The following is a 52,900-nucleotide window of genomic DNA, read 5'->3' on the forward strand; positions in this document are numbered from 1 at the left end:
GGATCGACCCTGGACGATCATGTCCCTCGGCCTGCGGGAGTGGGCGCACCGGTTCTGATCAGCGGGACTTGGTATTATATGCTCAATCTGGATCTCCATTTTGATCGAGCTAGCGACGGTGATGCGCTGCTTGGGGTTTCTTGATCCGTGATTGACTAGGTTTAGGAGCTTAAAGACTGAACAAGGAAGTGCGGCCACCGCACAATCGACTCAAGCTCTGTGTCCTCAATTCTGATGCGGGAGCGCACGTGCCTCCGAGGAACACCGCCTCGTCTATGAGCCCGCAGGATTCCCCATCACCAAGATTCCAGATGGTAAGCAGGCCATGGGCCACACACTCCACGCTCTCCGAGACCTGTTGTACGTTGAGGAAGTTTTATGTGCGCCTAGTTTAGGTGTAAGATAGATCCATTAGCTCCTAACGGCCGAGTGTTGGATGGCGCAGCATCGGGCAGGCTGCGACCAAGCACTCATCACAACGACCGAAGGGGGCCTCACGCACCGCTGGAAGCGATCCAACAAGTCACTATCGTTGTGAGTGGATCTCCAAGAGCCAGCCCCTTCGTCGCCCATCCCGCCAATCTGACGGGGCGGAAGTCGGCTTCTGAAGGAGTCATTTGCGAGGGCTGCGCGACGTAATCGCCCGCGATCCGAACCCCGCCGCCCACAGGTCGTCCGTCACCACCCATTACTGCCACCGCATGCGCAGCCTTGTGGAAGGCAACCAACCGACCAGTGTGCGGGAGCAGCTCGAAGTCGAGTCGTGAGGCGCATGCACGCGCGAGTCATGTCGAGACACTCGGGATTTGGATCGTTATCGAGGCTTGGCCGGCCACTAGAACCCAGTGCGGCCCCACTCGTCGATCGGGGACCAACCACCTACTCCGTACGAGGGGATCTGACTGGTCACTGGTCTAGGCAGTCCAAGAGCAGTTGGCCAGGCATCTCGGCAGTGGCGCTCAGACCGCTGCTCAACGAACATTCAGCATGGAGCTCGCATTGCAGACTGACCATTGCGGGCTCCACAAACCGCACCGTCAGCCGGTAAGTCCTGTAGTCATCTGGCTGCAGGTCACGTACCCACAGGCTGTAGATCTGTGCGAATTGCTGGATTCTTATCCGGGAACGCGTCTAAGTGACCGATCGCAGATGCCAACTGCAAGCTACGGCTTGCATGGAGGTTACTCTTGGGTGATGTTCATGGGGACTAGAGGACTTGCTCATGTTTATTCGCGTTGCAGCGGTGTTGATCCTAGCTTGTGTCGTAATGCCGCCGGTCTGGGCTGCGGGTGTATCCGGAGAAGGGTCAGGACAATCAGCCCCGCGGCAGGTGTCGTCGGGCGGAGAGCTCCGTTTGGCGCCAGGTTCTGCTGATATTCTTAAGGTTGCTCGGAGCGTGGGCACAATCATCATTGGAAACCCTGACATCGTAGATGCATCGGTGATCAATGAAAGTACGGTAGCTGTCACTGCCAAGACAGCGGGCACAACCAATATGATCCTGCTCGACGCCCAACACGCCGAAATTTTACGTACGACTGTTCAAGTCGGGCCGCGGCCAAGGCAGGTTCAGGTTCTGAGTGGGGACAGGTCGCAGGCCTACGCCTGCACGCCGAGCTGCAATCCGGATCCTAAGGCGGTCCTGCCTTATGCTGAGACGACTGCCACGACAGTTGTCCGTAATCCAGATGGGACCGAAGCCAGCACCGTATCTGGAACGACCAGAGCCAATGCTCCATCGGGAACCCCAAGAGCCAATGCTCCTCCTGCCCAGCCCCAACAATAGACAAGTACTGCGAATTCTATAACTACAGAGGGAGAAGGAAGAAGCTTCGACCCTATGATTGAGATGCCTGATGTCAAAATCAGTGGTCTGGATTAGTTGCGTTTGGCTCTGGTAGTGTTGTCGCGAAGCAATTCAAGATTGTTGTTGACCGTAACACTGGACGGGTCCAGTTCATGCGCCCTGAGGAAGTTGCTTCTTGCTTTAGCAAGGTCTCCACGGAGCAGATAAGAGTACCCAATATTATTGTAGTACTCTGGCTGGCCTCCGACGTAGCGCCCAGCTTCCCGATACGCCCTGTCTGCCAAGTCGAAGCGCCGCACGCGATCGTAGGATGCGGCAAGGCCTAGCCAAGCTTCTGCATTGTTGGATGCTAGCTCAACGGCTCGCTCATAGTATCGGGCGGCATGGCCGTAATTACCTGCCGCGAACTGTGCTTTGGCGACTGCCAGCACCTGACTGTCGGGGTAAGCTTCGACTGAAGCCGGTAGCTCGAGCGCAGCAGCATCATTGCCGAAGCTTGATAAACTGCCACCGTTGGCGTTGCAGGCTGACAACAGCAGAGACACCAACACAAGCAGACCGGCCGCCCGCTTCTGTTCAGATCTTTGCATCCTCGGCCCCCCTATGACTGCCATACCGGTGTTTTTCGTTCTCGGAATGGCTGTTCGCCTTGCACAGCGCGATAGCATCAAATACCCGTGTGTAGCAAATGGGTTTGATTCGCCAAGAGGCGGCATGGCTTCGTTCGTGCTCCAAGGTCGTTTCCTCAGGGGATAAATGTCGGCTACTTGGTCTAAGATCTAGGTTCCAGATTTCCGTCGATTATGTTCTTGTTAACTATGTTTTCATTATATTTTGGTGAAGTTTTAGGCTGCCTGCCTAAGTAGATTAATGCGCTGGATCAACCTAAACTATCGCAGCAAGCGCGTGGAGTAGATTTGGAAATGCGAGCAACCGATCGTTCCGCGTCCAGTGCCGTGTCAAGTGCGACTTGGTCCACGTTCGTGTTCCTCGTTCTCAGCGCAGTGGGTGCCTTGGTTTTAAGTTCGCCCCTTGAGGCACAGGAACGTCTTATCCGGTTCAGCAGTGGCCGCGCGATGGGGCAGATCAATGTCGCCCGCGGCCAGTTTCTCACCGCTCGGACGGTCGAAGACGTCAGTCGGGTGGTGGTGGGCGATCCTGAGATCGCCACAGCTGTCCCACTGACAGGACGCACATTCTATGTTCTCGGCAAGACTGAGGGTCGGACAAACGTGGCCGTGTTCGGGGCAGATGACACGCTGCTCGGCACAATCAGCGTGGAGATTGGTGCTGATACCCCCGATCTTGCAGGGTCGATCCGGGAGAGTATCCCGCAGGCCAATGTCCGGGTTGAGACCGTCAATGGGCGTCTTCGCCTGAGTGGCACCGTCCCGGATGCGATTGCCTTGCGCAAAGCACTGGAAATCGCCGAGCAGTATGGATCCGATGGCGTGATCAACGCACTGCGTGTCACCGGCGGGCAGCAGGTCATGCTGGAGGTGCGATTTATCGAAGCCAGCCGGAGCGCCGGGCGAGAACTCGGCATCAGTTGGTTTGTCAGGCGGCAGAACGACAACAGTGGGCGGGGATTCGCGACCGGAAACGCATCCCCCACATCTGGCCTTGTTGTGAGTTCCTCTTTGCCCAGCGGAAACGCTCCCTTCGGCGCGCTGGTTGCTCAGGTCCTCGGCGGTGGCATCAGTGCCGACGTTCTAGTCCAAGCCCTGGAGGACAAGGGGCTGGCGCGGCGCTTGGCGGAGCCCAACCTCATCGCTTTGTCTGGTGAGACGGCGAGCTTTCTGGCTGGCGGCGAGGTTCCCATTCCGATTTCGGGGAACGACGGACAGATCTCAGTCACCTTCAAGGAATACGGTGTTCGCCTCAACTTCACGCCAGTTGTGCTGGAAAACGGTTTGATCAATCTCAAGCTGCAGCCTGAAGTGAGCCAGGTCGACCCTGCCACCCGAGTCACGGCGGGAGGTGTTTCGGTCCCGGGCTTTATCACGCGGCGTGCGAGCACCATGATCGAGGTCCGGGACGGCCAGAGTTTTGCAATGGCCGGACTTCTTCAAAGTCTCAACAGCAGGACACAGGATCAGATCCCCTGGATTGGTCAACTCCCGGTTCTAGGAGCGCTGTTCCGCTCGTCATCCTTCCAAGAGGAAGAAACAGACCTCGTCATCATTGTCACCCCTCGTCTCGTCAGGCCGACAAAGCCCGGGCAGCCCTTGCGCACGCCACTTGATGGCACCAAACCCAGCAATGATCCGGAATTCTTCCTGCTCGGTCAGTTGGAGGTTGATAGCGACATGCAGCGTCGCTTCGTCGAGGGTACAGGAGTGATTGGGCCCTATGGTCATATCGTCGAGCTACCCGCGAGAAAGCGCAATGTCAGAAAAAAAGTTATCACAACAAAGTACTAGGCGTCGGCTTTGGATGCTCGCCTGTGTTGTGCCTATAGTCGGGCTTGGGGGTTGCGTGGATTACCTGAAGCACAGCGACACGGTCACCTTTGCAGCGGGCGACGCTCAGGACTGGAACAAGGTTGTCCATACCGCCGATCCTTGGCCGCCTTATGTCACGAATACCCGCATTCCTGGAGATGGACGTCGCACTGCCACAGTGATCCAGCGCTATTCGACGGGCAGCGGATCAGCAGCACCCACGGCAGATAACTCAGCCGGTGCAGGAACTCCCGAGTAGGCGTACCTGACGGGCGTCGGACGAGCTCCCAAGCACGTGAATATTCAGTGGTCGGATGTCAAAGACACTTGGTGTGTCTTTGTCTTTCGTATAATTGCGCTCATAGCTCCCCACCGCCCGTTTACAGGGGTTGCCTCACAGAGAAAGACCCCACGCGTTACCCCTCGCAGGTTCGAGCTTGATCGAAACAAACTTGGGCTAAAATGCCCGCGCCGCCATCACGTGTTGGTTGGTGCGTACCTTCGTGAGCTAGTGAGGGCTGCGGCTCTGTTCATGCGGATTGTGCCGAACCTCATCGACACCGTGGCAATGGCAGACGGGGAGAGCAGGATTGGAATGGGCACGAGATGTGTGGGTCATTCGCCGGCAACAGTGAAGTGAAGTGCTTCCAGCCTTGCCGTGGGCGAGGCGCAGGCACCACGAAGAGGATATGTGGTCGTCTGTGAAGGATTGGCCGTCGGATTGGAAAGCGCCTGAGGTGGCAGATTAACAGAGGAGCAGAGGCCCCCAACTCTCCTGTTCCTGATTTGAATTTGGAGATGCTAAACTCTTCAGCCAATCACAATCAGCTCTCTGGGCATTGATCATATCGCCGCCTCATCACTGATCTCCGAGGGCAACTCGCTGCACGAGATTGCCATTCTCAATCACAGACGCGATCACCAAACGCAGGAAGCCTGCCAAAAGTGCGATTTCTCTTACGGATCTGGGCCACTTGACGGCCTAGTCGCGTCGGGACGTCAAGTGTAGGGGAGTTCTTCAAGGCGACTCTCCAGGGATTGTTTCGCAGGAACAGCCCCGCTTTGCACTTAGAAGCCGACGATGTTGAACATGGACGAGACGGTCGTGCCAGTTGCCCGGACCACGGCGATGATCACACCGGAAATCAGCGCAATGATGAGACCATACTCCAGTGCAGCCGCGCCGGACTGATCCTCATAGAGTTTGGTTAGAATGCTCAACATAGGTTGCCTCTGGCAGGGGCAAGGCTTGCCCTGTGAGATCGTTCTTTCGTCCTTAAAGAGATCATCCCGCATTTAGACTGATAGAGCAACAAGCCATTCTCCGTCTCGCGGAGAAGGAACGCCACAGTTTTTCGGTGTCGCCTTTGTAGAATAGTCCAGCTTACGTTAGCTGGATCCATCTGCGCGCATGAAATTGATAGGCCGCGCCGCGTATCAGTTCATTCCGAAAAGCTTCAATATAGGCAGCGTGGCTTTTTGTATTCATCTCAATTTGAGCTGGTGCGACTTTGGTGAGGTGTCTGCCGAGCTGTGATTGTACTAATGAACAAGCACCGAGATAATGATAATGTGGCTTCCACTGGTCTGTCTTAAGCACTAACCTCTGGGTCAGAGAACGCAAAGCGTTCAACAATGACCAGATGGCTTTGACAAGGAATATTTGTCTGATGAAGACCGCTCGCGTTTTCCTGCTTCCCACCTCCTTGGCCCGCCTAATCGAGCGGGAGCGGGGAGGCCGGCGCTTCGTAGAAGGGTACTTCCCCGTTCATCACGGGCGTGCTGCCCATGTGCAACTCGGAGGCGGCGCCAGCAGCCTCGTTCTGGTTTCCAGCTTGGCTGGTGAACCATCGGAGGATTGGGCCGATCTCCCCCGAGTTCAGGCGGAGGCCCTGCTGGAGCTGACGTCGGGACGGGTAGAGTACGCGCTGACGAGTATATCCTACGGTTCCCGCGACATTCTCCTCAGCCGGGTTTTTGAGCCAGGGCCTCTCGACTTGATTACCATCGCCTTTAACGGAAAGGAGGAGGCGCAGGACTTCCGTCCGTTGCCTTGGTTTGGCCCGGAAGTTACGGCTGACGCAGCCTATCAGAATCGCACCATTGCTCTTCAGGGGCTTCCGGCTGTGCTGGAAGTGCAGCTCGCCAACGAAGCCCTGGAGAGCCTGCTTGATGTTCTGGAGAGCCGGACCTTTTCCCAGCAGGAGCCAGACTCTGAAGCAGCGGAAGCGGTAGCCCCGCGACAGCCCGCAAGTTCAATGGCTGAGCCTGAAACACTGACTGATCCTCAGGAGGCGGAGGATTCAGACATTGAAGATAGTGTCATACGGGGACTAGCGCGCTCTCTCCGGTCTTACCGCAGCTAGCATGTGCAAGTCTGCGCCTTCGGTCGATCATAGGAATTGTCACGTCGGCATACTAGGACAGGTGGGCGAGGAGCCCATGGGGCGCGGTGGCCGTACGTTAGAACGGCTGCTGGTTATAATGATCGTTAGCCGGAACGTCGCTGATTTGCTGGCTTTCGGTTCCAAGAACGGGAGGCTTGAGGTTTAATCGGGCAACCGAAGCCCACCCTTCCTGCTCGTGCTGGCTCGCGATGGAGCGGGATCAGTTCAGGCGTGTTGCGCCGGTGCGCGACCGAGTCAAATTTGGCCGGGAACCTGCCGTCGGATCAGCCAGCTTTCGCGCAGTCTCAAATGCTCGTTTCCACGCTTCAGATCAAGCCTCGATTGAGCGGGCTGAGTATTGGAGTCATCTCTCATTGATGTGGCCTCATCCTGCGCCAAACCGCGCCGATCACATCTGCATAATCATCCGTCCATGGCTGAATACCTGACCTCGCCTCATAGCGCTGCCAACCGGACCGAGTGGCCAAGTCGCCAACATCCTCCCCTGATCGGGACAGCACAACCACTTCAGAGTCTGTGATGTATCTCCCGACATTAGTTCTGCCTTCAGGCCCACCTCGAAACACTGCCAGACCGTTCGCACCGCCTACGGCCGCAACGACACTGGCGAGTTCCATATTGCGGTTGGAGATGTGGAGCACGAGAGAGCCGCGTGCGCTTAGCTTTCTTACATAGAGTGCTATTGCCTCCTGCGTCATTAAGTGGATGGGAATAGCGTCTGAGCTGAAAGCATCCACAATGAGGAGGTCGACAGAACCGTCCTCAGCGCCTGCCACCGTGAGGCGCGCGTCACCTAATACAATGGGTGCATCGGGAGCACAGCTTGAAAGGAAAGTAAAACGGGAGGAATCCTTGACAATGTTGATCACGGTGCGGTCAATTTCGTAGAACGTCCAGGATTCACCTGCTTGTCGGCGGCACGCAAGCGAACCCGTGCCGACACCGATGACGGACACATTGTTTAGGCGACCTTGTGCGGCGCGGATGGCCTCAATTGCGTGGGAGATATTGCCACTGGTGTGATTATACGTAATCGCCTCCAGTGGACCTTCAAACAGGCGGCCGTTCTCATCACGGATCTTCTGAGCCCCATGCAGCGTGGTGCCGTGGCTCAGTAGCCTGAACTGGCCGTCGCTCGTCGTCGCGACCCTATGGACGCCGTAGAAGGAACGAATTGTTTCCGCCTCTTCATCTCCGAGGCGAGCTGCGGCGAGGATCAAGAAGACGGCAGCGGATAAGCCTGCAAGTCGGGCCGGGTGTTTGAATTGAAGCATCAACACCAAACTCAGACCGATCAGTATGGCGGTTGGGTTTGCTGATTCCGGTTGGGAGACAGCCCTCGATGCAACGAAAAGAGCGACGGCGATCATCCCGCCAGCAACAACGATGAACCCAATTGTCTTAAGGGTGCGGCTCCTGTTCTTTGCCTCAAACAGACCCGGATGGCAAAGAATGCTTGCAAGCAGCAGCGGGTACTCGAGGATTGACGAGAACAGGTGGGGCGCAAGCAGTCCGGCGAAGAGGCCGCCCAGCACCCCGCCAAACGACATCCACATGTAGAACTCGGTGAGATGCTGCGCGGGCGGGCGTCGTTTGGCCATTTCACCGTGGCAAACCATGGCGGTAAGGAAGAAGCCGACCAGGTGAAGTGGCAACATCATCTGCCAGTCTAAATGCAGACCGAGTAAAACTGGGGCAAGGAGGAAGCCCACAACGATCGGATGGAGCGACAACATCCGATCGTGGCGCAGGAAGGGTTTGCGTTGGAAAACGATGATAAACGACAACAGAAAGAGCGCGAGGGGGATTACCCAGAGAAGCGGTGCGGCGGCGACATCCGTCGAAACAAAGGCCGTGACGGCGACAAGCAGCGCACTTGGCACGAAAGCGAGGGCCGTCCATGTCGCTCTATCGCCCCAACCGGGGACGGTGGCTTTGTCGTTTCTCGTTTGAAGAACGGTGGCGGTTGGAGGAATGCGACCGACAAGGCCTGCTGCAATGGCCACTCCTACAATCAGTAGGGCAAAGCCTGAAGTCCAGACGTGCACCTGTTCCGACAGTGGAAGGCTGGGCTCAATCAGGAAGGGATATGATAGCAGCGCTAACAAGCTCCCGATGTTGGAGGCTCCATAAAGGAAGTAAGGATCAGTGGCATGGGAATGCCCTGTCCGGGCGAACCACGCTTGAAGCAGTGGTCCATTTGCCGAGATGGCAAAGAAAGGCAAGCCGACGGACACGGCGAAGATGCCGACAAGCCAGAGCGCCTGCCCCTCTTCGGGCGGCTGGCCCAAATCGGTGGGAAGACCCATTGGCAGTGCCAAGGCAAATATCAAACCCATCATTGACAGGTGGACGAAGGCCGCTCGGCGGGGCGTCAACCACGTGGTGATCACGTGCGCATACGCGTATCCCGTCAGAAGGACCGCTTGGAAGAACACCATGGCGACGGACCAAACCGCCGGGGTCCCCCCGAGTTTCGGCAACACCAGCTTGGTGAACATTGGCTGGACCGAAAACAGCAGGAAGGCCGACAAGAAGAGGGCTATGCAGAAAAGCGGGCAAAACGATGAGCGGTGCTCCAACCCGAAAATGCCATGAGGAGGTGATTTTCATGACACGGGACACGCCGGCCGGACTACCATTGCCCTCTATACTCCCGCCGCGCATGTCGATATCCCTCGCTGAAACGCCTCTCACGTGAGTCATGGTGCCCGTGAAAGCCAGGTGATGAGCTATGCCCAATTTTTCGAGGCGGCAACCCGGCCGAACGATCTGAGACGACCTAGGGAGGACAGGGTAAGAACGCACCAGGTACGGTGTTGTGAAATCGGTCACTATCCTGAATGCATCGAGCAGACATCGCTTCAGGCGCGTGTCCGGTTGGGCTCGTTGCCTTCCTTAAGAAGGCCCACTTTGAATAGGCTGCTCGCGAACTCAATGCTACTCGTTCCGTGATCATCAACGACACAGACTTGGTGACGAGGCATCCGCTAAGCACTGGCGTGTCCAGCGGCCCGGAGGATTTGTGTGCAGAGTCTGATGTCGGAGGCGAGGTCCCCAAGATCTTTCGCCAAGCGCCTTGCAGCACCGGACCGAAACCGCAGCTGCCCACAGGACAGGTGGTCTAATCGTCAAGCCCAACCGTTTGCTCTAGGAGGCTTGACCCAGAAGCGCAGCTGAGACTCATTGATAAAACGGATGATGTGAGCAGCCCAGCTTCAGTCGTTCCAAACTGCTCGGATCTTCTCGAATTGCCAAGCTCGTGCGTCCGGCGGTCTTCACGTTCCGCGCCTCTGGCGCGCCCGCCTAGATAGAGGCAGTGTCTAAATGCCTGACGCGTGCGGCCCAGCATTAAGTTGAGCTTTTGAAAGTAATAAAGTTTAATATACTGTCTAACCAAGACTGGCCGTTATGCGCTGTGGCCTGCGCAACTCTCAGTAATGTGGCATAAGTGGCGCACTGCACAGCCACTAGTAAAGTCAACCTTATCGCGGTTGCCCATAATCTGGCATCAGGAGGTGGAGCTATAACCGCAGCTACCCATTCTGGGTAGGGTCAGGCCACAATCCAGAATGTGACAATAAGGCTGATGCTGGCGAGTGCTACAGCGTTCAGGTCGAACAAAAGCTGCTGCCGGGTGTAATTTTGTGCGAACATAGGGTGCCCCAAGTCTGCCGTTTCTAAGCGGCTTTAATACTCATTAAGTGTTTGCATGTCTCACGGCAACTATACCGAATCGGTAGGACTAAACAGCGCATCTGAGATCCAAGCCCGGACTCTGTGCAGTCGGCGTATCAATTTTACCATTTATTTAACGTTATCTCATTAAAGTATATGGTCAGCTGCTTTCTTTGCCTCGTCCCGTTCGTCATGCTGGTAGGCAAGACCACGCAACCGAATCCGCGTATCCTGCGATATGACGGCGATTACTGGGGGTGTCCTAACCGAACGACATTGGAGTTGTGCACAAGTGCCCGTGCTACAGGCCAAGTTCCTGCTGGTTGAGGTAGGCTCTCAACGCGCGCTCGATCACCTCCTGATAGCTGAGGCGTCGCTCAAAAGAGAACCGGCGAAGGCGCTCATGCTCGGTCTCAGACAAGTGAAGGGTGAGTGCTCTGGCCTCAGCGTCAGGGATTGGATCGGTTTCAGGAAGCAGACCCGAGGGGCCGGTGTCCTCTGTGATCCGTGGCTTTTCAATGAACATGAGCCCATAGCTTCGTCCATTGGTCCACGCTACGCGCGTCCGCACACACAGACTCATGTCGGGGATCTCAAGTTCAAACTCGTACGGGAGAGGGGTATCTTCCGAGAGCTCAATTTTCGCTCCGCCATCGGACAGATCCCTTACCATGCACCCAACGTGGGAGCGGCGTTTGTCGGCTAGAACCTTTGCCGCAAGCGCGGTAGGCCTGCGTGCGTTAGAGTGATGCTCATCCATCGAAACCCCCTCAATCCCGATATAACGCTACTTAGTCACCTTACATGCGTAACCCGCCACGACCGGTTCCCCATTGTGATGGGCTTTTAGCTCACAATGATTGATGCGTCTGCAGATTTGCTGTCAACCATTTGCGAATTGCCGAGGCGGCCGCGAGCATGCGTCAGCGAACGAAGGCGCTAGCCGCGAACTCAGGCATAATGGAGGTGAAGGGCTTTGCCTCTGAGATTGGGGATGATGCATTACGATGGATCTCATGCACGATTGTCAGGATCATCCCCAAAACAGCCCCGCAAACGGCAAGGGCGTACGCGTCCCGGGTCTCCTCCCTGCCAGCGAGAGGGATTCCAGAGCCATCTGGCCTGCCACGCTATAGGACTACAGCGCCGGCGGTCGAAGCGCCTCGCGGAATAAGCCTAAAGTAGCCTGAGTGTTTTACGCCATACAACAGCGTCATCGAGGCGACCCAGTGCCCTGCGCAGCGATGTCCGAATCGGCGTGCGTAGTGTCAGGCTCAAGGGTCCTAGTGGCACCGCGTGAGGGAGCACCAGGTCGCGTGCGCTCAATGAGATCAAGCGTTTGCGCGATCGCCTGCTTGGCGCTGTCAATGGCCTCCTGCAGGGCCCGTCGTTGCTGCTCGATATCACTGGGGGTGTCGTCCATCAAGGCGATTGGTCCGGGCGAGAGGTCCGATGGGACCTGGGAACAGGTCCCACTACCTAGCCCCCAACGATGTCTCAAGACAACAATCCTCTGTCCTGATTGACAGAAAAGTTATCCTGGAGCGGTGCCATAACTGGCTCATGGCTGACCTGCTTCGGGCGATGCCCTTGTTGAGCAGGCCCAAGAGTTCGGCACGCTCGCGGCGGCCAAGGTCGACACGGTAGCGCTCGAGCATGGGAGCAACGCTCGCTCCCGATCAGGCGGGATTGCACCCGCTCAACCGATCTCGCAGCTCTCCTGTGACCTGGAACTAGGTGGGCGAGAGGGATTTGCCGTAGGTGTCGAGCAGGGCGGCGACCTCGTGCAACATCGCTGTCAACGGCTTCGTTGATGTGATGTCGAACGTCATGTCCGGACGTTCGAAGAGTGCCAGGCAGATCTCGTTCGAATCGTGCCGGGACTGATACGTGATCCCGTCAGGTTTGTCCGGGTGATCCCAGAGGGCGTCCGACCACAAGCCGCAGGGTTCGTAGGGGCCAGTGGAGATCGCGTTGTCGGTGCCGACCGCCTGCAGGCTGGAACCATAGAGCTTCGCGACGCGCAGTTCGCGGCCACAGGCCAGCTCGGTTGCGGCACGGTCCGTGATCTCCGAAGTGGCGACTATCAGGCGCTGCGGGTTGCGCAACAGCGTTTCCGTCACTGCTCCGGCCCGGCTCAGGCCGACATACAGCACGCCGAAGCGGCTGCTTGCGCTGTCGAACCGGTAGGTGGGCGCGACACCAGCGCCAGGGCCGAAGAACACCGGTCCGAGCGATGCGTGGTGAATCCGGTACAGCACGGTGCCAGCCGGCAGGACGTCGACTGGCACGCTCTTGCGCCCAAGCCAGGCAGGCGGCGGTGGCGCGGCTCCCGTCGGTCCGCGGGTCCCGGAAGGTGGCGAGGGGCTCACGCGAAGCCGTCGCCCTGGGCTCCCCGGACTAGGCGCAGCACCGCATCGCGGTCGCCGGCGCGCAGCGCCTCCAGGGGCGTCCGGCCCGCCAAGGCTGTGTCAGAAGCGAGAAGGAAGTCCAGCGCTACCCAGGGGCCCGCGGAGCCGAAGCCGCGCACGACGTCGGCGATGCCGGCCAACACCTCACCGTTGTCAAACTGGCAGGCTGGATAGCGCCAGTCGCTCCCCTCACGGACAGCCAGCACGGTCCCGGCGCGGCGCCGCTTATCGACGGCCTGACGCGTGATCCCGAGGACCTGGCCGGCGGCCTCCGCCGACACTGCGCCGCCGGCTGAGACTAGGAGCGTCTGACGGTGCTCGACATTCCGGGCCAGGCTTGGCGCAAGCGGGTCGAGATCGGTGACGGCCGACCCGACCACCTCGGAGCGGCTCAGGAGTTGCGCGAGGGCGCCGACGTCGGTGGGGGTGGCGAGCGCCTCCGTGAGGGTCTTCGTTGGGACGCTGCTGGCGATCCGCTCAAGAGCGGACAAAGCCCGACGCAGGAACGCCGCCTGGACTGAGTCGGGCTCAGCGTGAACGGTCAGCCTAAAGCCGAAGGATGCAGGTTCGCGGGCCAGAGCAGCCTCCTCGGTTGCGCTAGTCAGTATATAGGACTGAAAAATACAGCGTCAACCAAGACGGAGCGAGGAGCGGTTGTGCTATCGGCGGGTGGCTTCGTGCTGACCGGTCGATCAACGGCTTCGCATGAGTCTGTTCTGGCGGCTGGTGCGATTGCGCCTCTGATCCGTTCGTCACAGATCAACCTGGACGGGAGGAAACTGGACGCGACGGGATTGAGCTAAGCGACCAGTTCACAATCCGAAGTCATCCCGAAATCGATCGATCTGATGCATGCGCTCATGCAGGATTGTCACGATGCCGATGTCATTATTGCTGGGCGTCCACCAGCCGACGAAGTGCCACTCATATCGGAAAAAGTAACCGTCAACCCCGAACTCGGCCGGCACCGGGCGTGATATCACCTCGTGCGTCTCGATCTTGCCAAAAGCCTAAAACATGAAAAGCCCCTGTGCGGCCATCTTTGGGATCTGGTAAGGGCGCTAAACAAGGTGCACAGGACCGGGATAGCGAGCCACGATCGCATCGGATGTGAGAAGCAAAATGCCTTCGACCAGCGATTGGGCCACGAGGATGCGGTCGAAAGGGTCCTTGTGAATGGGCGGGAGGGCCTCAACTTCCACGGCGTGGACACTCATGATCGGAAGCTCCATATAGCCGTTGTCGAGAAGGCCGCGCCGCAAAAGCCGCGGATCGACACGAAAGTCTGGACGATCAAGCCCTCTCTTGATCGCGATCTCCCACAGGCTTGCTGGACTGAACAGCAGTTCGTTCTGGAGATCTTCGAGGAATGGCCTTGCGGCGGTGGGTAGCCGATCAGGATCCCCGGCCGCCCAGAGCAGGAGGTGGGTGTCCAGCAACACCTTCATCAGATCTCACCCTTGAACTGTTGTTCGATCTCCGTGCTGCCCATCTGGTCGAAATCGTCTGGCACAGAGATTTGCCCGGCGAGGAAACCAAGCCGACGGCTTTCTCCGGCTGCAGGGGTATCCAGGGCTGTGACCTTGACGAGGGGCTTACCCGCCTTGGCGATCACAAACGCTTCCCCGCGTGCGGCTTTTTCGATGAGCCGGGACAAGTGGGTCTTGGCCTCATGAATGTTGACGATCTGCATAGGGCCTCTCTTAACCTTAGTTTACATGACTTAGTCTATTTCTGTCGGAAATCAAGGTCGTCTCTGCCGTGAGGGCGATGCTTCGAACGAAGGGCTGTATTGACGCCCTCAACGCGTGTATCCGCGATGTCAGTTAGCCCTCCTGGCCGCCTCGTTCCTGGTGATGGCACTCATGCCTGTTGATGTCGTCGCATAGCTCATCTGCGGCTGCTGGAGCGGGCAGCGTCGCCTTGCGGTTAGGCGTTGAGCGCGAACTTCCACTAGGCGTCCAAGACGCCCATTGCGCTTCTCGGAAGCGCTGCCGGATGCATGGTGGTGGGGCCGGCAGTGCCGCAAGGGAACCGTAACGCGCTCACGCATGGGCTGTCGACGCGCGAAGCGATTGACCGGACCAAAGCAGTGAACGCGCTCTTGCGGCGATCGTGGACGATGCTTGAGGCGATCAGTTGAACCGGTGGAGGTTGATCTTCGCCGACGGTATGTAAGTGCTGTGGCAGTCGTCCCCGCTCAGGATTTCGATGTCAGGGACGATTGGATTGCGGTGTGGGAGCTGCTTGATCTTACCCTAGAGGAGCCAGAACATTTCTTTGCAGCGCTCGTGGATGAGACTGAGACATCTAACCGAGGCGTTCAGGCTGAAGTGACGCTGGTCGAATCGGATTCATGACCTCGACTGAATTCCGAAAGTCCTTCTCGTTGTCTGTGACCAATATGCAGGCATTCGCGCCTGCGATCGCTGCGCTGATCATATCGAGTGCGCTCCGCGGTCGACCATCTACTGTTCCTTCGGCCATCAGCTGAGCCCACAGCGGGCTTATCGAAGGGCAGGACAAGATTTTTGAAGAGCGCTTGAGGTCCTGTCGAGCCCGAGAACCACTGCTCAGCTCTCGCCTCTTGCGGCCCTCGTGCAATTGGAGAATGCCGTGTCGGATCTCAGCAATGGACAGTGTTGAGATCAACAGATCTTCGTCAGCCTGTTCGGACATCCAGGTCAAAAGTGATGGCAATGGCAATAGCATTGTCGTGTTGCTGATAATGTTGGTGTCGAGGAGGTCTCGCATCATAGATCGACGTCACGATCTGGGGTGACTTTGCGCGTGATGTCGAGTTCGGCACCAACGAGAGGCGACTGGCGCAGCGCGGCCAGGATTGTAAGATTGACGACAAGCTTCACGCGATTGGCTCAAGTTCACCAGACTTCCCCTTCTGTAAGAGGCTGAACCGGCTCGTCACACGGGATGCAGATGGCCATCACTCTCGATCAGGCGCAAGGCCTCGGCGAGAGACACGGATCGGTGGAGGCAAAACCACTCGCCCGTATGGCGATGCCAAGACACATCAAAGCAGTCACGGCCGATATACTCCAGACGCGCAAACGGCGCATCGAACTCGGGCTCGAGTGCGTCCAGATCGTCGGAGCGAAAGCGCTGCAGGAAGCGGTATTTGTTGCCATGCCATTTGCCCGTGATGGCGATCGGGTAGTTAAACGAGTTGGGCTGGATCTCGGGCAGGAAGCGCGGTCGCAGAACCTCAGCCAGAAAGCGCTCGCAGGCGGCCGTAATCGCCGCCTTCTCCGGTTCGGGTGGCTTCGTGCCCACCAGGGAGCGAACACGGACCCATTGCCTCCCGCCCATGACGCCTCCGCCACCGTGATCCTGGCTTTATGGTATCTTGGCACGGGGTCCTCGTCATTGGATTTGTTCGGCCCAACAGCAAAGCGCCATGAGAATACTTTGGTCAGACGGGGCAAAGGGGCGGAAGCGGCCCTGCCGAGAAGGCTGGATCGTTCTCCAGAGACGCGAGCTGGAGCGTCTTGGCGCGACGGGCGCGGAGCACATCCAGTGTCGCTTCGGCCACTGTTGAGCAGAGCCAGGAATTCGTTATGACGCGTAGGCTCACCGTTTCTTGGCAGCCTTTGCCTTCTCGCGGAACGAGCCAGCCCATTCCTCTTTCACGACTTGGCGACTGCGACCCAGGGCCAGCGCATCGTCAGTCACATTCTCCGTAATCACCGAACCGGAGCCGACGAACGCGCCCTTCCCGATTGTGATCGGGGCGACCAAGGACGAATTGGAGCCGATGAAGGCCCCTTCGCCGATTTCGGTGCGGTATTTGCCGAAGCCATCGTAGTTGCAGGTGATGGTGCCGGCCCCAATGTTGACCTCCGCCCCCACGCTGGCGTCGCCGAGATAGGTCAGATGGCTTACCTTCGCTCCGGCTCCGACGTCTGTATTCTTGATTTCGACGAAATTACCGACCTTCGCCTTCGGGCCAACCGATGCTCCAGGCCGCAAGCGGGCGAATGGACCAATCCTTGCGTCTGCCGCGATATGCGTCCTCTCCAGGTGGCTGAAGCTGTGGATCACCGTACGGTCCTCAACGACCACGCCGGGGCCGAAGACCACGTGCGGCTCGACCACCACATCACGGCCCAGCTGGGTGTCGTGGCTCAGGAAGACCGTCTCCGGCGCCACAAGCGTCACTCCTGACAACATGACGTTACGACGCAATCTCTCCTGGATCATGTGCTCAGCCATGGCGAGCTGCATCCGATCGTTGATGCCGTGCACCTCTTGCTCAGACACGATCACAGCCGCCGTGCGATACCCGAGCCGCCGCGCGATGTTCACGGCGTCCGTCAGATAATATTCGGCCTGTGCGTTCTTCGTTTCGATCCTGTCCAGGATTGTCAGAGCCACATCCCCGCGGAGAGCCATCAAGCCTCCATTGCACAGGGTAATCGCGCGCTCTTCCTCGCTCGCATCCTTGTGTTCGCGGATATGGAGCAGCTCATCCCCGGACATGACGAAGCGGCCATACCCAGTGGGATTGCGGGCCTCGAACCCGAGTCCGACCACGGCGGCCCCATTGGCAAGGGGCTCCCGCAGCTTGGCGAGCGTGTCAGGGGTGACGAGGGGCGTGTCTGCGTAAACGACGATGATGTCGTCCGGCTCCCGCTCCAACGCCTCCCGGGCGCTCAGCACGGCGTGGCCCGTGCCACGTCGTTCCCGTTGCACGAACGCCCGGGCACCCGGGATGATCTTGTGAGCCTCCGTGGCGACATCCTCCCGGTCCGGTCCGATCACCACCGCGACCTCGGTCGCCCCCGCAGACATGACGGTCGCCATGACGTGCCCCAGCATCGAACGGTTGGCGATCTCGTGCAGGACCTTGGGCTTGTTGGATTTCATCCGCGTGCCCTCGCCGGCGGCCAGAACGACTGCAAGGCAGCTGCGGGCCGAGCCCTGAACAGGAGAAACAGATGAGGTCATCAGTGATGAGGCCTTTGTTGCGCAGGGCCAGGAGCCCGGTTAGCGCCCGGCATGTGAGGTCCACAAGGGAGCGCTCGGGCACGGGAGCAACTCTTTCTCGGATCGAGTGACATGAAACGTTAGTGGCAGGTTAGCGTCACTCGACTGTCACGGATTTTGCGAGATTACGTGGCTGGTCTACGTCTTTGCCCATGACGACGGCCGTGTGATAGGCGAGCAGCTGGATCGGAATGGAGTGGACGATGGGCGCCACGACAGGGTGGGCCGACGGCATCACGATGGTCGCCATTGTGTCGAGCCCCGTCTCGAGGGCTCCCTTCTCATCCGTGATGAGAATGATTCTCCCACCGCGTGCAGCCACTTCCTGCATGTTCGAGACAGTCTTCTCGAAGACCGGATCATGGGGCGCAATCACGATGACCGGCATGGTCTCGTCGATCAGCGCGATCGGACCATGCTTCAACTCACCCGCCGCGTAGCCTTCAGCGTGAATGTAGGAAATTTCCTTGAGCTTCAGGGCGCCTTCCAGTGCCAGGGGATAGGACGTGCCGCGCCCCAGATAGAGGACGTCCTTGGCCTTCGAGAGCTCGCGAGCGAGCACCTCGATTTGGTGCTCGCACTTCATCGCCTCGCTCATCAGGCCGGGCACGCCGATCAGCGCGGTAACCAACTCTTTTTCGGCGTCTTCTGAGAGTGTTCCGCGGGCGCGGCCGGCCGCTATGGCAAGGCAGAGGAGCACAGAAAGCTGGCAGGTGAAGGCTTTTGTGGATGCCACGCCGACCTCAACTCCTGCGAGGGTTGGGGCTACAACCGAGCTTTCCCGGGCCATCGTCGACGTCGGCACATTGACGACCGACACTGTGTGCTGCCCATGCGCGGCTGCATAGCGCAGCGACGCCAGCGTATCGGCTGTTTCGCCGGACTGGGACACGAAGAGCGCAAGGCTGCCCGGCTCGAGGGGAGCCTCCCGATAGCGGAACTCCGAGGCCACATCGATCTCAACGGGAACACGGGCTAGGCGCTCAAACCAGTATTTCGAAATCAGCCCGGCCAGGTAGGCGGTTCCACAGGCCGAGATCGATACCCGTTGCAAATTTTTGAAGTCGAAAGGCAGGTCAAAGGGAAGCTCGATGCGGCCGGCGCTGAAATTCACATAGTGAGCGAGAGTCCGGCCGACGACTTCGGGCTGTTCATGGATCTCCTTGGCCATGAAGTGGCGATGGTTGCCCTTGTCCGCCAGGAACGAGCCAGTGGGGATTTTGTGGAGCGGACGGTGAACGTTCTGCCCCGACGCGTCGTGGATCTCGACACCCTTGCGGCGAAGTAGGGCGCAATCGCCGTCCTCCAGATAGGAGATTTCGTCGGTGAAAGGCGCCAGCGCGAGGGCGTCCGAGCCCAGGAACATCTCGCCATCACCATAGCCGATCGCCAGAGGAGCCCCGTGGCGGGCGCCGATCAGCAGGTCTTCCTCTCCGGAAAACAGAAAGCCTAAGGCAAATGCCCCACGCAGGCGCGGCAGCGTCACCGCGACCGCCTCAATCGGCGGGCGGCCCTGCCGCATCTCATAGGTGACGAGCTGGGCCACGACCTCCGTATCGGTCTCTGTTTCGAACACGATGCCTTTGGTCTCAAGGTCGGTCTTCAGCTCGCGGAAGTTCTCGATGATGCCGTTATGGACCACTGCCAGCTTGTCGGTCGCATGGGGGTGAGCGTTGGTTTCGTTGGGCTTGCCGTGGGTGGCCCAGCGCGTATGCCCGATGCCGATGGTTCCGGACAGGGGGGTCTGCGAAAGCTTCTGCTCCAGGTTGCGCAGCTTTCCCTCAGCTCTGCGGCGCTCAATTTGGCCGTTTTTCAGGGTCGCGACGCCGGCGGAATCATAGCCACGATACTCAAGCCGCGTGAGGGCTTTCACAACCAACGGCGTCACCGAGGTGTTGCCCAGAATACCAACAATTCCGCACATGTGGTCCATGCCCTAAGTTAAGCGTATTTTCCTGAATTAAGTTAATTAGCCAATACGCCGTTGCGCCTGAAATCAACTCTTCAAATGCAGTAGCTCCGATGGCTGGAGACCATGGGGTGGCGCATAGCCGACACGCTGACGTCGCGCTCCAGGCCTCCCTCTCGGCGTGTGGTTGGTCTGGCTGCTGGCGATTGTGACGGATGGCGCCAGCGGACGCCCACTCTACCCCATTGTCCAGGAAATGAACTGAAGGCCAGCCTACTCGAAAACCTCTATCAGAGCGGGGTTGGTTAGAGCGCTCTCGGGATCAGGGTAAGGAACAGTTCGAGTACCCGAAGCAGCCTCGGCCATCTTGGGTGGTGATGGTATCGCGAGCCGGCTGGCGTCATAGCGCTGGGCGACCCGGCAACACCCGCGCCCTCCATACCCACTTCGCTCAGGATGCTGAGCTTATCCCCGCGCGACCACCGTCGCCAGCGCTCGGAGGCTTGAATTGCAGGGAGTTCAGGAAATCACGGAGCGCGCGAAACCGTACATCCTCGATTTGAGAGTTTTCGCCAGCTCTGCATCGTTCTGCTTCGAGGCAATGAGCCAGCAGCATGGGCGTGTAGGGGTTTGGAGCCGGAATATCGTAAGCCAGCTTCTTTACTTCTTGGATGAATTCATCAATCCAGTCGTTGTCGGGCATGAGCGCCACCTGAACATAAGCTTGAGCTCACGTATAACAGAAGGTCGCATAAGCTTATATTCAGCCAGAATAGTTACCTACGAACGGCGCGAGTCCCGTCGGCCTTGGCCGCCCAGTCGCCAAACTCTCGGCGCCTGGGGCGAGGAAGCAAGGCTCCAACCATCGATTTGCACGTCACGGACTTCCGAACAGATGCAGGGACGCGAGTTTCTGAGCCGCTGAAGGAAGCGAACAGCCAGCGTTCGAAGGACTGCAGCTTTAGGCCAGCACACATCTGTCGGGAGCCTGGAGGTCCGGATGAGGAGCGGACGTTGAGAACGTCTGACTCGGTTCAGGTCATTTCGGTGGGACGAAACTGGGTGCCTTTGATTGAGGCTGAACGAAAGGCTCACAATCCGAAGTCATCTCGAAATCGATCGATCTGATGCATACGCTCATGCAGGATCGTCACGATGCCGATGTCACCATTGCTGAGCTTCCGCCAGTAGACGAAGTGCCGCTCATAGCGGAAAAGTAACCGTCAACCCCAAACTCGGCCGGCACTGGGCGTGACATCACCTTATGCGTTTCAATCTTGCTAAAAGCTTCACACAGCTCGGTGATAGAGCGCTCAGCCTATTTGTCGCCCTAGTGGTCGCGCGTATAGCGGAAAATTTCGTCGATGCGATGAGACGCTGCCTCTTGGATGCGGACAGACGCCATTCCGCCCTATGCCTAGTTGCGCGCAATGACTTCGGCCGCTGCGAGCGGTTGATAGGATGCCTCGGGCGCTGCGAAGGCTCGTGCCAGCTCCGCCTTAAGCCGCTCGAACGCTTCCTGCTCGACCCGCTCCTTGTCGCGGCGGATCAGGTCGCGAATGTACCCGCTGACATTCTCGTAGGATCCGGTCTCGCCGACATGGGCGGCGACGAAGTCGCTCAGCGCACCGCTAAGCCGGACCGTCATCGTTGTGGTGCGGGACATCGTGGTGTCTCCTCGGACTGTTAAGTATCCAATATGACCAGAAATGAATACAAAAAAGGTATCAACCTGCCGTTTGAACCAGCCAGCTTTGCCAGCCGAGGAGGTGGTGCTGGTGGCGTTTGCTGCCGAGTTCCGGCAATAATGACTGATCCACAGTCCGAAGCGGCGCAGGCCTCGTCAAAGGCTTTGATGGCCTTGTTGCGGCGCGAGAGCGCCAAGCCTCATCCCGATATACCCTCTGTTAGCACACCTCCGGCTTTTAGAGAAAATCTGAGATCCCGTCCAAGTGTTGCAAATGGGCGGAGGTTGTAAACCTTTGATTGAAGAACGTTGAACGTGCTAATAAACGGACTTCGGCCCAGTCGCGTTACCCCATAGCTCTCTGGGTAAATCGGCCAAAGGCCAGTAGTCCATGATCCGTGAGGGAGCCTTTGCCCCATGAGCACCACCCGCCGTTTTCTGCTCGCCTCTTCCCTGGCGCGGCTGATTGAGAAGGAGAGGGGAGGCCACCGTGTGATTGAAGGCTACTTTCCCATACACGCTGACCGAAGCGCCTTTGTTCAGGTCACAGGGCAGGCAGGCAGCCTGGTTTTGGTCACCTCCGGACCCAGTGGGGTGAGGAACGAGCCTACAGAACTCCCCCAATCTCAGGCCGAGGCTCTCCTTGATGTCACAGCAGGGCGGGTGGAGTATCTGCGCTCTGATCTGTCGATCGGAACACGCGACGTTCAAATCCGCCGCTTTACCGTGCCCAGCCCTTTCGATCTGATCTCAGTCGAGTTCGAGCGTGAGACAGAAGCCCAGGACTTTCACCCGCTGCCATGGTTCGGACCGGAGGTTTCCGCTGAGGCGTCCTACGAGACCAGCAGGCTCGCTTTCGAGGGATTGTCTGCAGTGCCTCAGGTCCTCGTCTCGGATGCCGCCCTCAACAGCCTGCTCGATACTCTGGAAAATCGCTTCGGCTCTTCGTCCCACCTGATCCCAGCGGAGCCGAAGTCTGCTTCTTGGACGCCGGCTCCGTCCTCGGTGAGTGAGGCCTCGGCACCGGCGAACCTTGAGGAGGATGTTGACGATCTTGGGATTGAGGACAGCGTGATCCGCGAGTTGGCGCGCTCACTCAGGCCTCGGCCTCAATAGGGAATCCTGACCCTGGCGCGGTCGTGCCAGGTTGAGCATGCAATGCGGATGCTGATCTGGCTGCACACCCGGGAGATCATCGCGGTCCACTCTCCTGGGATAGGGGTCGCCCAAGCTTCCTCGCCGGATTCGCTACACGGATCGTCCGCTTAGCCGAGGCAGCCCGGCCGCGCCACTCCGCAGCACACCGTTTTCGGCGCCAGTTGCCGGGATAGTCAGAGTGGGGGCTCTTTGCACGCATCAGGAGCGGGAGGCTTGGGGCCGAGCTGCCCCATCCTTACTCTGTAGCTTGCATACGAGGGGCCATTGGTCAGGCTGCTCCACCAACCGACGGTTTACATCAACGGGCTCAGAGCGGGGTCACCTTCGGCACCCCGCGTGGCTGAACCTTCCAGTTCTCAGGCCAATAGCCGGCCCGCTCGATGAGGCCAACGCCGAGGGCCGCCATGGTCGCGACGGCATAGATCGTCAGCTCCATGCGGGAGAGGCGCCGTCTGGACAACGGCTAGAGCCAAAATGTGAGGCGAACGAACGGGTCCATAAACCTATAGTTATGCAACAGAGTATCGTTAAAGCTGCGCTATCCCCTGGCCCAGTTTTCGATCTTGAGGCCTTCCACCCTCTGGAACTCGCTCTCGTTGTTTGTGACAACCGTCAACCCAACGCTCTTGGCATGGGCAGCAATCCAGAGGTCATTGTTGCCGATGAGCTCACCCCGGACCGCAAGATCGCTGCGGATGGCCCCATAGGTCTTCGCCACATCAATGGCTACTGGCAAGACCGGGATCAGCGCGATGAGTTCCTGCAAGACCGCCATCGCCTTGTCGGGATTGGGGCTCTTGCGCACCCCGTAGATCAGTTCGCCGTAGGTGATGACGGAGATGGCTGTTGAGCCGGGGGCGAGGGCTTTAAAGCGCTCCAGGACGCCTTGAGGCCGCTCCCGGCGAATGTAGATGCAGATGTTCGTGTCGAGGAGATAGCTGGCTGCTGCCATCAAAGGCCCTCGCGCTCTTGCGGAGGAGCGTCCTCGCGGTCGAAGCTGGGAAGATCGCAGAGGAGCTCGAACGCACGGGTGAGATCCTTGGTCTTCTCGCGCAGGACGATCTCGTCCCCACGACGGAAGATTTCAACCTCGTCGCTGTTGAAGCGAAACTGCTTTGGCAGCCTGACAGCTTGGCTGTTGCCGGACTGGAAAACCTTGGCCGTCGTCATCGGAGCCTCCGTAGATACGATCAAGTATATACAGTGTCTCGAGATCGTTTCAAGCCCGTGGTCTCAACTGGCCAAACATGTCACCCGCATAACACCAGGAAGCAAGCGAGGTGGTGATCATCAATGCTTTGGGAGGATGCTCGTGTTCCGACTCCAACGTTTCGATCCCGCTTCGCCTGGGCAGATCGGTCGGACATGTCGATCCTCATCAGTGCAATGTGGGGTTACCGCAGCACCGCTTGTATTTCTTTCCGGATCCGCAGGGGCACGGATCATTGCGTCCGATTTTGGGAACGGTGCGGCGGTAGGTGGATGATCCACCCGTGAACACTGGGTGCATTCGTCGGAGTGGCTCAAAGTAGCGATAAATCGCCGTGACTCCAGCAGCGGCACCTGCGATGAGGTGCTCGCGCCGCTCCGCATCCACAGGCTCCTGATAAGGCCGCATGGTTGGATCGGGGTCGTGCTCATGGGCCAGCGCCAAGATCGGCACGAGCCAGCCACCATGATCTTCATCATCCAGGAGCTCGGCCCAGTCCTCTCGTCGCAATGCCATGCCGCGCCTGAACCCTTGCGCCCAGTCGTTCGCGTGGGCGATGCCGTGATCGTCCTCGAGCAGCAACGGCAAAAACACGTCACCGGATTGCAGCGTACCCGCAATGACGCTCCAATGGCGCATGATGAGATCCAGGAACTCATTGAGTTGCTGCTGGCTCGCGAAGGCCTCCTCGTCGGCCATTTCGCTTCCCCAAATCTCGGACAGGTACTCGCTCGGGTGAACCCGGGAGGGGCCGCAGATGAGGGCAGCAAAGAAGCCATCGAGTTCTTCCAAATTCATCGCGTGCTCACTGCGGAACCGGTTGAGAACATACGACACGCGGTCGTACTCGGCGTCTGTCAGGGGCCTTGCATTCATATGGTGCCTCGTCTCATGGTCTCGCCAGGGTAAAGCTCTGTTAAGGCCGCCTCGTGTCAAACTCTAGCATGCCGGTGCTCATTCTCACCTCGTGCGAGCGGATGTGCTGAGAACGCCTGCAACGGAAGCTCTCTAAAGGAATGGCTTCAAGCAGTCGTGAATTGCTGCTTCAAGGCCCGCAACAGACGTGAAGATGCCGCGGCGGATCCGCTCTGTCGTAATCAGGCCAAAGAAGCGCTCAGCAGAACAGTCGTGCCAACGAAGGTGTCGTGGCTCCCAATAAGCGTTTTGGCTTTTGGCGATTATCCAGGATAGTCTCCCGTCAGGCACCGGACGATTATATGAGTATCAATCGCAAACATGTCGCTGGTCGGCTTCAGCGATGATGCTGGCCTCCATCTCTTCAAGTGTCTTGGGTTGTCCCTTGGAGGACAGTGATCCAAAGACGTCCTCCGGCAGGGTAGAAGCAAACAGCGGGGCTGCCTGCAGCAGCACGCCGTCGGGCGTGTCTTCGACAATCAAGCGTGTTCCAGAGCCCCAGCGCCGTTGCTGCCGGATCGACTTCGGGAGGATGTCTTGTCCCTTGGTCGAGACGCTCATCGTGAGCCGCCCGGCCTTTGTCGTCGGATGAGGGTGGGGTTCCGACAGTCGCGGGTCACAGGTCAATGGCGCGACCTGCGGTGGTCTCACGGGTGAGGTCGAGCCCCACGAAAGAGGACGTCCGCACGGCAACCGGGATACCATCCCGCACAGGCGGTTGGTGGCGGACGGGATGGCACGCCCGGTTCCAGTAGGGACACTGTCGAAGGCTAACCTCCCCAAGGGACGGTGACCCGACCAGAGCTTGGGTTTTGCGAGCCCAGCGCAGGTTATCCCTCCTTGAAGCCGGCCTCGCACAACAACCGGATGGCCACTTTCCGATGCGAGAGGGCGCGGCACTCACAACGGTCCGCGTGCAGGAGGTGCTGGAGCAGGTCGGTCAGACCCGACTAGGATGAGCGTGCGCCGATGCATAGGGCTTCGTCAAGTCGCGGATGATGTGAGGTCCGGGAGGTATCACGGTGCGCTGCCGCTAAGCTCCAGCAGAGGGCTTTCATCGGCCTCTTAGAGGACTACATTGTTGATCATGGCTTCTCGGGTCCATAGCCCCGCGCTTCGGGGAGGACTGCATATCGACCCCGCCGTCGAGATGGCAGCTGTGCGCCTGGCCGAGGCAACGGACGCCGAGGCCATCGTTCTGTTCGGCAGCAGGGCTCGCGGCGACAACGATGGCGCCAGTGATTGGGATCTCTGCGTCATCCTGCCCGACAATGTGGAGTGGGGTCGCTTCACCCCTGTCACCCTCTGGCCGCTGGTTTCCGACCTCGGGATCCCGATCCAGGTGGTCCCGATTCGGCGCTCGGTGTTCGAGGAGAAGAAGACCGGGATCAACAATCTCAGCCATGACATTGCCAGGGATGGCGTGGTCATCCATGGTCGGCCTGACCGGACTGCCTCACCGTGAGGTCTGGTTCCGCAGCGGCTTGGCTGGCGACAGCGGCGAAGGACCTCGATGCCGTTGCCTGATCAGAATCTTGAGATGGCAGCCTATCACACCCAGCAAGCGGCCGAGAAAGGCGTGAAGGCCCTGTTGACCCATCTCGGGATTGCGTATGCGAGAGGACAGCACGGCCATGACATTGCCCTCGCTGCGGCTGGAATTCCGGCGTCACACCGGTTGGCCAAGGCGCAAGCGCTTGGCTTGGTCCTACTGCGTGTTGCTCCCTTCCTTGCGTTCGTCCTGCCAGAATAAGGTCAGGGGATCGGCCGATCCACAGTCCGCAGCGGCGCAGGCCTCGTCAAATGCTTTGGTGGCCAACCGGCCCGCTGAAGGCTTGCACCAGCTGGGCCCCACCTTTATCTTACTATCGTCTTACCTTCCTAGGAGAGCACTCTGATGCCCAAACCCGGACGGCTCACTACAAAAGTCTCAACTAAGGGCCAGGTCATCCTTCCAAAGGCCATCCGGCAGCAACGACGCTGGGATCCTGGGACCCATTTGACGGTCGAAGACACACCGGAAGGCGTGCTTTTGAAAGCCGCCCCGCTGTTTGCTCCGACCCAGCCGGAGCATGTGTTCGGATCCCTCCCGAGCAATGGGCCGCCCAAGACGCTCGACGAGATGGACGCCAGCATCATCGCGGAAGCCAAGCGGCGACATGCTCGCGATTGATACCAATGTGATCGTCCGGTACCTGACGGCCGACCATCCGGTGCAGGCCCCGCAGGCGCGAGCGCTCATCGATGGCCATGAGGTTTTCGTTGGCACAACCGTTCTCCTGGAAACAGAATGGGTGCTGCGCAGCGCCTACGGCTACTCTCCGGTTCAGGTTGGTGAAGCTCTTCGCGGCTTCGCGGGGCTTCCACGGGTCACCCTGGAGGACCCTGCTCTGGCCGCGACAGCTCTGGACTGGATGGGGCAGGGAATGGATTTCGCGGACGCTCTTCATCTGGCGAAAGCGGAGGGCTGCACAGCCTTTGTAACTTTTGATCGCCCGCTTGCACGGGCAGCAAAGCGGCTTGCCCAAGTTACGATCCGCCAGCCTTGAGCGGGCAAGTCTACCAATTGGGAAACACTTAACCGCTTCGCAATCCATGCCGCGTCAGGTCCAGTCCTGTCCGGCTGTCTTTACGGCTGCATTCGGGATGCCGGCTGCGTTGCCAGCAATGGCGCGCCTCGCCCGCTGCCGATCGGGGCCGGTGCTGCGGTGCGCGTTGACCCAGTTGGCGATAAGGCGCTCCGAGGATGTCATGCGCTAACGCCGCGCGCTGCCATCAGAGGCCGGTTGCGAAACGTCGAGGATGTCATCGTCCGTGGTGCGGTGTCGGTGGAAGGGAGCCCGGCAGCGCTCTATCTCGGCCGGCGCTTTGTGGCGGCGTGTCTTCCATCGTGCTGAACCGGTTCATCAGCTCAATGTCATCGAGTTCGTTCGAAAGCCCCACTCGCCATCACATCAACGTTATTGGTGCAACCCGTTGCACTCGGTCCTATCCATTCCGTCAAGACTCAGTCTACGTTGTTTGCTCCAACATTCGCGGCGGCCTCCCGGAGCTCTTCAAAGACTTTGATAGCCTTGTCGCGACGCGAGTGGGAGCGTCGCTCGTAGCGTTCGAGCTTCTCAAGCTGGGTAATTAGCACGCTTAGGTCTGCAGTCGGCTCTTGAGTCTGGCCATGGCCTTTTCGGGTGCCAGAAGGTCTTTTTAAACGCGTCCTCCCATCCCCTCCCTTGGTGCTTTGCTCCCCATCCGCACCTTCAGATACAGAGGGCTGCGGCTCAGGCTCCCACAACGATAGTTGGTTTAGGAGATCGGATCCGGCTGCTCGCGCTCTGAGGACATCAATTGCAGCTTCAGCCACTCTTACTGCAGCTTCATGGACACTTTCGTCCGCCCCAAGGTTCTCGACAATCCTACGTGCGAGTTGAGCGACATCCTCTGCCAGTTCCGGAATGTCGGAGATGGGCACGGCCAGACGGTGCTTGGACGCATTTAACCTGGAGTGAGACTTCCCTGCTACAGTTCGTGGACCAGTGCTCCTCTGAGCATTGGCTTTGTTTGCAGCCATTCGCTTGGATGACGTCATTCTACAGCCGCCAAATATTCATGTCCCACCATCTGGGTTCAGCCTGGTATGTCATCGGCTTCAGATTTAACCCGGCGCGCAAGAGATTCGCGGCGACGCTCGATCTCGCTTAAAGCTTTGTTCCGGCGAGCATCTGCGCTCGCGATCATTCGATCAATGCGCTCGATTTCAATGAGCTTATCTGACAACGCCTGCGCCATGACTGAGTCCAGGTTCAAGCCGCGCTGTTTCAGGATTGCCGCCACCTCTGCATGAGCGTCCACCTCGCCCTCAAGCCAGCGACTACCGAGTGTCTGGAGTTCGCTTCTGTCGCGCATGATCGAACTAACGGGATCATCAGTTACCTGTATAATCCGCTCGAGAGCGGTTTTTCGGGCAGTTAAGAGCAAGCCGGCTTTCAGCCGTCTGAGGCGTTGCGACTCCCAGATCAGATCGACGATGTCCTTCACCCATATCGCCTCAAGGATGTCAGTGGGATCGACCGCAGCGGTCGCCTTTGAAAGAAGCTCATCGTATGCTTCTGTCGTTTCACCGAGGATGATTGGGCGTTTGGCAAATAGGGATCCTAAGTCCTTCGGAAAGACTCGCATATCGGAAGGCTGAGCGTCGGCAGGGCGGGTTCGAGTGCGTACGGTACGGGGCGTCGACTGTTCTGGCATGGCTGGAAACGAATTGCTCTTGGGCTATGTGGATTGTGCTCGGTCTTTAGAGCGAACGGGCGCATGGATAGCGCCTATCTTAATGCATGCGAAGCACTAGATGAGATGCCGGCCTTATTTTTCATTCTTTGCACTGAGCTGCTCCACGCTCGGACTATCGGTAGTGGTGTTGTGAATTGGATGGCGTAAGCGGACACCGGCCCCGCCGCCATTCTCAGGGATGAACTGAACTCCAGCTGCCTCCAATGCCCGACAAAGAGCCTGCAGCGTCGGGCCGTGGGCATTCAGACGACCTGGCTTGGTCTCCAACCGCTTAATCGTTGGAAGCGACACACCAGAGGCTGACGCCAGAGCCGTCTGATCCCACCGTAGGAGGGCGCGGGCGGCTCGGAGCTGCTCACTCGTATCTAACATCAAATTTAGATCCTAATAGCATCAAATGATTCTATTGGTATTGACACGACGGCATCATATGATACTAATAGTATCGTATTCGCTTGAGGTTCCACTATGTCATACCGTCGCCGAATTAGTTGGTCTGCCGCAATGCGGGATTTTCGTCATGAGAGAGTACCTCGCACTTCAGTCAATGCCCTTGTGGCTCAATCCCTCGCTGTCGCCAAGGCCTACGATGCACTTAGAGCGCTACAGGCGCGTCCTCTGACCTGCGGAGGCCGCTACAACCAATCTGCTATCATGGCGCTTGCGCTCGCTCTAGCGCGGAAGGAGCGAGCCAAAGGATCTCAAGCAGCTTGGAAGACCCTTATGAGTTCTGCTCTGAAGTTTGCTTGGACACGAGCCAAGGCAACGCGAGCAGCAGTAACTCACTAGTCCGGCAGAACTCTTTTCCAAACGCAGCCTTGAACCTTTGAGCGGCTGCTCACCCTGAGGATCATAGGGACCAGCGATAATGCGAAAAGCAAAATACCGACGTGGTTCTAATCCCCCAACATCAGCCGAACGGGCTTCAGATCGCGCAGGCGGCATTGCAACCGTTGCATCTTTAGGCGTCCAGGCACGCCTAGTTCGTGTTGATCCGCTTCGTGAGTGCGAGGTTGCAGCTCTGATCTCGTCTTATGAGAGATTGTGCGTTGAATGGGATCGCCTGCTCCAGCGGGCTGTCGACCTTCTAGGAGAGGATTTGCGAATAGACCGAACCGGCGACAGCTCCTCCCATTCGACTTGTGACTGAGGCCTCTTATGCCATTCGTTGACATCGAAGATCTGAGCACCACGGTCCGCCGGAAGCTCACGCCTCATCGGCGCCTTCAGGTTTGGGAGAAAACGGGTGGTGTATGTGTCCTATGTGATCGCAAGATCGACGGCGTGCGTGAGCGCTGGATCGCAGAGCACATGCGCGCTCTTGAGCTCGGCGGTCCCGATGATCTGGATAACATGGGACCTGCGCATGCGGCCTGCGCACTCCTCAAAAACCAAGGTGATCATCGACGTGCAGCGCAGGCGAAGCGGCAGAAGATCCAATACATTGGTGCTGATGCATCCAAGAGGCCCTTGCCATTTGGAAGAGCGAGCCCGTGGAAGCGGAAGCTGTCTGGTGAGATCGTCCCGCGATGATCATGCTATCGCTACCAAGCGACAACCCGTTCGGTCTCCAGGACCATGGTGTTTGTGGTTGTGATACCAATGCTCTCCGCAGCTGAAGAACCTTTGGGAGCGTTGTAAGGTACAGCCAGGGTGCCCGAACCCGCCTCGGCCTTCTTGGGTGGTGATGGTAGCGAGAGTAGGCTTGCGTCCTGCCGTCAATCGCCTAGATATACATCTATCGGAATGTATATCATGGAGAGCCTGATGCAAGTCGCCAAATGGGGCAATTCCCTTGCGGTTCGCCTCCCTGCTGCCGTCGTTGAAGCCCTGGGGCTCAAGGAAGGCGACGATATCGAGATTACGGTCGCGGGATCCCGAACTTTCGCGGTCGCGAAGAAGCCTGAGGTGGCCGAGGTGCTAGCCAGGTTGCGCAAGTACCGCGGCCGCCTTCCCGAAGGGTTCAAGTTCGATAGATTCGGGGCCAATGAGCGCTAAGCCATTCCTCGACACCAACATCGTTCTCTACCTGCTGTCCGGCGATGCGACCAAGGCTAACCAAGCTGAGGCTCTTCTCGCACAGGGCGGTACGATCAGCGTCCAAGTCCTCAGCGAGGCCGTGAATGTCATGACCAAGAAACTCACGATGGACCTGGACGAGGTGTGCGACGTCCTTGCCGGAGTTCGGTATGCCTGTGATGTCCAGCCGGTCACGATCGAGACACACGACCAGGCGCTCGACATCATGTGCCGCTACGGCTTCTCGATTTATGACAGCGGGATCATCGCGGCGGCGGCCGGCGCAGGCTGCACAACCCTCTACTCCGAAGATCTGCAGGACGGCCAGAGAATTGGCCCAGACCTGACAATCACCAATCCGTTCAAGCAGGACAGCGCTAATTAACTCGCTAGGCTATCGGGCAGCCCTTTCCCGACCCCATAGTCCTCGTGGCAAAGGTCTTGACAAAAAATCCCGTCAAATCGCGTTCACCCATTCCCGCTGCTCGAACTTAAAGGCAGCCCAAATTCGCTTTAGGAATTGCGCGGAGCTACAGGACTCCTTCTTCGCACCTATCGCGGCTTTAGGAATGCGCGTGCGCCTCGTCCCCATCAGTGCCGATCGCGAGAGCAAGCTCGCGCGTCTCATCGCGTCCGGTGAGACCTCGCGTCTCGAATGGGAGAGCCTATTCCGGCAGGTGGCTGATCTTTTCAGCGATGACGTTCGAAGCATTCAGGCCTATGCCGCGCGACCTTGTCCTGCTATGAGGCCGATAAAATGTCCGTTTTCCGTTGCAGGTGCCTTGGCAGATCATCCCGCGAGGTGTTCGGTCAATGTCACTTCAGAAATCCTTATGATCCCCTCGTGATAATGTAATTCTGTTACGGTCAGCCGAGAGGTGGACCCGGCTCCCATTTCTCACGACAACAAGTAGGGCTTGAACAGAAAACTATGCGTAGGCTCACCGCATTGATCAGACAACATTACATGACTCTCACGGTGCTCTCCCGATGGGCTGCCTGGCTCCTGGTTTGCGCCATTGTGGTCTTCACCCTGTCACCCATCGAACTGCGACCGGTTACGGCCGCGCCTGCGAACTGGGAGCGGTTCGCCGCTTTTGCCGCGATAGCGGCTCTGTTCTGCCTTGGCTATCCTCGACGTCGGTTGCAGGTTGTTTGGCTGATGATCGGGGTGGCTGGGTTGCTGGAGGTGCTCCAGCACCTCGCCCCGGGCCGGCATAGCCAACTCCCTGACGGAATCGTAAAAGCCGCTGGTGCGCTCTTGGGGGCGGGGCTTGTCGTGGTGGCGGAACGCGCGCTGGAGCGGTTTGGGGTTGATTTCGGGCTCCTTCGCGGTCCTCGTGCTACCTCCTCCTGAAAGGAGTGAGCCGCTCCGCGTCATCCCGATGTAGGGATCCAACAGACGGGCTCCCTTGCCGGGCAGAACACAGCACATGCGGCACAGATTAGGCGACATGACTCACAGGGGTACAAGCTACCAGCCTGCAGTTGGGCCGACGGACAATTTGGGAAGGGAGGGCTCGGCGATGATCCGCCCGTGGCACACACATCGTTCATTGTTGCGGCCACGTGCCTTCATAGACGAGGCAACGGGTTTGGGATCATCCCTGCCGCGCGACCAGAGGCGCAGAGGGACGGGGGTAGCCCGGATCTGTGTCGCCTCGGGCTTGGCGGCCCTTCTCACGGAGGGTACCCCAGTGCTTGCCCAGGCGCGGTCCGTTGTATTTGCCACCCAGCGGGCGTGTGAGACGGCCAGACTGTTGACCCAGGATGAGTGCCGCAATGCGTTCCGGAATGCAGCCGCAGAGTTTGACGACAATGCTCCGCAGTCTCGCTCACGGTCGGACTGTGAGAGCCATTTCGGTCGCTGCATGATCAGCTTTGCCGGATCGCCCGCCCGGGCCGGCGCTGTCGGCAGCATGCGCTTTGCGCCCCAGATGCGGGGTGTGGAGGTCCAGGTGCGATCGGGGCGCGACAAGGTCGCGGTGCCCCTTTTGGCATCTCAGCACCCGGTGGTGACATTCAGCGGCCGCCCTGTGACCCGGCTCCAGGATGGGCGTTCCGCGCGCCAGCAGCACCAGGCGCAAGCCCGCTGGGAGGAGTTTCTCACCCGCCCGGCGGAACCAGCCCCCGGAGCCAGCACCCCGGCCTTTGATGAGGCCGAGCCGTCGGGAGAGGGGGAGGTCCCGTCGTTCCCGGTGCCGAAGCATCGACTCCCGAAACTAATCGACCCGTAAGTTTTGTCGTGGAGTTGCGACTTTGCGACAGGCTTTAAACCTTGCTTCATATAGTATAGCGGAATCATCTCGACGAAACGGGCCTGAACGCTGAGAACAGCGGGCCTATTTTTGGTATTCTGGGGGACATATGAAGACCGCCATCGTATTCAGGGTCCTTGTCGCAGGGAGCCTGGCTCTCTCCATGGCCGCCTGTGAAACTGTTACATCAGATTCTGAACCAACCAACCTGGCCACCACGGCATCGGTGGCGGCGGTGTCCCCGACCGATTTCCGACTCGCGGCCGGTGACAAGCTGCGCATCACGGTTTTTGGCGAGGACAAGCTCACCGGCGAGTATGACATCGACGTTGGCGGCTACGTCTCCATGCCGCTGGCGGGCTCAGTCCAAGCGACCGGTCTGAGCAAGGTCGAGCTGGAGAAAGCCCTCTCCAGCAAGCTCCGTGGCAATTACCTGCGCGACCCCAAAGTCACGGTGGAGGTGGCGACCTTCCGGCCCTTCTACATCCTGGGTGAGGTCGAGAAGCCGGGCGAATACCCCTACAAGAGTGGCCTCAACGTGATGAGCGCGATGGCAGTCGCTGGCGGCCCGACCTACCGCGCCAGCGGGTCGAAGGTGCTCATCCAGCGCGGCGGTGTGGGGGCCTTCCAGGAGGTCTCCTTGGCGCCAACGGTTCCGATCTATCCGGGCGATCTGGTGCGGGTACCGGAGCGCTTCTTCTAACAACGGAAGGGCTAGGTTTTAATGCCCTGCTGCTCCATCCTGCATCAATTGCGGCCGTAACGCGTCCAACCCGCGCTTGCCATCGGCGGCACGCTCGGGTAACTGGGTTTCAGAAAAGGAAGTCTTTCTTCTGAAGGCTTCAACAAAAAAATCGGCCGTCATCGGCTGGGGGCTTAAGAATTATGGTTTCGTCGCTACGCTGCGCGAAGGTGGGGCTTGCCGCAACGGTGTCGCTCTCGGCCCTGCTGGGCACAACATATTCCGTTCAGGCGCAGGCTCTGCTGCCGACGCCGCCAAACCGGTTGATCTTCGATGCCGGGCAGCCGGGTTTGGGGGATATCGAGCGCCGCACACGGGCTCAGGTGGCCAAACGTGGCAATCGTGATTATGCCGCCTTTCCCATTGGCTCGTGGTTGTTGTCCCCCAGCCTCGATGCTGGCGTTCTGTACGATGATAACATCTACCAGTCCCGGACCGATAAGGTGAGCTCCTGGGGCACGCGCCTGATGCCGCGCTTCATCGCGTTGCGAGAAACAGGCATTCACGACACGACAGCCTATGGGGTCGGCGACGTCCGCCTGTATCCCGACCAATCCCGAGCCAACACGGTCCAGGGCGAGACGGGCGTGGTGCATCGCTACGAAATCCAACGCGATCTGGTCTGGCGCTTCCAGGGCGAGTATGCGCGCCGAAGTGATGATGAGGTCGACTACTTCGACACGGGGCCGTTTGGGCCACAGGTCATCAACCGCGATCCGCGGCAATACAACGACTGGTTTGGATCGACCTCGCTCCAGAAAACCTGGGGCTTCTTCTCCTTGGGCTTGGGCGGCGCTGCTCAAAGAATCATCTATGAGGCGACCACCGACGACCTCGGCCATCGCGTTAGCGAGAGTGACAGCAATTCGACGCGCTACCGTTTGAATGCCCGGGCTCAGTATCAGTTCACACCCGCCTTTTACACCTTTGTGGAGCCGGCACTCGACTGGTGGCGCTACAATCGCTCAGCCTATGACTCACACGGCTACCGGGTGGTGGGCGGCATCGGCTCGGACCGCATCAGCTTGTTTCGAGGTGAGGTCTATGCCGGCTATCAGCAGCAGGAGTTTAATGATCCTCGCCTCGATGAGGCCGCTGGCTCGGCCTTCGGCGGCCGCCTCTTCTGGTTGCCCACCCGTGATTTGACAGTCTCGGCGGTTCTCGACCAGTCCTTGAGCACGTCTGTACCGGACAATGGCACCGTCATCCTGCCGGACATCACCCACACCACCAGTGCTTCGCTTGGGGTCAGCTGGTCGGCCCTGTACAATCTCTCGGCAACGGCGCGGCTTGGGTACCAGTTTGTCGATTATGAGGATCAGGTCCGGCAGGATGATATCTGGAGTGCCAGCCTCGCGCTGACCTACATGGTCACACCCCGACTGGGGCTGGTGGCCGATTATGATTACACCGTCGTGGACTCGAACCTTCCCGATAACAGCTATGATCGCAATCGTGTGACGATCGGCGCCCGTGCTCAGTTCTAGGTCGTGGACTCATAACTGCGGATCCAGATGCGAGCTGAGATCAGCCTGATGGCAGCGAGGAAGTTCTCTGGGTTCTTGTCGTATCGCGTGGCGATAGCACGGAACCGTTTGAGCTTGTTGAAGAAGCGTTCCACCAGGTTTCTGTAGCGATACACAAAGGCGCTGAAGACAAACGAAGCCCTGCGGTTGCTCTTGGGTGGGATGTTGGCCCAGACGTCTTGCTCCTGGGCCTGCTGGCGAATGGCGTTGCTGTCGTAAGCCTTGTCAGCCAGCAGGGTTGCGCCCGGCTTCAGGTTGGTCAACAGCTCCTCGGCGGCGGTGCCGTCATGCGCCTGCCCTGGGGTCAGAGCAATGCGGATCGGGCGCCCTTCGGCATCCACCAGGGCATGGATCTTTGTCGTCAGGCCGCCACGGGAACGTCCCATGCCACCATCTCCGCCCCCTTTTTACCCGTCGCGCCATGCTGGTGGACGCGCACACAGGAGCTGTCGATCATGACGAGATCGCCGTCGTAAGCGGCCGAGACCGCGTCCAGGATGCGGTCCCACACACCGGCCTCGCGCCAGCGCACGAACCGATTGTAGCAAGTGGTGGAGGGGCCATACCGTTCGGGAATGTCGCGCCAGGGTGAGCCGGTGCGGAAGCGCCAGAGGATGCCGTTGAGCACGCGCCGGTCATTCACCCGCGGCACGCCCCTTGGCTTGTTGGGCAGCAGCGGCTCGATGATCGTCCACTCGAAGTCCGTCAGCTCGTGTCGACGCATCACATCCTCCCGTGACCGGGAGGTGAATCATCAACTCACTGCAAAGAAAAGATCTTTTATGGGTTCACGACCTAGTATTAGGGTATGACCTCCCGTGAAGTGAAACCACGGGCGCGCAGGGCGGGTTGATGCATCGAATGGATCGACGATTGCCTTTACGCGACCTATAAGACCGCATGATCTTTTCCAGGTGGCTCTCCCGGGCTAAGGCCCCAGCCGCAAAGCCAAAACACCTTCCCCGCATTCCCGACGGTCAGGTGGTCTACGCGGTGGGGGATATTCACGGCCGGCTTGACCTGCTGCAGCGGGCGGCGGATGCCATTGCCCAGGATGTCGACCGTCTCCCATCCGTGCAGCCCGTGACCGTCTTTGTCGGCGACTACATTGATCGCGGTCCGTCCTCGCGAGGTGTGCTCGACCGGCTCGTCTCGTTCGCGTTCCCCACCCCCATCATCCCCCTGCTTGGCAATCACGAGACCCTGCTGCTGAATTTCCTGGAGGACGCCTCAGTCCTGCAGCGCTGGCGCAGCCTCGGCGGCCTGGAGACCTTGTTCTCGTATGGCGTTGACGTGCGGGAGGCGATGACGGGGCGCGGCTTCGAGGCCGCCCAGTATGGTCTGCTGCGCTCGTTTCCCGATGAGCACCGCCGCCTTCTGCTCCATCTACCACGCTCGGTGGAGTGCGGCGATTACTTCTTCTGCCATGCCGGCATCCGTCCGGGCGTGCCGCTCACGGAGCAGGATCCTGATGACTTGGTCTGGATCCGGGATGAGTTCCTGACCAGTGACGTTGACCACGGCAAGCTGATCGTGCACGGCCACACACCCGTGCCGGAACCGGATTTCAGGCGAAACCGCATCAATCTCGACACGGGGGCCTTTGCCACGGGTCGCCTGACCTGTCTCCGTCTGCTGGGCGAGACACAAACAATTATTACGGTGTAAGTGTCTTTTGGGTCACGCGGCGTTCTGCCGTGTCATGTCGGGCTGTTTCAGACGGGGACTTTGATTGACGCTGCCGAGCCGTGCACGTTAACCATCCGCCCATGACGACCATGTTCCCCACTGCCACGACCACGACCCTGCATCCTCGATCGAGACGCTCAAGTTGCTCGCGGCGAGGCTCGTCGTCCCTTGCGTTGAAGCTTCTCCTCTGGATGTTTCTTGGAGCATTGGCCTGGCTGCCCTTCTGGCTCGGCAGCAATGACACACTGGCTTGGTCGCTCAATGCCGCGCTGTTTGGTGGCCTTGTGGCGGTCTATCACCTGACGCTTCTGATCAAGGGCATCAGCCTCCCGGTTCCCTTGTCGCGGTTGAGCGTGCCTGCGACGCTTGTGGCACTCCTCGCCGTTTGGATTGCGCTGCAAGCGGTCTCCTGGACACCCGAGGCGTGGCATCACCCCCTGTGGGCGACAGCCCGTGAGGCTCTGAACGGACCTGTCGCGGGCGCCGTGTCCCTGAACGGGGAGGCTACAGCGCTGGCCCTGTTGCGCTTGCTGACGGCAGTGGCCGTGTTCTGGTTGGCCGTTCAGTTCGGGCACAGCCGCAGCAATGCGCGGACCTGCCTGTACGCCGTTGTGGTGATCGGCTCCGCCTATGCGGTCTATGGTTTGATTGCCCACACTCTTTTCCCCACCACGATCCTCTGGCTGGAAAAAGAGGCTTATCTCGACTCCGTCACTTCAACCTTCATCAATCGCAATACGTATGCCACTTATGCCGGCCTTGGACTCATGGTCGGCATCGCCCTGCTCACCCGCGAGATCGAGAAAGTCGGGGAGGGGAGGACCTGGAAGGACAAGCTCGAGAATGCCATTGCCGGGCTTCTCGGCCCCGGCCTGCGCCTGATGGTTTTATGCCTCCTACTAGCCTTGGCGCTGCTCCTGACCGGCTCCCGTGCCGGCATCACCTCGACCTTCGCGGCTCTCTTTGTCTTTGTGGCACTTTTGGCGCTGCGGGCCCGCTCGAGCAAGCTCGTCGCTACGGGTTGGGCTCTCGCAGTTCTGGGGCTGATTGCAGCCCTCATTGGTCTGGTGGGCGAATTCTACTTGGACCGCCTGGAACAGGCCGGCAGCCACATCGGAAGCCGCCTTGACGTTTATGCGCTCACTTGGAGCGCGGCCCTCGACCGGCTCTGGCTCGGTACCGGCTACGGTTCATTTGCCGATGCCTTCCCAGCCTACCGTGATGCCACCATCAGCGGCTTCGGCCAGATATGGGATAAGGCTCACAACACCTATGTTGAACTGTTCCTCGGCCTTGGATTTCCTGGAGCCATCATTTTGATGCTGGCCCTTATTGTCCTCGTCGGGCAGGCCATCGCTGCCGTAAGACACGACCGCGGCTATGGTCCGGCCGCCCTGACGGCCTGTGCCGCCAGCCTTCTCGTCGGCCTGCACGCTCTGGTGGATTTCAGCCTGCAGATTCAGGCGGTCACTTTGACCTATGTTGCGTTGCTCGGTCTTGGTGTATCGCAGCACAACCTTCCCAAATCGGGACGGGATGCTAAACCGTCAAATAAGACTTTCGAATCACGTCCAGGATCAACGATGACGTGACTCTGTAGGGGCACAACAATGCACGGCCGCGTTCAGCTGGAACCTCCCGTTGAGGAGAGCGATGACTCATTTGCGTTGCCGGACATCATCGGCTTCTTACACCGCCGGTGGAAGTTCATCATCGCCATCACAGCTGTCTTTGTCGTGGCCGCTCTCGTCCTTAGTCTGGTACTGACCAAGCAGTACACGGCCACCACGCAGATCTTCATCGATGCTAAGCAGAACAGCCTCCTCGGCCGCGACTCGATTGTCGCTGAAGGTGCCCTGTCGGACACAACCGGCATCGACAGCCAGATTTCTCTGATCAAATCCGGTGAACTGCTACGTCGTGTTGTGGAGGCTAACAAGCTTGAAACGGATCCCGATTTCGGCCTCGCGGCTGAGCCGGGACAACTGGCCCGCTTCCGAGGCGCTCTCGTAGGCTTCGTCAACTCACTTTTGGGCAGCATTGATCCGGCAGTCGAAGAGGTTCGCGATACCTGGTCTCCGGAAGTTCTGCGCGCTGTCAATCGCCTCAGAGATACCATCGATGTCCGGCGCCAAGGCCGCACGTATGTGGTCGACATTGCTGTGACGCTGCCAAATGCCAGGAAGGCCGCCAAGATCGCCAATGCCGTGGCGGACGCCTACATTGTCGATAAGATGCAGACACGCTTTGATCAGGCTCGCCGCGCGGCAGACTGGCTCGCGGACCGCATCAAGGTCATGGTCGACGAGGTTCGCTCGGCCGAGCAGGCTGTGGCAGCCTTTCGTGCTCAGCATAACCTGCTCGAGACGGCAAAGGGCGGCACCGTGACCGAGCAGCAGATGGCCGATCTGAATACCCAGTTGATTGGTCTGCGGGCGGAGGTGGCTGAAAAGCGCGCCAAGTACGAACAGGCCAAGGCGCTGGTGGCCTCGAAAGGAAACATCGAAGCCATTCCTGACGTCCTGCGCTCCAGCGTCATCAGCAACCTGCGCAACCAGGCAGCCCAGGTGACCACCCGGGAGGCGGACCTTTTGGCTCGCTATGGCCGCTCTCACCCGCAGGTGGTCAACGTCCAGGCCGAGCGCCGCGACGTCGAGCGCCAGATCCGGCAGGAGGTGGAGCGCATCATTGCCAATCTCAAGAATGAATATGACGTCGTCCAAAGTCGAGAGGCGTCACTGGCCGGTTCGCTGGGCGCTATCAGCGGCCAGACAGGCACCGACAACAAGGTTGCTGTGGAACTGCGTGAACTCGAGCGCAAGGCTACGGCGGCGCGGACCCTGTACGAGTCCTTCCTCTCGCGTGCCAAGGTGGCTGAGGAGGAGGCAACGCTCACCGACCGGGACGCCCGTGTGATTTCCCCAGCGATGATCCCGGTGGCGGCCAGCTTCCCCCGTCCGTCCCTGTTCCTGGCTCTGGGCCTTGTGCTTGGGCTCGCCCTCGGAACTGCTGGCGGCATCGGCCTGGAGCTGCTGGCGCCGGGCTTCATCAGCCCCAAGCAAGTCGAGGAGGTGCTCGGCCTACCCGTGCTGTCCTCGATCCCCGTACTGGGTGAAGAGCAGCGGCGCGTGAACGGGGCAGTCGTGCCCGTGCCCCGCTACATCGTGAGCAACCCCTTATCGCATGTCAGCGAGGCGGTCCGCAGCCTGCGGACCGGCGTTCAGATGTCGAACGTCGACGCACCTCCGAAGGTGATCCAGGTGACATCCGCGCTGCCCAGCGAGGGCAAGTCGACCCTAGCCGTGTCCTTGGCGCTCTCGGCTGCGGCTGCGGGCCAGCGAGTGCTCCTGATTGACGGTGACTTGCGCCACCCCAGCACGAGCCAATTCTTCGGCCTTATGAACAAGCCAGGCCTCGTGGAGAGTCTGGTGTCCGAGGACAATTACGCTGATGCCATGCACAAGGATCCTGAGAGCGGCCTGCATGTGCTTCCGGCCGGCGGCAAAACCCACCACCCCCCGGACCTGCTCGGGTCCGAGCGCATGCGCCGCCTTATCCAACTAGCGGCTGGCAACTTCGACTACGTGGTCATCGACTCGCCGCCGCTTGCGCCGGTTGTGGATGCAGCTGTCATCTCACAACTCGTCGACCGCATCATTTTCACGGTGGCTTGGAAGCGCACGCCTCGCGAAGCGATTAGTCAGGCGCTGAGGAACAGCAGCTTCAGGCTAAACAAGGTCGCTGGCGTTGCCTTCAATATGATCGACGAGAAGAGCATGACCACGTACGGCCGGTATGGCTACTACGGCAGCAAGTATTATGGACGTTACTACGGCACAGAGGGGTCCGAAGCTGCCCCGAAGGTACAATTATTAAACTAATTGCGCCCGCCCAGACGATGTTACGCAACTTCGGCCAAGCCGGCCCCGATTGGAGACAGCGGCTCGTGTTAAGAGCGCGGTAGTTGTCACTATGCCCACATATTGGTGCGGCTCTTTACCCAGTAAGCTCACATCGCTAATCCACGTCCACTTATACGCGAACTAGGGACTTCTCACTTGCAGAAGGCTAAATACATTACTCGGAGCAAAGCCTATAAACAGGGCTCTTACCAGCCCACTAACCTGACTCGGGCTTTCATAATTGTCTCATCTCTGGCAGGTACAACATAATGTCAAGGTGCTCAGCCGTGAATATACAAAGAGGGGCAGAATGAACAGACAAGTTTTGGTCGTGAATGCCTGTTCTCCTGAACTCGACTACTTAACAGCTAACTGGCAAGGCAACGAAAAGGTGACGCTTTGCCGTCCGCTCGCTCGTCTAACCGGTTCCCAAAACATGCGACCCCTTGATCTTGTCATAAGATCATTAACAAAGCGCAGAAGTCTTCCAATCAATCCGGACAAGGTCGACGTGAAGTTCGTCGGAGTGCTTGAGGATCTTGCTTTTAAGATGGTGTCGCATTCCCGCTTTCTTGGAATTAGGGAGCGGGTGATTGAGGCAAGGGCTATAGCTGTCGCAAGGGGGGCAGCACCAGCTGCACGCAATGCCGATGTCGTGATTGCCGCATGGCAGAGCGCGAAAGAGCCTTTCGCCGCCAGCGATGCCGTTCGGGTTTTAAACTACCCACTCGCCCACCACGAATACTGTGCGACTATCCTCAAAGAGGAGATGGAGCGCGTTCCTGCGTTCGCTGCGACAATGAACAGTCACAGTTGGCCATCTGTCACGACTGATAGGATGAATGAAGAAATTGAGACCGCTGACCGGATTGTTGTGGGCTCACACTTTGCCGCAGAAAGCTTTCCAAAGACGATTGGGAGAGACAAGTTCATTATAAGCCCCTACGGTCACAACAACTCTCTATTTCGTCGTCCTGACTCGACTCCGGTCAATGGCCGCGACCTACTGCACATCGTCTTTGTAGGTCAGCTTACACAACGCAAAGGTATATACTATTTCCTTGAGACAGCTAAGAAGCTTAAGGGGAAGGCTCGTTTTACGGCAATCGGAGCGCCAGTGGGAACAGTAGAGCCTCTCGCGAAGTACCAAGATGTCGTAACATTTGTTCCGTTCGCGACAAGTTCTGTGGTGGCTGAAACACTTCGGACTGCTGACATTATGCTATTTCCTACATTAGCGGAGGGCATGCCAATCTCCGTGCTGGAGGCCATGGCGTGCGGAGTTGTTCCTCTAACTACAATGCGGGGACCTGGCGAGATCGTGGAAGATGGAGTGAACGGGTTTCTTTTCCAGCCGAACGACGTCGAGGGATTTGTCTCAAAAATTGAGGAGCTTGACCGTCAGAGGGATCAACTTGCCTGGATGGGAACCAGTGCATCGAAATTCGCCTCAGCCTTCACATGGAAGCGTTTTGCAGAAGTAATCAAAGTTGAGCTTGAACATGCTTAGACTGCTCATTGCAGGGGCGGCTGCAATTATGCCGCAAACACTCAAGAAATTTTTATACAGGACATTGTTTGGGTGGGAAATCGCTCCTGGAGTTAAGATCGGATTTTCCTTCATATCAGCGCGTTCAGTGCAGATCGGCGAGAATGTTCGAATTGGGCACTTAAACATCTTCCGCAATGTCGATAAGATCGCACTTGCACGGGACGTAGTCATAGGAAACTGCAACTACTTCGTAGGTGCTTCTTCAGGTACAAAGTTCTACAGCACGAAGGCTGAGCGTGTTACAAACACGCTGTCCATAGGAGATGAATCTGCCGTAACTCACCAGCATATTATTGATGTCACTGGTGGAGTCCACATCGGCAGCTTCGCTACAATCGCTGGTTACAGAACGACGATCCTTACCCACTCCATAGATCTGGAAGAAAACAAACAGTCAGTGGCACCGGTGCATATAGGTGACTACACCTTTATTGGCACCAACTGCGTACTTCTCAAAGGCAGTCGCCTTGCATCTCGATGCATTCTTGCAGCCGGCTCAGTGCATACTTCGGGGTCTACTGACGAGGGATCTCTCTATGGATCAGGAATTGCGAAAAACATCAAAAAAGTGGAGCACTTAGCTTACTTCTCCCGGACTCAGGGAGAGGTGCTATGATGATCTCCGCAGCGCTTATTGTAGCAATCATTGTTGCCTTGCTATGCTCATGGGCGGCCTACCACAAGCTTAAGCGCCCCTACCTTCACATCCTGACGTGGTACTTAGCATTTCACTGGCTGGTATTTGTGATCCGCCCAGTTGTTACTTACTCGTTTGGATGGCATGGTCAAATTGATTATATGTTGTTTTCGCCAAGTGCTGACGATGTCTCTTGGACTAGTATAGCAAGTACTTTATTTCTTGTCATATTTACGGCCTCGTACATTTCATTTGCACCGAAAAGCATTCAGATAAAACTGCATCCCCTTACATCGAAGGCGATGCAAGCGTTCTATATTGTCTTCGTCCTTCTCATGCCACTCACTTTATACTCGACCGTCCGCATGTTCTCTGTGGACTACACTCAGGAAAACACTACTGCGCAAATATTCGGTGTGGATGATACGATGGAGGACGCTCTGCTCCATACGGGCCAGACAGCCTATATTACAATGGCTTATAATTTCCTTGTTCCTCTCGCCATTTTATTAATTATCGTTCGTAGATTCGATTGGATTTCTCTGGCGTTCGTAGCTCTAGTAGCAGGGACTAGATTATTTCTTGGCTGGGAACGATGGGGCTTAATAGTACTCGTGTTCGCTATCTGCATCAGCTATGCAACAACATCTACGACAAAACTTCGACTTGGCCGAATCCTTGTAGTATTACTGCCTGTGGTTGCGACATTTGCGTTTCTCAGTGAAAATCGTGATTTTCTGAAAGAAGCAGTTGGTATGCAACCGGCTTCGTACGCTTCGACGCCCGAGGGACGTAGCTTGGAAGGGATTGCGAGGTGGGTTGACGGTCCAGATTTGGCAGGCTTTGACTTTGCAACCTACATTGTTGCAAAAGTACCAAAAGAAACTCGTACTTACAGCTATTTTCTCCAGCATCTTGAGCTTTTTACTCGTCCTATTCCACGTGTGCTCTGGTCAGGTAAACCTGTCGGTCCCCCAGTGCCGTTCTTCAATCTAAGCGACTACGGAAACTTTAGGGGGCGGTCGCCTACAATAGTAGGCGATGGATGGATGTCTGCAGGCTTCTTTGGCGTTGCTGTCAACGCAACTGTCTACGGATTGCTTTTCGGATGGCTTGGTAGACTCGTTAACGCGAAGAATAATATCTACTGGTCGATCTTCCATGTATTTTTGCTTGCTTTGGCGTTCCAATTCTTCCGCGATGGGGACATTCTTTCCCTTCTTAGGTTCGGTTTGTGGATGTTCGTCCCAATTGTTTTCTGGCGCTGGACAGCATTACTGTTAACCCATCAACGGCCTCGGTTGCCAAGTAAGATGATGACATCCGGTCGGGCATTGTCATAAACTGAAGTCGAAAGCGTATCTCCTGAAGCACACGTAACGAAACCATGGCGACGAGGAAACTTTTGCGAGTTCTTATCACATCTTTCTTTTTTTATCCGTCACAAGGTGGGATGGAGATTTCAGCCCTACATTTGGCTTCCCAGCTGCACAAAGAAGGTCATGAAGTAAAGGTCGTAACGGATACATGTAACCAGGAAGTGGATGTTCTCCCGTTTAAGGTTGCACGTAGACCAACGATGCTTGACCTGTTTAATCTAGGCAAATGGGCCGAAGTACATATTCATAATCATATATCGTTGCGATACGCGATCCCGCTAGCGCTGTTCGGCCCTCCACAAGTATTCAGAATTGCTGGGTGGATAGAGCCTGACAACAAATTTTCTACGTTTGCTGGAAAACTCAAACGCTGGCTACTGTCGCGCCACCATTGCATCGCGAACGGAGTGGAGGTTTATGATGAGTTGCGAGCTCGGTCTAAGATCTTGGTACCGCCGCCTTACGACCCTGACATATACTTCCTCGCAAACCGCGGCTGCCGAGTTAGGGACTTCACCTTCGTTGGAAGGCTTACTAATGAGAAAGGCGTAGATCTACTTCTCCAAGCTATGGCAATCGTACGGGGAGAGGTTGCCGACGTTAATCTCACAATCCTTGGTGACGGACCTGAGCGCCGTTCCCTAGAGATTTTGGCAGAGCAACTTGGGCTGTCAGAATGTGTGCAATTCGTCGGATCGGCACCGCCGGATCAGGTTAGCAAGCTGCTCAATGAAACGAAGGTGATGGTCGCGCCGTCGTTTATCATTGAGCCGTTCGGGATCGTAGCCCTCGAAGGCTTAGCATCAGGCTGTGAGGTGGTCGTACCTGACCGTGGCGGATTTTCGCATGCACTAGGAAGGTTTGGAACAAAATTCGAGCATAGAGATCTCCGCAGCCTGTGTGGAGCAATGCTCAAAGCGCTCGAGCGCTCTGGCCAAAATATAGCACTATATAGCGAGGTTAAGGAACATCTTGCGAATTATGAGCCATTCAGCACAACGAGGCAGATACTTGACTTTTCATTATCGAACACGCGCTGAATACCTCAAAAGCGATATCTAAGGAAATGCTGCCTCTTCGATCGCGGCATTCCCACATGGTGATTTCTATGACCTTCGCGAAGACATTGAATGACTTGGGTTATCCCTTGGCGGCAGTGTTCCTGTGTTCCTTGCCGTTTCTAAATTACCAACGCTAGGTCCTGCAGAGTAACACGCGAGTGCTCCAGCTCACTGAATTTATGGCCAAAGCAATTCGACGCAGGATCGTGAGTTATTGATGAAGAAGGATTTGCCGATCTCGCTCTCATTGCGATTTCTTCAGGTTGTGCTGAATTTCTCTGTTCAGATGATCTGCGCAAAAATTCTTGGAAGTAGCCACTATGGCACTTTCTCCGTTGCGTATGCGTGGATGAATGTTCTTCTCGCGCTGATTGCTGGAGGGTTATGCGAGTTGGTTGCTAGAGAAGTTGGGCCAGCCCGTACTGATGGAAACAATCAAGAGGTTTGTCGGATAATAGCGACCGCAAGTATATTTTGTACTTTGGGCTCGGGGGTACTGATATCCCTGTACGGCGCATGGAATTCATTCCACGGGACTTGGAGCTTGGAAAGCCTTGTAATGATGGTAAGCCTCATTGCGCTACCATTCTTAGGGCTCTCGACTATTATGAGTGCAGTGCTGACAGCAGCGGACAGGCCTGTCGCAGGGCAAGTAGTTAACACGTTGCTGTTCCCACTTTTCATGTGTGTGGGGCTGACCCTACTATATTACTTCTACGGATCCATTTTGACATCTTTCGAAGTGGCGCTCTTGCTACTAGGTGTTGGCGTCGCATGTGGGTTGATCAGCGTGCTTCAGGTAATACAGGAAGTGGAAATCAGCCTGCCAAGACTCACATGGCGGGGAACCATCGGCTGGAGCCACTCGGCCGCATGGCTTTCAATCGCTAGCGCAATGGCTGTTTTTCAGAGCAACTTAGATGTGATCATTGTAGATTATATCTTAGGTTCCGAGGCGGCGGGTGTTTACAGGCTCGCGGCGCGCTTGGCGTTTGTAGGTTCGATAGCCTCTGTAGCCGTGCAGCCAATCGCAACCAGTGTTTTAGTTAAGTATCTAAGTGGAACGATCGATGCTGATGAAGCATCACAGCGAATCGGACTCTTGGCGGCTTTCACGTCAATCATCTCGTTAGTAGCTGCCGTTATTGTTGTTATTTCTGCGGTTTATATAATGCCGTACATTGGGAGAGACTACACGGGCGGAATGACTGTGGTGATAATTATTGCTACCGGTTATATTTTCTATTCGTTAGCAGGTCCTGGAGGGGTGGCTATGAGGGTTTTATCGTATGATTCCCTATTTACTTGGATAGTTTTGCTTATGCTGCTCGCATCTTTTCTGTCGTATCCTGTTGCGGCATTCTACCTTGGTATTAACGGTGTAGCTGCATCTACCGTTCTCTGCGCCATAGGTGCTGGCTGGGTCTTCTCCTGTGTCATAAGCCGACGTGAGCGTATCAACTTATCTGTTTTCTCGCGGGCCATTGTGAAAGCGCTAGCTCGGAAAATGGTATAGAAGTGGCATTCATGCAAAAAAAATCTTCTCCGATTGGGACTTGCATGTTCGTGCAGTTTCCGGACCGCTCCCGCAGGTCACGCAGTTCTCTTTGCGGTCGGCGGTCCGCCGATTCATCAAGGCAGGAAGGCAAGTGTAGGCCTCTACCGCTGGCTACTTTGAATTTGCACCTTAGAAACTGGCCTAATCGTACGTATATCGCTGAAAGTCATCAGATCGCGTCACTCGAGTTTGGTGAGACACGCCGCCGGCGACGTTCCCCCGAGCGCGAGAAGCTGCCAGATCATTGAGGAGAGTTTGTCAGCTCTCCGGCGCACCTCCAGCAACGGTGTGCCCGCATCAGATTCGAAAACAACTCCTTCTTGGCAAACGCGTACGGAGTGCCACAGGGTCACCGTTGGTCGGCGCTTACTAGTGGTGAAAACCTGACGCTTGGTACCCGACAATAACAGCCGCTGAGGGTGGAAGGCCGTCATTCGGTCATGCTAACCGGACGACGGCGTTGCGCCAATTCCCGCGATCTGGCTGTCCTTAAAAGCTCGCGGTTAAGCTAATGTGACCCCACAATGGGTCTCTGCGAATTGGTCAAGCAATGGGTATGGGAATGACAAAGGGATACATCGTCAACAACATCACCGTGAAGGACGAAGCCGGCTATGCGAACTGTCGCGTGACGGCCGCCAAGACACTGGAGGACGCTGCCGGCACCTTTCTGGTGCGCGGCGGCCGGCACGAGGTGATCGAGGGTCAAAGCTATGAACGCATTATCATCTGCGAATTTGAAAGCTATGAGGCGGCACACGCCGCATCGGCTGCAGTGCGCGCGCTTGGCGATTTGCGAGGCGACAGCGCGGTCGCAAACATCGTAGTGGTCGAGGGTGTCTGAAGTCGACACGAAGGACCAAGCTGTGCCGAGGGTCGGAAAACGGCTTCCGCATCGGGTACCAAGCGTCGGATTTTCACCACTAGATTGGCAAGCCTGTGTCCAGGCATGCTCACATCGACGTGCGTGCGTAGGGGGAGGTGCTGGCATCAGCGTCTACAGTCCCAGCCGGCTTCGAATCCTGCCTATAGGCTTGAACACGGTCGGTAGTGTGAGGCTTCGGCCCATACGCAAGGCAAGTGTCTTGCGCTTGAGCGTTAGCGGCTAATGGAACCCTTGCATGTTGCAGATCTTAGCTCTCGTGCGTGATATACGCTGCTGGGCTGAGGCCAACGCCGCAAACCAACTCTGTCTCTAGGCTTGAGAGACGGCTAGAGCAGTATTATCAGTGTTTGATAAGCCCCTATTCAACGGCGCAGGTAGGCACGACGGAGATAGTGATGAGGTTAAGCGTATTACGTGGGAAAAAGTTACTGCGTGGTGCAAGATCGAAACTTGGGCGCCGTGCCCTTACCTTCGGTGTTGGCGCCAGCGTAGAGCATGATAATTCCTTTAGGCGGCAAGAGTATCGTACGATCGTCGACGTTGGAGCAAACAGGGGCCAGTTTGCCCTGTTTGCAAGGGAGCGGTTTCCAGAGGCGAGGATCGTATCATTCGAGCCACTGACTGAATGCGCCAAAATCTATCGGAGTATCTTTTCGGATGATCCGCTTACTACTGTCCAGGAGGTTGCAATCGGTCCTGTAGAGCGAGTAGAAAACATACATGTTACCTCAGATAAGGACTCGTCCTCCTTTCTGCCGCCAGCGGACCATCAGTCCGCAATTTTTGGCTCCGAGGTGACCGGCAGAAGACCTGTGTCAGTGGTCCGGCTGTTCTCTGTTTTGAAGCCGGAGGCGATAAACCAGCCCGCGCTTTTGAAGATCGATGTCCAAGGGTTTGAACTCGACGTGTTGAAAGGCTGTGATGATTTGAACTGTTTCGATGACATATATGTCGAGGCTTCCTATTTGGAACTGTACAAGAACCAACCGCTTGTGAGCGAAATCGTTACCTACCTTCAAGGATATGGCTTTTGTCTGAGGGGAGTATTCAACCAGTTTGATGATCCAAAAAGTGGACCGGTACAGGCCGATTTTCTCTTCAGCCGGTCAAGCAGCTAAAGCTCCAAAGTGCTTCAATAAAAAATAATGGAGGTTCCACCTGTTTCTCCTCATTGGCCCGTTTCCACCGCCAGTTCATGGCGCGTCCATTATAACTGAACATGTTGCTGCTGCGTTGGCCCATGAAGGTATATCGATACTTCGATGCAGCACATCGCCAACCACTGTAACTCGCGGTGTGCGCTGGCATTTTAGCCGGCTCGCACGCTATGGCTCCGCTCTATCGAAAGTTTGGACGGCTCAGAACATATCAGGCATATATATTTCGGTATCTGGTGGTCTTGGACTTCTATACGATGCTCTTCTGGTACTTGCCGCGCGTATACGCCAAGTGCCGATTATAGTTCACCACCACAGCTATTCTTATTTGGGTGAACGCAGTTTTCTGATGGCTGCCCTTGTTTTTGCAGGAGGAGCGCAGCAGACCCATGTTGTTTTGTCTGCAGGTATGGGACAGCGTCTGAAGCAATTCTACGGAGCGACTTTGCATTGTACACCGATATCAAACATCGCCTTCCTGAGAATGGCTCCAGTCGGCCCTCGATCTCCACAACTGCGAAGTATTGGGTTCATGTCGAACTTGATACTGACGAAGGGGGTTGATCGCTTTCTGGACCTTGCGGATGAGCTGGCCTACGATGGGATAAGCGTTCACATCGCTGGTCCATTCCCTAGTGAACATATGAGAGAATATGTGCTTGGTCGGATCCGCAGCATGCCGCATGTAATCTATCATGGGCCTGTTTATGGAGAGCAGAAAGCGGATTTTCTGAGACAAGTCGACTTATTTGTTTTTCTTTCTCGGTACTTCAATGAGGCTGAGCCATTGGTGCTCTATGAGGCCATGAGGGAGGGTTTGCCTATTGTATCAACCGCGCGCGGCTGTATTCCAGATATGTTAGACTCGACCATGTCCGTGCTTGTTGATAAGGAAGCAGCTAGCCTCGAAAAGTTGGTCTCTGCCATCCGATATTGGCGTGACGAGCCTACAAAGTTCGCTGAGATGTCAGCCTCAGCCTCGGCTAGATACAGCACATTGATGTTTGCTGGGCGGGAACAGTACAAGAGTTTCCTCCGGTTGTTCGGTCGGTAACGTGGGGCTCCGGGCCTTGCTTGCTCCAATGACAACAATCGAATTTTTGTAAGAAGTTGGACCCGTCGACTTAATTGACTGGCTGCCGCGTGACATGGCGTTTACCGCCGGTCTGATGTGTCGGTCTGGACGGTTTATTGTAGTCGAACTGGAAGCAGATGCCGATCTGTTCGCGCTGGACTTCTACGCCGCTCTAGAGCGTACAGCGGTTGCGTGGAATCGGGACAGCTGATTCCATTGGGCTGGTTGTGGTCGGCCGGGAGGCATCCCATGCCAGCTCCTCTGTCCCGAGACTTGCGTGAGCGGATCGTGCGTGCGGTGGAAGGTGGATCGTCCATCCGCCAGGCGGCCCTGCGCTTTGAGGTGAGCCCCTCTGCGGCGGTCAAACTGATGCGGCGCTTTCGCCAGAGTGGCAGTCCGGCGCCAGCCCGCTTTGGTGGCCACCGTCGTCCCATCCTCGCGCCGCATGAGGCACTTGTGCGCGCTCTTCTGGATACCAAAGCCGACATCTCACTGAAGGAGATCCAGGCCGAGCTGCACCGGCACGGCATCATGGTGGGGGCGACCTCCACCATCAGCCGCTGGCTCAGACGAGCTGGCCTGACGCACAAAAAAAGAGCCTGAGAGCCGCCGAGCAGGACCGAGTCGACGTGGCGCGCGAGCGACGGCACTGGCGCGTGTGGCAGCGCTTTATGGATCCTGCCCGCTTTGTCTTTCTGGACGAGACCGGCACATCCACCAACATGGTGCGCCGCTACGGGCGCTGCCCCAGAGGCGAGCGGCTGGTGGATGCCACACCCTGGGGTCACTGGAAGATCACCACCTTTGTGGCCGGCTTGCGCGCGAGTGGGCTGATCGCCCCGATGGTGCTGGATGGGCCAATGACCGGTGAGGTGTTCCGGGCCTATGTCGAGCAGGTGCTGATCCCGGAGCTCTCGCCCGGTGATGTGGTCGTGCTCGACAACCTTGCGGCTCACAAGGTGGCGGGCATCCGCGAGAAGATCCAGGCCGCGAGAGCAAGCCTGTTGTACTTGCCGCCGTACTCGCCCGACCTGAACCCGATCGAGCAGGTGTTTGCAAAGCTCAAGGCGCTGCTGCGCAAGGCGGCGGCTCGCACCAAGGAGGTGCTCTGGACAACCATTGGCGAACTGCTCGACAGCTTCCCCGCCGAAGAGTGCCGGAACTACCTCAGCAACTGCGGATACGAGTTCACTTAAATCGAATCCGCGCTAGTGAAGAAGGAGCGGCGGCTGATCTTCGCTCGGATCAAGAGCGTGTTTCGGGAAGCAAAAGTGCGGGGCGGCTCGCGCCAACTTGGCGGCAAAGAGAGCAGAACTGGCTCCCGATGCGGCTCTATCTAGTCGGCCCTGAATAATGCGGCTGCGCGCGGCTGGCACTGGATTTTAAGCAACCTGAGACGTATCCGGCTGCGCGGATGAACTCATCAGGGCTGCCATGAGCCAGGCTACACAAAGCCTGAGCCAGTTCAGGATCAGCCGCAGGTTGTGCCTAGCGGCCACCAGCAGCGCATTCATGGCGTCGCCGGCTGCTCCGAGCAGGTGATTGCGTCCAAGCCGCCCGTCCGCCTTCATGTGTCCGATCATCGGCTCGATGGCGGAGCGTCGTCGCAACTCCCGTCTGATCGTGGGCGTCAGACCCCGCCGCTGGCGCGTGATGAACACGCGCTCCTTGTGCGCATAGTCATGCCCGCGATAGCCTTGATCGACATAAGTCCGCTCCGGCTCGATGCCTGTCATGGCGATGACTTGGCTGATGGTGGCGTCCAACGTATGGCCGTCATACGGGTTGCCCTCCTGATCCTCCCTCGCTTTGACGGACACCTCTGATACGCTCCTGCGGGAGCAGGACGGTGTTTGATGACGAAGACAAGGCGAGAATTCACACCCGAGTTCAAGCGAGAGGCCGTCGCACTGTTGGTGAGCAGTGGCCGACCAACCATGCAGATTGCGACCGAGCTGGGGATCTCTCCCTCTATGCTGCGCAACTGGCGGGCCCTTGCCCATGGAGCTGCACCCCGGTCCAGAGCCGCTCCCATGCCATTGCCGACTGGCACCGCATCCCCGGCCGATCAGGCGGCGGAGATCGCCCGGCTGCGCCGTGAACTCGATCGCACCCGCATGGAGCGGGACATCTTAAAAAAAGCCATGGTAGGTTCAAGTGATGAGCGCAACAGCTTTGGCCAACGTAGCCCCTGGCGTTTGAAAGCCAAGGGTTTTTCTTGGCCGGGTATTCAGCCGGAGCGCAACCGCATCCAAGTCGCTTTGGCTATAGGCGGACAGGTCTGAACCCTTCGGGAAGTACTGCCGCAGCAAGCCATTGGTGTTCTCGTTGCTTCCCCGCTGCCACGGGCTTTGGGGATCGCAGAAGTAGACCTCAACGTCAGTCGCGACGCTGAAGCGCTTGTGATAAGCAAGCTCCATCCCACGATCCCAGGTCAGCGATGCCATCAATCCTTGAGGCAGACGTTGAACCTGCCGCACAAGAGCCTTCACCACGCTCTCGCTGTCTTTGCCGTCAACTCGAACGAGCATCACAAACCGGGAT

General features: G+C 57.7%; 52 protein-coding genes and 3 pseudogenes. 29 read left to right on the forward strand and 26 right to left on the reverse strand.

The window, feature by feature from the left end; translation table 11 throughout:
- The first annotated feature begins 617 nt into the window (after positions 1 to 617).
- Both DRB19_RS30055 and DRB19_RS31915 read left to right on the forward strand, forming a co-directional pair.
- The gene (locus DRB19_RS30055) at positions 618 to 767 is read left to right on the forward strand and encodes a hypothetical protein (protein ID WP_162815759.1); all 150 of its coding nucleotides are present in this window, start codon (positions 618 to 620) and stop codon (positions 765 to 767) included.
- A gap of 500 nt (positions 768 to 1,267) precedes the next feature.
- Entirely contained in the window at positions 1,268 to 1,786 is a 519-nt protein-coding gene (locus DRB19_RS31915) for a pilus assembly protein N-terminal domain-containing protein (RefSeq protein WP_420870163.1), read from the forward strand.
- Between the two features lie 92 nt (positions 1,787 to 1,878).
- Here DRB19_RS31915 and DRB19_RS19405 read toward each other — a convergent pair whose 3' ends face one another.
- Complete coding sequence (locus DRB19_RS19405; protein WP_245439674.1) at positions 1,879 to 2,397, reverse strand: tetratricopeptide repeat protein; 519 nt, start codon at positions 2,395 to 2,397, stop codon at positions 1,879 to 1,881.
- 486 nt (positions 2,398 to 2,883) lie between these two features.
- On the opposite strand from DRB19_RS19405, the gene DRB19_RS19410 reads away from it, so the two are divergent.
- A complete protein-coding gene (locus tag DRB19_RS19410; RefSeq protein WP_162815761.1) occupies positions 2,884 to 4,230 on the forward strand; it encodes a type II and III secretion system protein family protein in 1,347 nt (448 codons plus the stop codon).
- Positions 4,231 to 5,319: 1,089 nt separating this feature from the next.
- Here DRB19_RS19410 and DRB19_RS19415 read toward each other — a convergent pair.
- Positions 5,320 to 5,475: a Flp family type IVb pilin gene (locus DRB19_RS19415; protein WP_114187683.1), complete on the reverse strand. Its 156-nt coding sequence runs from the start codon at positions 5,473 to 5,475 to the stop codon at positions 5,320 to 5,322.
- A 446-nt stretch (positions 5,476 to 5,921) separates the two neighbouring features.
- Here DRB19_RS19415 and DRB19_RS19420 point away from each other — a divergent pair, with 446 nt between their 5' ends.
- A complete protein-coding gene (locus DRB19_RS19420; RefSeq protein WP_147021863.1) occupies positions 5,922 to 6,617 on the forward strand; it encodes a CYTH domain-containing protein in 696 nt (231 codons plus the stop codon).
- Between the two features lie 392 nt (positions 6,618 to 7,009).
- Here the strand turns inward: DRB19_RS19420 and DRB19_RS19430 are convergent, their stop codons facing one another.
- The 13 genes and pseudogenes from DRB19_RS19430 to DRB19_RS19500 form a co-directional block, all read right to left on the reverse strand.
- Positions 7,010 to 9,160: a class I SAM-dependent methyltransferase gene (locus DRB19_RS19430; RefSeq protein ID WP_420870164.1), complete on the reverse strand. Its 2,151-nt coding sequence runs from the start codon at positions 9,158 to 9,160 to the stop codon at positions 7,010 to 7,012.
- A gap of 1,478 nt (positions 9,161 to 10,638) precedes the next feature.
- Entirely contained in the window at positions 10,639 to 11,097 is a 459-nt protein-coding gene (locus DRB19_RS19435; RefSeq protein WP_114187687.1) for a PilZ domain-containing protein, read from the reverse strand.
- Positions 11,098 to 12,070: 973 nt separating this feature from the next.
- Positions 12,071 to 12,709 carry an RES family NAD+ phosphorylase gene (locus DRB19_RS19445; protein WP_373867377.1) on the reverse strand — a complete coding sequence of 213 codons (639 nt, stop codon included), beginning with the start codon at positions 12,707 to 12,709 and terminating at the stop codon, positions 12,071 to 12,073.
- Positions 12,706 to 13,239 carry a DNA-binding protein gene (locus DRB19_RS19450; protein WP_245439675.1) on the reverse strand — a complete coding sequence of 178 codons (534 nt, stop codon included), beginning with the start codon at positions 13,237 to 13,239 and terminating at the stop codon, positions 12,706 to 12,708. Before DRB19_RS19450 ends, DRB19_RS19445 begins: the two co-directional genes overlap by 4 nt.
- Positions 13,240 to 13,560: 321 nt before the next feature.
- A complete protein-coding gene (locus DRB19_RS19455; RefSeq protein ID WP_210207499.1) occupies positions 13,561 to 13,731 on the reverse strand; it encodes a hypothetical protein in 171 nt (56 codons plus the stop codon).
- Positions 13,732 to 13,809: 78 nt separating this feature from the next.
- On the reverse strand, positions 13,810 to 14,196 hold the full coding sequence (locus DRB19_RS19460; protein ID WP_114187691.1) for a type II toxin-antitoxin system VapC family toxin: 387 nt from the start codon (positions 14,194 to 14,196) through the stop codon (positions 13,810 to 13,812).
- Positions 14,196 to 14,441 carry a type II toxin-antitoxin system Phd/YefM family antitoxin gene (locus DRB19_RS19465; RefSeq protein ID WP_114187692.1) on the reverse strand — a complete coding sequence of 82 codons (246 nt, stop codon included), beginning with the start codon at positions 14,439 to 14,441 and terminating at the stop codon, positions 14,196 to 14,198. Before DRB19_RS19465 ends, DRB19_RS19460 begins: the two co-directional genes overlap by 1 nt.
- A gap of 692 nt (positions 14,442 to 15,133) precedes the next feature.
- Positions 15,134 to 15,505: pseudogene (locus DRB19_RS19470) on the reverse strand (PIN domain-containing protein); the annotation flags it as partial.
- Positions 15,506 to 15,670: 165 nt separating this feature from the next.
- Complete coding sequence (locus tag DRB19_RS19475) at positions 15,671 to 16,075, reverse strand: DUF3024 domain-containing protein (protein ID WP_114187694.1); 405 nt, start codon at positions 16,073 to 16,075, stop codon at positions 15,671 to 15,673.
- 261 nt (positions 16,076 to 16,336) lie between these two features.
- Positions 16,337 to 17,713: a bifunctional UDP-N-acetylglucosamine diphosphorylase/glucosamine-1-phosphate N-acetyltransferase GlmU gene (gene glmU, locus DRB19_RS19480; protein WP_114187695.1), complete on the reverse strand. Its 1,377-nt coding sequence runs from the start codon at positions 17,711 to 17,713 to the stop codon at positions 16,337 to 16,339.
- Between the two features lie 136 nt (positions 17,714 to 17,849).
- Positions 17,850 to 19,676 carry a glutamine--fructose-6-phosphate transaminase (isomerizing) gene (gene glmS / locus DRB19_RS19485; protein WP_114187726.1) on the reverse strand — a complete coding sequence of 609 codons (1,827 nt, stop codon included), beginning with the start codon at positions 19,674 to 19,676 and terminating at the stop codon, positions 17,850 to 17,852.
- Positions 19,677 to 20,112: 436 nt separating this feature from the next.
- Positions 20,113 to 20,364, reverse strand: a complete 252-nt coding sequence (locus tag DRB19_RS19490) for a hypothetical protein (RefSeq protein ID WP_114187696.1) — start codon at positions 20,362 to 20,364, stop codon at positions 20,113 to 20,115.
- 714 nt (positions 20,365 to 21,078) lie between these two features.
- Positions 21,079 to 21,327 carry a ribbon-helix-helix domain-containing protein gene (locus tag DRB19_RS19500; protein ID WP_114187697.1) on the reverse strand — a complete coding sequence of 83 codons (249 nt, stop codon included), beginning with the start codon at positions 21,325 to 21,327 and terminating at the stop codon, positions 21,079 to 21,081.
- 438 nt (positions 21,328 to 21,765) lie between these two features.
- On the opposite strand from DRB19_RS19500, the gene DRB19_RS19505 reads away from it, so the two are divergent.
- Positions 21,766 to 22,464, forward strand: a complete 699-nt coding sequence (locus tag DRB19_RS19505; protein WP_114187698.1) for a CYTH domain-containing protein — start codon at positions 21,766 to 21,768, stop codon at positions 22,462 to 22,464.
- 349 nt (positions 22,465 to 22,813) lie between these two features.
- On the opposite strand, the gene DRB19_RS30060 is transcribed toward DRB19_RS19505, so the two are convergent.
- The 5 genes from DRB19_RS30060 to DRB19_RS19525 all read right to left on the reverse strand — a co-directional run bounded on the left by DRB19_RS30060 (position 22,814) and on the right by DRB19_RS19525 (position 25,192).
- Positions 22,814 to 22,966, reverse strand: coding sequence for a hypothetical protein (locus tag DRB19_RS30060; RefSeq protein WP_162815762.1), 153 nt, complete (start codon positions 22,964 to 22,966; stop codon positions 22,814 to 22,816).
- A gap of 78 nt (positions 22,967 to 23,044) precedes the next feature.
- Positions 23,045 to 23,458: a type II toxin-antitoxin system tRNA(fMet)-specific endonuclease VapC gene (vapC, locus tag DRB19_RS19510; RefSeq protein ID WP_114187699.1), complete on the reverse strand. Its 414-nt coding sequence runs from the start codon at positions 23,456 to 23,458 to the stop codon at positions 23,045 to 23,047.
- Positions 23,458 to 23,676, reverse strand: coding sequence for an antitoxin (locus tag DRB19_RS19515; RefSeq protein WP_114187700.1), 219 nt, complete (start codon positions 23,674 to 23,676; stop codon positions 23,458 to 23,460). The genes vapC and DRB19_RS19515 overlap by 1 nt, the downstream gene beginning before the upstream one ends.
- A gap of 208 nt (positions 23,677 to 23,884) precedes the next feature.
- Positions 23,885 to 24,592 (reverse strand): UPF0149 family protein, encoded by a 708-nt coding sequence (locus DRB19_RS19520; protein WP_114187701.1) that lies wholly within the window; start codon positions 24,590 to 24,592, stop codon positions 23,885 to 23,887.
- Positions 24,593 to 24,940: 348 nt separating this feature from the next.
- Positions 24,941 to 25,192: an AbrB/MazE/SpoVT family DNA-binding domain-containing protein gene (locus DRB19_RS19525; protein ID WP_114187702.1), complete on the reverse strand. Its 252-nt coding sequence runs from the start codon at positions 25,190 to 25,192 to the stop codon at positions 24,941 to 24,943.
- Positions 25,193 to 25,718: 526 nt separating this feature from the next.
- Here DRB19_RS19525 and DRB19_RS19530 point away from each other — a divergent pair.
- The 4 genes from DRB19_RS19530 to DRB19_RS19545 all read left to right on the forward strand — a co-directional run bounded on the left by DRB19_RS19530 (position 25,719) and on the right by DRB19_RS19545 (position 27,180).
- Positions 25,719 to 26,096 (forward strand): nucleotidyltransferase domain-containing protein, encoded by a 378-nt coding sequence (locus tag DRB19_RS19530; protein ID WP_114187727.1) that lies wholly within the window; start codon positions 25,719 to 25,721, stop codon positions 26,094 to 26,096.
- Between the two features lie 48 nt (positions 26,097 to 26,144).
- Positions 26,145 to 26,384 carry a HEPN domain-containing protein gene (locus DRB19_RS19535; RefSeq protein WP_114187703.1) on the forward strand — a complete coding sequence of 80 codons (240 nt, stop codon included), beginning with the start codon at positions 26,145 to 26,147 and terminating at the stop codon, positions 26,382 to 26,384.
- 144 nt (positions 26,385 to 26,528) lie between these two features.
- Entirely contained in the window at positions 26,529 to 26,804 is a 276-nt protein-coding gene (locus DRB19_RS19540; RefSeq protein ID WP_114187704.1) for an AbrB/MazE/SpoVT family DNA-binding domain-containing protein, read from the forward strand.
- The gene (locus DRB19_RS19545) at positions 26,791 to 27,180 is read left to right on the forward strand and encodes a type II toxin-antitoxin system VapC family toxin (protein WP_114187705.1); all 390 of its coding nucleotides are present in this window, start codon (positions 26,791 to 26,793) and stop codon (positions 27,178 to 27,180) included. Before DRB19_RS19540 ends, DRB19_RS19545 begins: the two co-directional genes overlap by 14 nt.
- A 54-nt stretch (positions 27,181 to 27,234) precedes the next feature.
- On the opposite strand, the gene DRB19_RS30065 is transcribed toward DRB19_RS19545, so the two are convergent.
- From DRB19_RS30065 to DRB19_RS19555, 3 genes are all read right to left on the reverse strand, one after another.
- Positions 27,235 to 27,384 carry a hypothetical protein gene (locus DRB19_RS30065; protein WP_162815763.1) on the reverse strand — a complete coding sequence of 50 codons (150 nt, stop codon included), beginning with the start codon at positions 27,382 to 27,384 and terminating at the stop codon, positions 27,235 to 27,237.
- 868 nt (positions 27,385 to 28,252) lie between these two features.
- Positions 28,253 to 28,804, reverse strand: coding sequence for a hypothetical protein (locus DRB19_RS19550; protein WP_114187706.1), 552 nt, complete (start codon positions 28,802 to 28,804; stop codon positions 28,253 to 28,255).
- Between the two features lie 183 nt (positions 28,805 to 28,987).
- Positions 28,988 to 29,287, reverse strand: a complete 300-nt coding sequence (locus DRB19_RS19555) for a helix-turn-helix domain-containing protein (RefSeq protein WP_114187707.1) — start codon at positions 29,285 to 29,287, stop codon at positions 28,988 to 28,990.
- A 939-nt stretch (positions 29,288 to 30,226) separates the two neighbouring features.
- Between DRB19_RS19555 and DRB19_RS31920 the strand changes: the two genes are divergently transcribed.
- From DRB19_RS31920 to DRB19_RS19590, 7 genes are all read left to right on the forward strand, one after another.
- Complete coding sequence (locus DRB19_RS31920; protein ID WP_420870165.1) at positions 30,227 to 30,448, forward strand: hypothetical protein; 222 nt, start codon at positions 30,227 to 30,229, stop codon at positions 30,446 to 30,448.
- A 234-nt stretch (positions 30,449 to 30,682) separates the two neighbouring features.
- Positions 30,683 to 30,913, forward strand: a complete 231-nt coding sequence (locus DRB19_RS19565) for an AbrB/MazE/SpoVT family DNA-binding domain-containing protein (RefSeq protein ID WP_114187728.1) — start codon at positions 30,683 to 30,685, stop codon at positions 30,911 to 30,913.
- Complete coding sequence (locus tag DRB19_RS19570; RefSeq protein ID WP_114187709.1) at positions 30,903 to 31,319, forward strand: PIN domain-containing protein; 417 nt, start codon at positions 30,903 to 30,905, stop codon at positions 31,317 to 31,319. Before DRB19_RS19565 ends, DRB19_RS19570 begins: the two co-directional genes overlap by 11 nt.
- A 582-nt stretch (positions 31,320 to 31,901) precedes the next feature.
- Positions 31,902 to 32,291 carry a VanZ family protein gene (locus DRB19_RS19575; protein WP_114187729.1) on the forward strand — a complete coding sequence of 130 codons (390 nt, stop codon included), beginning with the start codon at positions 31,902 to 31,904 and terminating at the stop codon, positions 32,289 to 32,291.
- A 169-nt stretch (positions 32,292 to 32,460) separates the two neighbouring features.
- Positions 32,461 to 33,171 carry a DUF1190 domain-containing protein gene (locus tag DRB19_RS19580; protein WP_245439677.1) on the forward strand — a complete coding sequence of 237 codons (711 nt, stop codon included), beginning with the start codon at positions 32,461 to 32,463 and terminating at the stop codon, positions 33,169 to 33,171.
- Positions 33,172 to 33,301: 130 nt separating this feature from the next.
- Positions 33,302 to 33,895, forward strand: coding sequence for a polysaccharide biosynthesis/export family protein (locus DRB19_RS19585; RefSeq protein WP_245439679.1), 594 nt, complete (start codon positions 33,302 to 33,304; stop codon positions 33,893 to 33,895).
- 182 nt (positions 33,896 to 34,077) lie between these two features.
- Positions 34,078 to 35,421: an outer membrane beta-barrel protein gene (locus tag DRB19_RS19590; protein ID WP_114187711.1), complete on the forward strand. Its 1,344-nt coding sequence runs from the start codon at positions 34,078 to 34,080 to the stop codon at positions 35,419 to 35,421.
- Here the strand turns inward: DRB19_RS19590 and DRB19_RS19595 are convergent.
- Positions 35,418 to 36,184 (reverse strand): IS5 family transposase gene (locus DRB19_RS19595; protein WP_114187712.1). Its coding sequence is split into 2 segments (ribosomal slippage): positions 35,418 to 35,860 and positions 35,860 to 36,184, totalling 768 coding nucleotides; the frame shifts between segments, so codons are not numbered across the junction. The two genes, DRB19_RS19590 and DRB19_RS19595, sit on opposite strands and share 4 nt — an antisense overlap.
- Before the next feature lie 176 nt (positions 36,185 to 36,360).
- Between DRB19_RS19595 and DRB19_RS19600 the strand changes: the two genes are divergently transcribed.
- The 12 genes from DRB19_RS19600 (at position 36,361) to DRB19_RS19655 (ending at position 51,552) form a co-directional block, all read left to right on the forward strand.
- The gene (locus tag DRB19_RS19600) at positions 36,361 to 37,128 is read left to right on the forward strand and encodes a metallophosphoesterase family protein (protein ID WP_114187713.1); all 768 of its coding nucleotides are present in this window, start codon (positions 36,361 to 36,363) and stop codon (positions 37,126 to 37,128) included.
- A 212-nt stretch (positions 37,129 to 37,340) separates the two neighbouring features.
- Positions 37,341 to 38,741 (forward strand): O-antigen ligase family protein, encoded by a 1,401-nt coding sequence (locus tag DRB19_RS19605; RefSeq protein ID WP_162815766.1) that lies wholly within the window; start codon positions 37,341 to 37,343, stop codon positions 38,739 to 38,741.
- Positions 38,742 to 38,759: 18 nt separating this feature from the next.
- Positions 38,760 to 41,030 (forward strand): polysaccharide biosynthesis tyrosine autokinase, encoded by a 2,271-nt coding sequence (locus DRB19_RS19610; RefSeq protein WP_114187715.1) that lies wholly within the window; start codon positions 38,760 to 38,762, stop codon positions 41,028 to 41,030.
- Positions 41,031 to 41,361: 331 nt separating this feature from the next.
- Entirely contained in the window at positions 41,362 to 42,561 is a 1,200-nt protein-coding gene (locus DRB19_RS19615; RefSeq protein WP_114187716.1) for a glycosyltransferase family 4 protein, read from the forward strand.
- On the forward strand, positions 42,554 to 43,219 hold the full coding sequence (locus DRB19_RS19620) for an acyltransferase (protein ID WP_114187717.1): 666 nt from the start codon (positions 42,554 to 42,556) through the stop codon (positions 43,217 to 43,219). The genes DRB19_RS19615 and DRB19_RS19620 overlap by 8 nt, the downstream gene beginning before the upstream one ends.
- Positions 43,216 to 44,583, forward strand: a complete 1,368-nt coding sequence (locus DRB19_RS19625; RefSeq protein ID WP_114187718.1) for an O-antigen polymerase — start codon at positions 43,216 to 43,218, stop codon at positions 44,581 to 44,583. Before DRB19_RS19620 ends, DRB19_RS19625 begins: the two co-directional genes overlap by 4 nt.
- Positions 44,584 to 44,693: 110 nt before the next feature.
- Complete coding sequence (locus DRB19_RS19630; RefSeq protein WP_170285034.1) at positions 44,694 to 45,659, forward strand: glycosyltransferase family 4 protein; 966 nt, start codon at positions 44,694 to 44,696, stop codon at positions 45,657 to 45,659.
- Between the two features lie 238 nt (positions 45,660 to 45,897).
- Positions 45,898 to 47,196, forward strand: a complete 1,299-nt coding sequence (locus DRB19_RS19635) for an oligosaccharide flippase family protein (protein ID WP_114187720.1) — start codon at positions 45,898 to 45,900, stop codon at positions 47,194 to 47,196.
- Positions 47,197 to 47,800: 604 nt separating this feature from the next.
- A complete protein-coding gene (locus DRB19_RS19640) occupies positions 47,801 to 48,082 on the forward strand; it encodes a DUF1330 domain-containing protein (protein WP_162815768.1) in 282 nt (93 codons plus the stop codon).
- A 437-nt stretch (positions 48,083 to 48,519) separates the two neighbouring features.
- Complete coding sequence (locus DRB19_RS19645; protein ID WP_114187722.1) at positions 48,520 to 49,242, forward strand: FkbM family methyltransferase; 723 nt, start codon at positions 48,520 to 48,522, stop codon at positions 49,240 to 49,242.
- Between the two features lie 388 nt (positions 49,243 to 49,630).
- A complete protein-coding gene (locus tag DRB19_RS19650; RefSeq protein WP_114187723.1) occupies positions 49,631 to 50,335 on the forward strand; it encodes a glycosyltransferase family 4 protein in 705 nt (234 codons plus the stop codon).
- Positions 50,336 to 50,605: 270 nt separating this feature from the next.
- Positions 50,606 to 51,552 (forward strand): IS630 family transposase gene (locus tag DRB19_RS19655; protein ID WP_114187724.1). Its coding sequence is split into 2 segments (ribosomal slippage): positions 50,606 to 50,944 and positions 50,947 to 51,552, totalling 945 coding nucleotides; the frame shifts between segments, so codons are not numbered across the junction.
- Positions 51,553 to 51,738: 186 nt separating this feature from the next.
- Here the strand turns inward: DRB19_RS19655 and DRB19_RS19660 are convergent.
- A pseudogene (locus tag DRB19_RS19660) lies at positions 51,739 to 52,146 on the reverse strand (transposase); the annotation flags it as partial.
- 66 nt (positions 52,147 to 52,212) lie between these two features.
- On the opposite strand from DRB19_RS19660, the pseudogene DRB19_RS19665 reads away from it, so the two are divergent.
- Positions 52,213 to 52,500 (forward strand): annotated as a pseudogene (locus DRB19_RS19665) (transposase); the annotation flags it as partial.
- 9 nt (positions 52,501 to 52,509) lie between these two features.
- On the opposite strand, the gene DRB19_RS19670 reads toward DRB19_RS19665, so the two are convergent.
- A partial coding sequence (locus DRB19_RS19670; protein ID WP_114187731.1) for an IS30 family transposase occupies positions 52,510 to 52,900 on the reverse strand: 391 nt, incomplete at its 5' end.

The organism is Microvirga aerophila (assembly GCF_003332305.1).
GTDB lineage: Bacteria > Pseudomonadota > Alphaproteobacteria > Rhizobiales > Beijerinckiaceae > Microvirga > Microvirga aerophila.

Bases quoted from the DNA above. Each gene is read 5' to 3' on its own strand.
- DRB19_RS19600 (WP_114187713.1), top strand. From the start codon at position 36,361: ATGATCTTTTCCAGGTGGCTCTCCCGGGCTAAGGCCCCAGCCGCAAAG.
- DRB19_RS19565 (WP_114187728.1), top strand. From the start codon at position 30,683: ATGCAAGTCGCCAAATGGGGCAATTCCCTTGCGGTTCGCCTCCCTGCT.
- DRB19_RS19465 (WP_114187692.1), bottom strand. From the start codon at position 14,441: ATGCAGATCGTCAACATTCATGAGGCCAAGACCCACTTGTCCCGGCTC.
- DRB19_RS19475 (WP_114187694.1), bottom strand. From the start codon at position 16,075: ATGGGCGGGAGGCAATGGGTCCGTGTTCGCTCCCTGGTGGGCACGAAG.
- DRB19_RS19575 (WP_114187729.1), top strand. From the start codon at position 31,902: ATGACTCTCACGGTGCTCTCCCGATGGGCTGCCTGGCTCCTGGTTTGC.
- DRB19_RS19570 (WP_114187709.1), top strand. From the start codon at position 30,903: ATGAGCGCTAAGCCATTCCTCGACACCAACATCGTTCTCTACCTGCTG.
- DRB19_RS19435 (WP_114187687.1), bottom strand. From the start codon at position 11,097: ATGGATGAGCATCACTCTAACGCACGCAGGCCTACCGCGCTTGCGGCA.
- DRB19_RS30065 (WP_162815763.1), bottom strand. From the start codon at position 27,384: ATGACATCCTCGGAGCGCCTTATCGCCAACTGGGTCAACGCGCACCGC.
- DRB19_RS31915 (WP_420870163.1), top strand. From the start codon at position 1,268: ATGCCGCCGGTCTGGGCTGCGGGTGTATCCGGAGAAGGGTCAGGACAA.
- DRB19_RS19405 (WP_245439674.1), bottom strand. From the start codon at position 2,397: ATGCAAAGATCTGAACAGAAGCGGGCGGCCGGTCTGCTTGTGTTGGTG.
- DRB19_RS19555 (WP_114187707.1), bottom strand. From the start codon at position 29,287: ATGTTAGATACGAGTGAGCAGCTCCGAGCCGCCCGCGCCCTCCTACGG.
- DRB19_RS19490 (WP_114187696.1), bottom strand. From the start codon at position 20,364: ATGCCCGACAACGACTGGATTGATGAATTCATCCAAGAAGTAAAGAAG.
- DRB19_RS19650 (WP_114187723.1), top strand. From the start codon at position 49,631: ATGGCTGCCCTTGTTTTTGCAGGAGGAGCGCAGCAGACCCATGTTGTT.
- DRB19_RS19520 (WP_114187701.1), bottom strand. From the start codon at position 24,592: ATGAATGCAAGGCCCCTGACAGACGCCGAGTACGACCGCGTGTCGTAT.
- DRB19_RS19505 (WP_114187698.1), top strand. From the start codon at position 21,766: ATGAGCACCACCCGCCGTTTTCTGCTCGCCTCTTCCCTGGCGCGGCTG.
- vapC (WP_114187699.1), bottom strand. From the start codon at position 23,458: ATGGCAGCAGCCAGCTATCTCCTCGACACGAACATCTGCATCTACATT.
- DRB19_RS19610 (WP_114187715.1), top strand. From the start codon at position 38,760: ATGCACGGCCGCGTTCAGCTGGAACCTCCCGTTGAGGAGAGCGATGAC.
- DRB19_RS19615 (WP_114187716.1), top strand. From the start codon at position 41,362: ATGAACAGACAAGTTTTGGTCGTGAATGCCTGTTCTCCTGAACTCGAC.
- DRB19_RS19640 (WP_162815768.1), top strand. From the start codon at position 47,801: ATGACAAAGGGATACATCGTCAACAACATCACCGTGAAGGACGAAGCC.
- DRB19_RS19535 (WP_114187703.1), top strand. From the start codon at position 26,145: ATGCCGTTGCCTGATCAGAATCTTGAGATGGCAGCCTATCACACCCAG.
- DRB19_RS19645 (WP_114187722.1), top strand. From the start codon at position 48,520: ATGAGGTTAAGCGTATTACGTGGGAAAAAGTTACTGCGTGGTGCAAGA.
- DRB19_RS19415 (WP_114187683.1), bottom strand. From the start codon at position 5,475: ATGTTGAGCATTCTAACCAAACTCTATGAGGATCAGTCCGGCGCGGCT.
- DRB19_RS19625 (WP_114187718.1), top strand. From the start codon at position 43,216: ATGATGATCTCCGCAGCGCTTATTGTAGCAATCATTGTTGCCTTGCTA.
- DRB19_RS19540 (WP_114187704.1), top strand. From the start codon at position 26,529: ATGCCCAAACCCGGACGGCTCACTACAAAAGTCTCAACTAAGGGCCAG.
- glmU (WP_114187695.1), bottom strand. From the start codon at position 17,713: ATGACCTCATCTGTTTCTCCTGTTCAGGGCTCGGCCCGCAGCTGCCTT.
- DRB19_RS19530 (WP_114187727.1), top strand. From the start codon at position 25,719: ATGGCTTCTCGGGTCCATAGCCCCGCGCTTCGGGGAGGACTGCATATC.
- DRB19_RS19460 (WP_114187691.1), bottom strand. From the start codon at position 14,196: ATGAAGGTGTTGCTGGACACCCACCTCCTGCTCTGGGCGGCCGGGGAT.
- DRB19_RS19525 (WP_114187702.1), bottom strand. From the start codon at position 25,192: ATGAGCGTCTCGACCAAGGGACAAGACATCCTCCCGAAGTCGATCCGG.
- DRB19_RS19550 (WP_114187706.1), bottom strand. From the start codon at position 28,804: ATGCGAGTCTTTCCGAAGGACTTAGGATCCCTATTTGCCAAACGCCCA.
- DRB19_RS19605 (WP_162815766.1), top strand. From the start codon at position 37,341: ATGTTTCTTGGAGCATTGGCCTGGCTGCCCTTCTGGCTCGGCAGCAAT.
- DRB19_RS19545 (WP_114187705.1), top strand. From the start codon at position 26,791: ATGCTCGCGATTGATACCAATGTGATCGTCCGGTACCTGACGGCCGAC.
- glmS (WP_114187726.1), bottom strand. From the start codon at position 19,676: ATGTGCGGAATTGTTGGTATTCTGGGCAACACCTCGGTGACGCCGTTG.
- DRB19_RS19590 (WP_114187711.1), top strand. From the start codon at position 34,078: ATGGTTTCGTCGCTACGCTGCGCGAAGGTGGGGCTTGCCGCAACGGTG.
- DRB19_RS19420 (WP_147021863.1), top strand. From the start codon at position 5,922: ATGAAGACCGCTCGCGTTTTCCTGCTTCCCACCTCCTTGGCCCGCCTA.
- DRB19_RS19500 (WP_114187697.1), bottom strand. From the start codon at position 21,327: ATGTCCCGCACCACAACGATGACGGTCCGGCTTAGCGGTGCGCTGAGC.
- DRB19_RS19635 (WP_114187720.1), top strand. From the start codon at position 45,898: ATGAAGAAGGATTTGCCGATCTCGCTCTCATTGCGATTTCTTCAGGTT.
- DRB19_RS19620 (WP_114187717.1), top strand. From the start codon at position 42,554: ATGCTTAGACTGCTCATTGCAGGGGCGGCTGCAATTATGCCGCAAACA.
- DRB19_RS19585 (WP_245439679.1), top strand. From the start codon at position 33,302: ATGAAGACCGCCATCGTATTCAGGGTCCTTGTCGCAGGGAGCCTGGCT.
- DRB19_RS19430 (WP_420870164.1), bottom strand. From the start codon at position 9,160: ATGTTCACCAAGCTGGTGTTGCCGAAACTCGGGGGGACCCCGGCGGTT.
- DRB19_RS19580 (WP_245439677.1), top strand. From the start codon at position 32,461: ATGATCCGCCCGTGGCACACACATCGTTCATTGTTGCGGCCACGTGCC.
- DRB19_RS19515 (WP_114187700.1), bottom strand. From the start codon at position 23,676: ATGACGACGGCCAAGGTTTTCCAGTCCGGCAACAGCCAAGCTGTCAGG.
- DRB19_RS19630 (WP_170285034.1), top strand. From the start codon at position 44,694: ATGGAGATTTCAGCCCTACATTTGGCTTCCCAGCTGCACAAAGAAGGT.
- DRB19_RS31920 (WP_420870165.1), top strand. From the start codon at position 30,227: ATGCGCGCTCTTGAGCTCGGCGGTCCCGATGATCTGGATAACATGGGA.
- DRB19_RS19410 (WP_162815761.1), top strand. From the start codon at position 2,884: ATGGGGCAGATCAATGTCGCCCGCGGCCAGTTTCTCACCGCTCGGACG.